Here is a 57,379-nt window from a genome sequence, read left to right as displayed (position 1 = left end):
GCTGGCGATCACCGCGGGGGTGATGTGGTGGTGAAGAACATCGTCGTGCTCGACTACGGGTCGGGCAACCTGCGTTCGGCCGAGCGGGCCCTGGCCCGGGTGGGCGCGAACGTGACCGTCACCTCCGACTTCGACGCCGCGCTCGAGTGCGACGGCCTGGTCGTGCCGGGCGTCGGGGCGTTCGAGGCGTGCATGGCGGGCCTCAAGAGTGTGTACGGCGAGCGGATCATCGGCCGGCGGCTGGCCGGTGGCCGCCCGGTGCTCGGCATCTGCGTCGGCATGCAGATCCTGTTCGCCAGGGGAGTGGAGCACGGGGTCGAGACCGAGGGCTGCGGCGAGTGGCCGGGCACGGTCGAGCGGCTCGACGCGCCCGTCCTGCCGCACATGGGCTGGAACACCGTCAAGGCGCCCGCGGGCAGCGCGCTGTTCGCCGGGATCGACGAGGCGACGCGCTTCTACTTCGTGCACTCCTACGGCGTGCGCGAGTGGGAGCTGCACCCGGGCGACGGCTTCGCCGAGCCGCTGGTCACCTGGGCCGAGCACGGCGTGCCGTTCGTGGCGGCCGTGGAGAACGGCCCGCTGATGGCCACCCAGTTCCATCCGGAGAAATCCGGCGACGCCGGCGCCGCGCTGCTGTCCAACTGGCTCGGCACCCTTGAGTAAGGAGCGGGCGCGCCGCCGGGCCGAGCGTGAGGCGGAGCGGGCGCGCGCGATCCGGCTCAACGAGGCACGGCAGGCGCGGGCCGCGCGCCGCCGCGCCTTACTCGGCCGGCTGGTCCCGCGCCCGGTCCGGATCGCCCGGCAGGGCGGTCTGCTCGCCCGCCGCCGCCGCGGCCAGAACGCCGTGGTGGGATTGCTCTTCGTGCTGGTCCAGGTGGTGGCGTGGCTCGTGTGGGGCGCGCCGCTCCTCAGCCTGGCCGTGTTCGTGTTTTCCCTGCTGCTGGCACCCGTTGTCATGACTCTCGCTTTCGACCGGAGGACCTGATGTCGCTCGTATTGCTCCCCGCCGTGGACGTCGCGGACGGCCAGGCCGTACGCCTCGTCCAGGGTGCGGCCGGGACCGAGACTGGCTACGGCGAGCCGCTCGCCGCGGCGCTGGCCTGGCAGGAGGCGGGCGCGGAGTGGATCCACCTGGTCGACCTCGACGCCGCCTTCGGCCGGGGCTCCAACCGGGAGCTGCTCACCGACCTGATCGGCCGGCTCGACGTGAACGTGGAGCTGTCGGGCGGCATCCGTGACGACGCCTCGCTGGCCGCGGCGCTGGCCACCGGCTGCCGCCGGGTCAACATCGGCACGGCCGCGCTGGAGAACCCCGAATGGTGCCGCCGGGTCATCGCCGAGCACGGCGACAAGATCGCCGTGGGGCTGGACGTCCGCGGCACGACTCTGGCCGCCCGCGGCTGGACCCAGGAGGCCGGGGACCTGTGGGAGGTGCTCGAACGCCTGGAGGCCGACGGCTGCCCCCGCTACGTGGTCACCGACGTCACCAAGGACGGCACCCTGCGCGGGCCCAACCTGGACCTGCTTCGCGAGGTCTGCAAGCGCACCGACAAGCCGGTGGTGGCCAGCGGCGGCGTCTCCTCTCTCGACGACCTGGTCGCGCTGGCCGCGCTGGTGCCCGACGGCGTGGAGGGTGCCATCGTGGGCAAGGCCCTTTACGCTCAAGCTTTCACGCTGGAGAGCGCGTTGATCGCGGTTCGCGCTTAGTTCCTCGGGAGGGGGCGTGATGGGCAGCAGCATGAGCATGGAGAGCACCGGACCAAGGGTGTTCTCCGGAGGCATCTGGGAAGAGAGATACGGCTACGCGAGGGCGGTGGTCGTCGGTGACCGGGTGATCGTGTCCGGATGCACCGCCACCGTCGACGGCGAGGTACGTCACCACGGTGACGCCTACCTGCAGAGCAGGACGGCCATGGACATCGCCCTCGAAGCGGTCGCGATGGGCGGCCTGAGCAGGGAGGACGTCGTCATGGTCCGCTACTACGTGGTCGAGCACGGCCACTTCGACCAGGTCGGGCGGGCGATCGGCGAGGTGTTCGGGCGGGTACGCCCCGCCTGCACCGGCGTCCGCGTCGCCGGGCTGGTGGATCCCAACATGCTGGTCGAGATCGAGATCGAGGCGCTTCGGGCATGACGGTAGCCGTACGGGTGATCCCGTGCCTGGACGTGGACGCCGGGCGCGTGGTCAAGGGTGTCAACTTCGCGAACCTGCGCGACGCGGGCGACCCGGTCGAGCTGGCCAGGCGCTACGACGCCGAGGGGGCCGACGAGCTGACCTTCCTCGACATCACCGCCTCGTCGGGCGAGCGCGAGACCATGCTCGACGTGGTGCGCAGGACCGCCGAGCAGGTGTTCATCCCGCTCACCGTGGGCGGCGGCATCCGCTCGGTCGACGACGTCAACCGGCTGCTGCGCGCGGGAGCCGACAAGGTGTCGCTCAACACCGCCGCCATCGCCCGGCCCGAGCTGCTCACCGAGGCGTCGCGGCGCTTCGGCGCGCAGTGCGTGGTGCTGTCGGTCGACGCGCGGCGGGCGCCGGGCACCGCGAGCGGCTTCGAGGTGACCACGCACGGCGGGCGCCGCGGCACCGGCATGGACGCGGTCGAGTGGGCCGCGCGCGGTGAGGAGCTCGGCGTCGGCGAGATCCTGCTCAACTCGATGGACGGCGACGGCACGCTCGACGGTTACGACCTCGAGCTGCTGCACGCGGTCAGGGCCGCGGTCCGGGTGCCGGTGATCGCCAGCGGTGGCGCCGGGCGGCTGGCGGACTTCCCTCCGGCGGTCGCGGCCGGCGCCGACGCGGTGCTGGCGGCCAGCGTGTTCCACTTCGGGACGCTGAAGATCTCCGAGGTCAAGGACACGCTGCGGATGGCCGGCCACCCGGTCCGCTAGAACCTGCGGACGGTCGGCTAGAACACCCGCATGTGGTGGAAGAGCTCATAGGAGGCGTCCTTGGCCGCGAACGCGGCGGCCTCGGACCGCTTCACGGCCAGGTACGCGCTACGCCGTAGCGGGCCGAGCGCTTCCATGAGCACCTCGTCCGCCTCCAGGGCGTCGAGCGCCTCCTCCAGTGAGGCGGGCAGGCGCGGGTAGCGGCCGGGCCGGGTGTCGGGGTCGACGTCGACCGCCTCGCCGGGGTCCAGCTTGCGCCGGATCCCGTCGAGGCCGGCGTGGATGACCGCGCCGAGCGACAGGTAGGGGTTGGCCGAGGAGTCGGACGGCTTCAGCTCCAGGTTCGGCTCGCCGCTCTCGCCGAGCGGTGAGCAGACCCGGATCGCCGCCTCCCGGTTGTCGGGGCCGTAGACGGCGTAGGCGCTGGCCCACGTACGCGGTGCCAGCCGCCGGAAGCCGTTGACGCTGCCGCAGGTCAGCGCGGTCAGGGCGGGCAGGTGGGCGATCAGGCCGCCGATGAAGCCCGCCCGCAGCTCGCCGTCGTCGGCGAAGACGTTCTGGGTGTCGTTCCACAGGGACAGGTGCAGGTGGGCGCCGTTGCCCGCCTGGTCGGCCAGCGGCTTGGGGGCCAGGGACGCCCACATCGACATGCGCATCGCGACCCCGCGCACGGTCTCGCGGTAGAGGACGTGGTTGTCGGCGGCCCGTAGCGCGGGCGCGTGGCGTACGGACAGCTCCTGCTGGCCCGGTCCGAGCTCGGGATGGTAGTGCTCGACGTGCAGGCCCTGCGTCTCCAGGGCGCGCATCAGCTTGATCGTGTAGTCGTGGGCGGTGTCGAAGCCGGTGGCGGCGTAGCACAGCGTGTCGTCGAGAGGCACCAGCCGGTCGAAGCCGCCCGCGGGGTCGGGCAGCCGCCGGCCGAGCGTGAACTCCGGCTCGAAGGCGGCCAGCAGCGTGTAGCCCTCGTCCGCCAGCGCGCCGACCGCGTCCTTGAGGAAGGTGCGTGCGCAGGCCGCCCAGGGTGAGCCGTCCGGCTCGCGGAGATCGGAGAGCATCGCCGCGGCGCCGGGAGCGTGGGGGAGCGGGACGAAGGTCGAGGGATCGGGGACGATGCGCACCTCGCCCACCGGACCCAGGTGCTCGACCTCCTGCAACTGGTCGAGCATGTTCATCGCCATCATCGCCACCGTGTGCCCTATCCCGGTGTTGAGTCGCTCGGCGAGTCGCGACCGGGATGCCGCCTTCCCACGGATGACGCCTCCGTGGTCGGCGTACAGGAACCGGATCAGCTCGATCCCCTCGATCTCGGCGCGTTCGAGAACGCGCCGGGCGTGGGGATCAGGCTGATTGAGTTTGGTGACGCTCGGACGATCTCTCATTCTGCCTGCGTAACACGATCTGGCATCGTGGGGAAGCGTCTAGCGCAGACAGAACCACACGTCAGGTCAGCACATTGGTAAAGAAGACAGCCAACTGGTTAGCGCCATGAACGATCCCGTCGAACACGCCGTTGACCGCGGATGCGGCCTGGGCCGGCCGGGTGAACAGGTAGAAGATCACGAACGCCACTAGCACGTACGTGACCACCTTCTTGACCTGCATGGGGGCCTCCTGCAGTCCATTCCCAGCCGTATATACCCGGATCTGGGCGATCCTTGGCATCTTCTGTGAAGACGTTCCTTGATCCTAACCGGGGGGCTTGTTTCTCACGCCATGGTAAGGCCAAGAGGTATCGGCGAGGCCCCTACGGAACCCCGGAAGTTGGCGTGCCATCACATGCCCAGTTTGGTGTTCTGGAGCCGGGCGACGGCGTCGGCATCGCCCGTCAGTTCGACCCTGGCGTGCTCCTGACGTCCGAAGCAGAACAGCACCAGCTCGCCCGCCCGGCCCGTCACCTCCACCTTCGGGCCCTGCTGCGCGCCGCCCAGCGTCACGCCGCCGCCCAGGCGGTGCAGCACCACGCCCACGGGTGATCGGCGCAGCATGAGCCGTCCGCCGCCGGCCACCCGCTTCCACAGGATCTGCTCCAGGTCGGCGGGCAGCTCGCGCGGCTCCCACTCCGGCTGCGCGCGGCGCACGTCCTCGTGGTGGACGAAGAACTCCAGGGTGTTGACGGCGTCGTCGAGGAAGGGGAGCACGCCGTACACGCCGCCCGGTTTGCGGACCAGGTCGACCAGCTCGGGGTAGGAGTGCTTGGCCTTCAGCCCCTCCTGCACCGAGGCCGTGTAGCCGGCCAGCGGCTTGAGGGCGATGCCGCCCATCGCGTCGGGCCGGCGCTCGCGCAGGACCAGATGGGCGGCCAGGTCAGAGGTGTTCCAGCCCGTGCAGAGCGTCGGCGCGTCCGGGCCGAGCCGGTCGAGCAGGTCGCACAGCGCGGCGCGTTCGCTACGAGCGTGAGTCACCCGGCCAACCCTACCCGCGGGAATAACGTGTTGATCGCCCGTGATACTGACATATGTAGAAATGGGCGGGGAAAGGAAAATTTGCGTGGCGACCAAGGTCACCTCGGCTGTCATGCGTCAAGGGCTTCGCGTCCTTGGGGTGGCCGTCCGTACGGAGAAGGCGGTGTTCGCCGCGGCCGTCCTGGCCAGCGCGCTCTACGGTGGCATGACCGTGGCCTCCGCCTGGGCTCTCGGCTGGGCCACCCAGAACGTCGTACTCCCCGCGTTCAACAAGGGCGACACCGCCGCGGGCGCGCTCTGGACCGGAGTGCTGCTCATCATGGGCGCGGCGCTGCTCAAATCCATCGGCGTGGCGGGCCGCCGGATCCTGGCCGGGCTGCTGCAGTACCGCATGCAGGCCCGCTCGCGGCGCGCGGTCACCAGGCAGTACCTGCGGCTGCCGTTGTCGTGGCACCACCAGCACCCGACCGGGCAGCTGCTGTCCAACGCCAGCGCCGACGCCGAGGCGGCCTGGGCGCCGCTCGCGCCGCTGCCCATGGCCGTCGGCGTGATCGTCATGCTGTTCACCGCGGCGATCGGCATGCTGCTCACCGATCCCATGCTCGCCCTGGTGGGCTTCCTGATCTTCCCGGCCATCGCCGTACTGAACCTGATCTACCAGCGCCGCCTCAGCCCGCTCGCCACCCGAGCGCAGCAACTGCGCGCGGAGGTCAGCGAGATCGCGCACGAGAGCTTCGACGGCGCGCTCGTCGTCAAGACGCTCGGCAGGGAGGCGATGGAGACCGAGCGCTTCCGGCGGCGCGCGCACGAGCTGCGTGACGCGAACATTGCCGTCGGGCGGGTGCGCGGGCTGTTCGACCCTCTGCTGGAGGCCCTGCCCACGCTCGGCGTGCTCGCGGTGCTCGGCGTCGGCGCGCTGCGGCTGTCCACCAGCTCGATCGACTCGGGCGAGCTGGTGCAGGTCGCCTACCTGTTCACGCTGCTGTCCTTCCCCATCAGGGCGCTCGGCTGGGTGCTGGCGGAGCTGCCGCGCAGCGTGGTCGGCTGGCAGCGGGTGCAGGCCGTACTGGACGCCGAGGGGTCCATGGAGTACGGCGAGGTCGCGCTCAGCGAGGCCCGGCCCGCCAAGCTGGAGGTCTCGGGCGTCTCCTACGCCTACGGCGCGGACGAGGTGCTGCACGACGTCACCTTCGACGTGCCGGCCGGCGGCACCGTCGCGCTGGTGGGGCCGACCGGGTCCGGCAAGTCGACGCTGGTGCAGCTGCTCGTGCGGCTGGTCGACCCGGCTTCCGGACAGGTGCTGCTGGACGGCGTCGACGTGCGCCGGCTCGCCTACGGCGGGCTGGCCGAGGCCGTCGCGCTCGTACCGCAGCAGACGTTCCTGTTCGACGACACCGTACGCGGCAACATCGCGCTCGGGCTGGACACCGACGACGAGGACGTGTGGGCGGCGCTGCGCGTGGCCCAGGCCGACGGGTTCGTCGCCAGGCTCGCCTCGGGGCTCGACACGCGCGTCGGCGAACGCGGCACGTCGCTGTCCGGCGGCCAGCGCCAGCGGCTCGCGCTGGCCCGCGCGGTCGTCCGCCGCCCGCGTCTGCTCATCCTCGACGACGCCACCTCCAGCGTCGATCCGCAGGTCGAGGCCAAGATCCTGTACGGCCTGCGCGACGCGGCGTCGAGCGTCGTGGTCGTCGCCTACCGGATGGCCACGATCGCGCTGGCCGACGAGATCGTCTACCTGGACCGGGGACGGGTCGTCGACCGGGGCAGCCACGATGAGCTGCTGGAGCGCTGCGAGGGCTACCGGAACCTGGTGACCGCCTACGAGCGGGAGGAGGCCGAACGGGCGGCCATCGAGATTGAGCCGATCGAGGAAGAAGAGGTCAGCGCATGAGCGTGGAGCAGGGGATCCGCGGCAACGCCGAGCGGTCGGCGCTGGCCACGATCCGCCAGGGGTTCTCGCTCACGCCGGAGTTCCGCAGGGGCCTGGCGGGGACGCTGGCGCTGGCCGTCGCCGCCACCGGCGGCAAGATCATCGTGCCGATCGCGGTGCAGCAGACCATCGACACCGGCCTCAAGGGTGGCACCCCCGACCTGCCGTACATCTGGCGGGCTGTCGCCCTGTGCGCCGCCGCCGTGATCCTGACCGCCCTCGCCGGATATGTCATGAACGTTCGCCTCTACAAGGCGACCGAGTCCTCACTGGCCACCCTGCGCGTCCGCGGCTTCCGCCACGTGCACGACCTGTCCGTGCTCACCCAGAACACCGAGCGCCGCGGCGCCCTCGTCTCCCGCGTCACCAACGACATCGACCAGATCAGCACGTTCATGCAATGGGGCGGGCTGATGATCATCGTGGCGTTCGGCCAGGTGCTCGTGGCCAGCGTGCTGATGTTCGTCTACTCCTGGCAGCTCACGCTGCTGGTCTGGGCCTGCTTCATCCCGCTGGTGATCGCGCTGCCGCGCTTCCAGCGCTGGCTGTCCGGCGCCTACACCACCGTCCGCGAGCGGACCGGCGACATGCTCGCCGCCGTCAGCGAGTCCGTCGTCGGCGCCGCCGTCATCAGGGCGTACGCCTCCGAGCGGCGCACCGCCGACCGCATCGACACCGCCGTCGACGCCAACAGGTCCGCGCAGATCAAGGCGCAGACGATCGTCGGGTTCGTCTTCCCGCTGACCGAGATCGTGGCCGCCGTGGCCATCTCCGGGATCGTCCTGCTCGGGGTCCGGCTCGGGCTGTCGGGCGAGATCACGGCCGGGCGGCTGGTGGCGTTCCTGTTCCTCGTCACGTTGTTCGTCTCGCCCCTGCAGACCGCCACCGAGGTGCTGAACGAGGCCCAGAACGCGGTCGCCGGCTGGCGGCGCATCCTCGGCGTCCTCGACACCCCGCCGGACGTGGCCGACCCGGGCGACGCCGGCGTGGACCTGCCGCGCGGCCCGATCTCCGTCGCCTTCGAGGACGTGCACTTCAACTACCCCGGCGGCGTCCCCGTACTGCGCGAGGTCACGCTGTCGATCCCGCCGCGCTCGCGCATCGCGATCGTGGGCGAGACCGGCTCCGGCAAGACGACGTTCGCCAAACTGCTCACCCGGCTCATGGACCCGGTCGCGGGCCGCGTCACCGTCGACGGCCACGACCTGCGCGACGTGCGCTTCTCCTCGCTGCGCGAGCGCATCGTGATGGTGCCGCAGGACGGCTTCCTGTTCGACGGCACCCTGGAGCAGAACGTCCGCTACGGCCGGCCCGCCGCCACGCGCGAGGAGATCCTGCTGGCCATGACCGAACTCGGCCTGGCCGACTGGCTGGAGGGCCTGCCCGCCGGCCTCGACACCCCCGTGGGCCAGCGCGGCGAGTCGCTCTCGGCGGGCGAACGCCAGCTCGTCGCGCTCGCCCGCGCCTACCTGGCCGACCCCGACCTGCTGCTGCTCGACGAGGCCACCTCGGCGGTCGACCCGGCGACGGAGGTACGGCTGGCGCGGGCGCTCGAAGGCGTCACCAGGGGGCGGACGGCCATCTCGATCGCCCACCGGCTGTCGACGGCCGAGAACGCGAACGAGGTGCTCGTCTTCGACGCGGGGCGGCTGGTACAGCGGGGGTCGCACGCCGAACTGGTGACGGAGCCGGGCGTGTACGCGGACCTGCACGCCTCCTGGGTGTCGGCGGCTCGCTCGTAGCGTCTTGGGGCTCATTCCTGGGCGGCGGCGAATCGTACGCTGGTGCCGCCTGGCCCGGAGGCGACCGTGACCTGGTCGCACAGCAGCCTGGTCAGCCACAACCCGCGCCCGCGCGGTTCGTACTCCGGCGGAGTGTGAGAGGCACCCGTCCAGCCGGGCGGCAGGCCCGGCCCTTCGTCGGTCACCTCGCACCAGAGCCGGTCCTCGTGCCACCACAGCCGTAGCCGCCCGCTGCCGCCACCGTGCAGCACGGCGTTCGTGGTGATCTCGTTGACCGCCAGCACGAAGTCCTCCAGCCGCTTGCCCGCCAGTCCCTCCCCGGCCGCGCGCTCGGAGACCAATCGGCGCAGGGCGGTGATCCGCCCCTGCGCGAACCCCGTACAGAGGACCTGTCTACCCATCGTCGGCCCGGCGGACGGCGATGACCTCGTCGGCCCTGATCAGCCGCAGCACGCGCGCCACCGTCCCGCGGCACACCACCACCGTGCGATGGTGATGGGCCGCGGCCCGTGCCAGCGCCGTCAGCGCGAGCAACTGGGCCGACCCGGCGTCGATGAAGTCGAGCCCCGTCGCGTCGATGACCACCTCGGCCGTCACCGCCTCCAGCTGGGTCAGCACCGAGGCGAACGCCGGCCTGTTGGTGATGTCGATGTCACCCGACAGCCGCAGCCCCGGCCGCGTGTTGGCGTACCGCAGCAGGGCCTGCCCCGGCGCGATCGGATGGATGGCCGCCGCCCGGTTGACGGCCGCGGCCGAGTAGAGCCCGCGATCGTACTGGCACACGGCCGCCAGCCACCGCTCACCGAACAGCGCGTTGACCGCCGCCTCGAACTCCTCCCGCCCCGCCGCGTCCCGCACTCCCCAGGCCGCGTCGACCAGCGCGTAGACACCGCGATGTCCCTGCTCCCTGGCCAGCTCGCCGGCCGCGACCAGCTCGCCCAGCAGCCACGCGGGCCCGTCCGCGCCCGCGTACGCCGTGATCTCGACCCGCCCCGCCGCCTCCGCGGCGGCCAGCCCCGGCACAAGCGGCGCCAGCCACTCCCGCGTCCGCTCCGGCGTGTCGGTGTGGGTGATGATCACCACTTTGGTCCGGCGGCGCAGCCCGTTCGCCGTGAACGCCCTGGTGGCGGCCATCCGCTCCCGATCTCCCTGGAACGGCAGGCAGACGTGATCGCCCAGGTCGGGATCGAGGACGGAACCCGCGACGTCCACCACGATCGTCCCTCCCTGCCGTGCGTCTGGGGTGCGTCTGCCGTATGTCTGCTGCGCGTCGCAGAGAAAATACTCCGCCGCTCATCATTACGTAATGCGTTCTTCGCAAAACCCTCGGTAACGTGGCGCGTTCCGGTGTACCTTTTCCGCGGGGGCCGCTAGTGGCGGAGTCATGAGGAGCATGGGCGTGGATGTGCTGGAGATGACGCGGCGCCGACATGGCGAGCTCGTGGTCGTCAGCCTCGCGGGCGAGGTCGACGCGGACAACGTGTCAAAGGTCCGCAAATGTTTCGACGAGGCGGTCGCGACACACGGGCCGCGCCTGGTCGTCGACCTGAGCAACTTGACCTTCATCGACACATCGGGCTTGGGGGTGCTGGTTCGCCAGCTGGCCGCCCTGCGGGACCGCGACGGCACCATGGCGCTGATCGCCACGGACGGCCAGGTCCTGAGGCGCCTGCGCCGGACCAACATCGCACCGCTGTTCCCGATCTACGAGACGCTGTCGCAGGCACTCGACTAGCTCTGGGCGGTCTCCTTGCACTTCCTCGGAGGGGGCGCGCCTCCCTTGGGGCCTCTGCCACGACAGGCGGCCTTCTTACGCTCCCCCGACGGGGGATCCCTCCCAAGAGACGCCCAGCCACGACGGACCGTCACAGGGATCGAGACGGTCGTGTGACCGCCTGGCCCCCGGCGATCTCAGGTCGGGGCTGCGGCTGTGCCACCGTCGATTCGGAGGGCGGTCGCCCCGGCTGGTTGAATGACGACATGTCCCTTGACCCCAAGATCGCCGCGCGGCTCAAGCGCAACGGCGACGGGCTGGTGCCCGCGATCGTCCAGCAGTACGACTCGGGCGAAGTGCTGATGCTCGCCTGGATGGACGACGAGGCGCTGCATCGCACCCTCACCACGGGACGGGCCACCTACTGGTCGCGCAGCCGGGGGGCCTACTGGGTGAAGGGGGATACGTCGGGGCACGTGCAGCACGTCAAGGCGGTGTCGCTCGACTGCGACGGTGACACGGTGCTGCTCAAGGTGGACCAGGTGGGGGCGGCCTGCCACACGGGCGACCACACCTGCTTCGACGCCGACTCGCTCGAGGTGACGATCACGCCATGACGGCCACCGGACCTGAGCCGGGCACCGGATCCGGGGCGGCCACCGGACCTGAACTGGGTGATGGATCCGAGTCGGACATCCGGCCCGAGCGGGACGTCGCGCCCCGATCTGGCGGTCCGGAGCCCGGACCACGGTCGGGCGCCATGTCCCGGTCGGATGGTCAGGAGTCCGCGCTGCGGGCGGAGGCCGTGTCCGAGACAAGTGGGGCGGCGGCGGAGGTGTCCCAGACGGGCGACGGGTCCGAAGCAGGGGAGCAGGGCGGTTCTCCGGCTGAGGTCGCGGCTCGGCGGGGGCGGCGGGAGTTGACCGCCTGGCTGGCGGTGACGGTGCTCGGCTGCGTGCTGGTGCTGGTCGCCGCGGGCCGGGCGTGGGTGACGAACGTGCGCGTCAGCGGCACAGGAGCGGTGGCCGTGCCGAGCGGCGCCGACCTCAGTCCGGTCCTGACACCCCTGGCGCTGGCCGGGCTGGCGGGGGTGGTGGCCGTGCTGGCCACCAAGGGTGCCGGTCGCCGGGTGATCGGAGTGCTGCTGGCCCTGTGCGGGGTGGGCGCCGGGCTCGGCGCGTGGCAGGCGGCCGGCGGGAGCGGGGTGCTGAGCTGGCTGCGCGAGCGGAACGTCATGCGTGCGACCGGCGCGATCCAGTGGGACGTGGTGGCGTTCTGGCCCGTGGTGTGCGGGCTCGGGGCGGTGCTGATGGTCGCGGGTGGCGTCGTGGCCGTCGTACGAGGCGGCGGATGGGCCGGCATGTCCGCCAAGTACACACGCGAGCGTCCTGAGACCACCGGCGACCGCTCCATGTGGGACGCCCTGGACCGCGGCGACGACCCGACCTAGCCGCGAGGCGACCCCTCTCCGTCGCGGGCTCATCACAAAAAGTCCACGGTCTGAACCGTTGCCGGACCGGCGCACGTTTCGTCAATAAGCTTCCTCTGCAACGGGCCAAGAGGGGATGAGGTGCCACTGGCATGAGTTACGGGGATCAGGGCAACAGCGGGGGTTACGGCGCCCAGCCGCCCGGCGGAGGCTACGGTCAGTCTCCGGGCCACGGCCAGCCTCCGAGCTACGGCCAATCTCCAGGTGGTCAGTCTCCGGGTTACGGTCAGCAGCCTCCGAGCGGCTATTACGGCCAGCAGCCGTCCGGCGGCTACGGCTATGGCCAGCAGCCGTCTGGCGGCTACGGCTATGGCCAGCAGCCGTCTGGCGGCTACGGCTATGGCCAGCAACCGTCCGGTGAGTACGGGTACGGCCAGCAACCGCCTGGCGCCTACGGGCAGCCCGGCTACGGCGCCTACGGGGCCCCGCCGAGGTCCACCAGCGGCCTGGCCGTCGCCTCGCTCGTCCTGGGCATCGTCGGGCTGCTGTTCTGCGGCCTGACCAGCATCCCCGGCGCCGTCGTGGGCCACATCGCCCTCAACCGCATCAAGCGCACCGGCGAGGAGGGTCAGGGCATGGCCATGGGCGGCCTGATCACCTCGTACATCACGATCGTGCTCTGGGCGATTCTCTGGCTCGTGTTCGGCGGTATCTGGCTGACCTTCGTGGGGCTCGCGACCACCACCACGACCGGAAACTACTGACCCGCAGGGCATCCAGTCGGTTACAAATTGTCCGCAACGTGGACGTTATTCCACGTCGATAGTGGTTTGTCGCTAGGCTGCCGCGCGCAACGCGCCACAGATTGAGGAGTCATCAGCATGAGCTACGGAAACCAGGGCGACGGCGGTTACGGCGCCCAGCCGCCCGGCGGCGGTTACGGTCAGCAGCCCCCGAGTGGTGGTGGCGGTTACGGTCAGCAGCCGCCCAGCGGGGGTGGCTATGGTCAGCAGCCGCCCAGCGGCGGTGGCTATGGCCAGCAGCCGCCCAGTGGCGGGGGTGGTTACGGTCAGCAGCCCCCGAGTGGTGGCGGTTACGGCCAGCAGCCGCCCAGCGGGGGTGGCTATGGTCAGCAGCCCCCGAGCGGTGGCGGCTACGGCGCCCAGCCTCCCGGTTACGGCCCGCCTCCCGGCGGCGGCTACGGTCAGCCCGGCGGCTACGGCGCGCCGCAGAGCCCGCCGGACAACCACCTGGTCGCGGCCATCCTCACGACACTGTTCTGCTGCCTTCCCTTCGGTATCGTGTCGATTGTCAAGTCGTCGCAGGTAAACTCGAAGTGGCAGGCCGGTGACTACCAGGGCGCCGTGCAGTCCTCGGAAGAGGCCAAGACGTGGTGGAAGCGCGCGCTGATCGTCGGTGCGATCATCAACATCCTCATCGTCATCGGCTACATCCTGCTCTTCGTGATCGTCGCCGCGAACGCCCCGTCGTCCGGATACTGATGGACATCGCGAACTTCGAGCGGCGCGGCACCGACCGGCTCCGGTCCGTGCTCGCGCCGCTCGGCGTCGCCGCCGCGGCGGGGGCGGTGTTCGCGGTCGTCGGCACGATCGACCCCAACCAGCCGGGCCACTACCCGACCTGCCCGTTCCTGTGGGCCACCGGCCTCTACTGTCCGGGCTGCGGCACGTTGCGCACCATCCACGCGCTGGCCCACCTCGACCCGGTGACCGCGCTCGGCCTCAACCCGCTCGCCATGGCGATGATCCCCTTTCTGCTGTTCTGGTGGGGGCGCTGGCTGGTCCGCGCCTGGCAGGGCAAGCCCCGGCGGACGACACTCGCGCATCCAGCCTGGCTTTGGGCGTTTCTCGGCATAGTGCTGGTGTACTGGGTGGTCCGAAACCTGCCATTCGGGGCGGTTCTCGCGCCGTAGCCGGGGGCCTGTGGTGAGCTGACCACGTCGGGGCCGATACCATCGCAAGACAGGCCGGGAGCGGACGCGATGCGAACTCTCTGCCGCCCCCAACTGCCGACCGGAGGGACCCCAAGCGCGTGAGTGAGCGGACCGAAGGGCCGAGCGTCCTCGACGACATCCTCGACGGGGTGCGCGCCGACCTCGCCACCCGTCAGCAGGCCGTGTCGCTTGACGAGCTCAAGCAGCGGGCCGAGCGGGCTTCGGGGCCCAAAGACGCGCTCGCCGCGCTCGGCGGCGACCGGATCTCGGTGATCGCCGAGGTCAAGCGCTCCAGCCCGTCCAAGGGCGCGCTGGCAGCCATCGCCGACCCGGCCGCGCTGGCCGCCGACTACGAGGCGGGCGGCGCCCACGTCATCAGTGTGCTGACCGAGCGGCGCAAGTTCGGCGGCAGCCTCGAGGACCTGGCCGCGGTCCGCGCCCGGGTCGACATCCCGATCCTGCGCAAGGACTTCATCCTCACCTCCTACCAGCTCTGGGAGGCCAGGGCCCACGGCGCCGACCTGGCGCTGCTGATGGTGGTCTGCCTGGAGCAGGAGGCCCTGGTGTCGCTGATCGAGCGGGCCGAGTCCATCGGGCTCACCCCGCTGGTCGAGGTGCACACCGAGGAGGAACTGGAGCGGGCGGTCGCGGCGGGCGCCCGGATCATCGGGATCAACGCCCGTAATCTGAAGACACTCGAGGTCGACCGCGACGTGTTCGCCAAGCTGGCGCCGAAGGTCCCCGATAATGTGATCAAGATCGCGGAGTCGGGCGTGCGGGGTCCGCATGACCTGCTCGCCTACGCACGGGTCGGCGCCGACGCCGTCCTGGTGGGCGAGAGCCTGGTCACCGGCAAGGATCCACGCAAGGCCGTGGAGGCGCTGGTGACCGCCGGCGCCCACCCCGCGACGCGCCCCGACCACGGAGCAGAGGGATAGCAGTGGCAAACGACGGCACCATTCTCACCGCCGCCGACCTGGCAGGTAACGGCGCCTACGGCAACGACCCCGACGTGCACGGCAAGTTCGGCATCTTCGGCGGGCGCTACGTTCCCGAGGCGCTCATCCCGGCCCTCGACGAGGTCGCCGCGGTCTACGAGAAGGCCAAGAACGACGCCGAGTTCCTGCGCGAGTTCGACCACCTGTTGCGTACGTACGCGGGCAGGCCGACCACGCTGACCGAGGTCCCGCGCTTCGCCGAGCACGCCGGCGGCGCGCGGATCATCCTCAAGCGCGAGGACCTCACGCACACCGGCGCTCACAAGATCAACAACGTGCTCGGCCAGGCGCTGCTGACCAAGCGGCTCGGCAAGAAGCGCGTGATCGCCGAGACCGGCGCGGGCCAGCACGGCGTGGCCACCGCCACCGCGGCGGCCCTGCTCGGCCTGGAGTGCGTCATCTACATGGGCCAGGTCGACTGCGAGCGCCAGGCGCTCAACGTGGCCAGGATGAAGCTGCTCGGCGCCACGGTGGTGCCGGTGACCAACGGCTCCCAGACGCTGAAGGACGCCATCAACGAGGCGTTCCGCGACTGGGTCACCAACGTCGACACGACCCACTACCTGTTCGGCACCATCGCCGGCCCGCACCCCTTCCCCGAGATCGTGCGCGACTTCGCGCGCATCATCGGCGTCGAGGCCCGCCGCCAGATGCTGGAGCTGACCGGCCGGCTGCCCGACGCGATCGCCGCCTGCGTCGGCGGCGGCAGCAACGCGATCGGCATCTTCCACGCCTTCATCGGCGACGAGAGTGTCCAGCTGCACGGCTACGAGGCCGCCGGCCACGGCCTGGAGAGCGGCGAGCACGCGCTCACGCTCACCGCCGGCTCGGTCGGGGTGCTGCACGGCTCGCGCACCTACGTCCTGCAGGACGAGGAGGGCCAGACGATCGAGTCGCACTCGATCTCGGCCGGTCTCGACTACCCGGGCGTCGGTCCCGAGCACGCCTGGCTCAAGGACAGCGGGCGGGCGGTCTACCACGGTGTGACCGACGACGCGGCGATGGCCGCGTTCTCGCTGCTGGCCAGGACCGAGGGCATCATCCCGGCCATCGAGTCGTCCCACGCCCTGGCGGGCGCGCTGGAGCTCGGCCGCGAGCTGGGTCCCGAGGCGACCATCCTGGTCAACCTCTCGGGGCGCGGCGACAAGGACATGGGCACGGCGATGAAGTACTTCAACCTCTGACGGCCCGGGGTTCGCGCCGCACTGGCTCTGGAAGATGCCCGAGCCCGGCGGCCGATGGCACCATGGCAAGGACGGCGGCGATGCGGCCCCTGACCACTGAGAACGGACGATCATGACTACTCTTCAGACGGTTTTCGCCACGGCGAAGGCGGAGAACCGGGCCGCGCTGGTCGGCTACCTGCCCGCGGGCTTCCCGTCCAAGGAAGGCGCCGTCACCGCGGCCGCCGCCCTGGTCGAGGCCGGCTGCGACGTGATCGAGATCGGGCTGCCCTACTCCGACCCGCTCATGGACGGGCCGACCATCCAGGACGCCGTGCACCGCTCGCTGGTCAACGGCACCCGGATCGCCGACGTCCTGCGTACGGTCGAGGGAGTCGCCGCCACCGGCGCGGCCACGCTGGTCATGACGTACTGGAACCCGATCGACCGCTACGGCGCCGAGCGGTTCGCCCGTGACCTGGCCGGCGCGGGCGGCGTCGGCACGATCACGCCCGACCTGACGCCGGAGGAGTCGGAGCCGTGGCGGGCGGCCTCGGCCGCGGCGGGCATCGACACCGTGTTCCTGGTGGCGCCCAGTTCCACCGAGGCGCGCATCAAGGCCGTCGTCGACTGCTGCACCGGGTTCGTCTACGCGGCCTCGCTGATGGGCGTAACGGGGGCCAGAGAGACCGTCAACGTGGCGGCCGAGGACCTGGTCAAGCGCACCCGCGCGCACACCGCGCTGCCCGTGTGCGTGGGGCTGGGCGTCGGCACCGGCAAGCAGGCGGCCGAGGTGGCCGGCTACGCCGACGGCGTCATCGTGGGCTCGGCGTTCATCCGTCGGATGCTCGACGCGCCCGACGAGGCGGCGGGCCGCGAGTCGATCGGCGTGCTGGCCCGGGAGATGGCGGCGGGCGTCCGCTCCCGCGCCTAACCGTTTCTGTCAAATCCCGCGACTCGCAACTGGACAAGTGTCAGTATTTCTGGCGTCGGTCCATAGCGCGTGTTGCGGTGGCGGGTTGGTGGTATCGGGGCCCCACGCAGTACGACGCATACCTGTGAAAGGACATATATGCGTCGGAGTCCCGGTACCTTCGTAGCCGCCGCCGTCCTCGCCTTATCGGCCGTCGCCCTGGCCACCCCCGCACAAGCCACGCGAGCGCCGGCGACGTCCGTGCGAGGCGCGGAGCCCACCCCGGAGCCGACGCCCACCTACGAGCTGTCCTCGCCCGACCAGCCGACCACCGGTCCCACGCCCCCGTCTCCCACGCAGCAGAACCTGGCCCCCGAGCCCACCGCCGTGGCCGAGCCCGTCAGGATCTCCTCCGGGCAACTGGCCGTCGACCTCGACCCTGCCTTCCCGAGGATCCTGCGCTACACCGACAAGGCGAGCGGGGCCGTCCTCGACGGCAGCACCGCCGTGCCCGGCGTGGTGCTGAACGGCACGCCGTACGAGGCCACGGTCGTGCTGCGCGGCACCGACGGCGCCTCCGCCCGCTACCGGCTGACCTTCGAGGCGGGCGTCACGCTGGACGCCAGCATCCGCGTCAAGGACCGGGTGACGACGTTCGCGATCGACGCGGTCACCGACACCGCGACGTTCCGGGTCAACACCATCGACCTGCCGGGCCACGACCTGGTGTCGGTGACCAGCGACCAGCCGGGCGCCGCGACCGCGTTCACCAGGCTCGACCCCAACTCCACCCGTACGGCCGACGTCTTCGCCGCCGTCACTCCGCGGACGGCCCCCGACACCGCCCCGGTCGGCGCCTCGTACGCCATCGTCAACACCGGCGCCCTGGCCGCCGCGGTCGAGTCGAACTCCACCTACGACCGCCCCTCAGGCGTCACCGACAAGGACGCGGCCCGCTTCTGGCACCAGGCCAGGCAGGAGGACGGCGGCCGGATCAGGGTCGGCGTGTGGAGCGGTCAGTGGACCTACCGGGGCAGCGGCGCGCCCTTCACCGAGGAGTTGCCGTGGGCCAAGGTCGTGGTCACCCCCGACGCCAACGGCGACGGCGGCCTCGACTGGCAGGACGGCGCCGTCGCGTTCAGGAGCATCGGCGTCAAGGCGCCCGGCGCGGACCGGACCAAGGACCGGGTGATCGCGCACATCCCGTTCAACTTCTCCAGCCAGGCCACCCACCCGTTCCTGCGCACCCTCGACGACGTCAAGCGGATCTCGCTGGGCACCGACGGCCTGGGCCAGCTGGCCCTGCTCAAGGGGTACCAGTCGGAGGGCCACGACTCGGCCCACCCCGACTACGGCGGCAACTACAACAAGCGCGCCGGCGGCCTGGCCGACCTCAACACCCTGCTCAAGACCGGCAAGGAGTGGAACGCGACGTTCGGCGTGCACGTCAACGCCACCGAGTCCTACCCCGAGGCGAAGAGCTTCAGCGAGCAGCTCGTCAACAAGGACACCAAGGGCTGGAACTGGCTCGACCAGTCGTACCTGATCGACCAGCGCGGCGACCTGACCAGGGGCACCCTCGCCAAGCGGCTCCATCGGCTGCGCGCCGAGACCGAGAGGAACCTGGCCCTCCTGTACGTGGACGTGTACCGCCCGCACGGCTGGGTGGCCGACCGCCTGCTCACCGAGCTGCGCGGGCAGGGCTGGCAGGTGGCCACCGAATGGGCCGACAAGCTGGAGCGCTCGTCCCTCTGGTCACACTGGGCGAATGACCTCAACTACGGCGGAGCCACCAACAAGGGACTGAACTCGCAGATCATCCGGTTCATCCGCAACGGCGAGAAGGACGTCTGGAACGCCCACCCCATCCTGGGCAACGCCCGCATCGTCGAGTTCGAGGGCTGGACCGCGCAGAACGACTTCACCGCCTTCTACCGCAACATCTGGGAGCACAACCTGCCGGCCAAGTTCCTGCAGCACTACCAGATCACCGACTGGAACCCCGACGAGATCGTCTTCACCGGAGGCGTGCGCGGCACGGTGGCGGACGGCAGGCGCCTGCTGTTCGCGGGCGGTCACAAGGTGCTCGACGGCACCACGTACCTGCTGCCGTGGGCGGGCAAGTACTACCACTACAACCCGGCCGGCGGCACCACCACCTGGGACGCCGCCCGGCCGCTGACCGTCTACAAGCTCACCGACCAGGGCCGGGTCCGCGTGGGCGTCGCCACCCCGGTCGACGGCAAGATCACCCTGCGGGCCGAGGCGGGCGTGCCGTACGTGCTCTACCCCGGCAGGGCGCCCGCCCAGGCCGAGCCCCGCTGGGGCGAGGGGAGCGGCGTGCGCGATCCCGGCTTCAACGGCGACGGGCTGCGCGACTGGCAGGTCACCGGCCCGGTGAGCGTCCAGAAGAACGAGCGCGGCCAGCGCATGGCCCTGCTCGGCGGCGGTCCGCGGGCCCGGCTGGAGCAGCGGCTGACCGGCCTCCAGCCCGGGCGCGCCTACACCGCCTCGGCGTTCGTCGAGGTCGAACCCGGGCAGTCCAGACAGACCACCCTGGAGGCCGGTGGCCGGAAGACGACGATCCAGCGCTCGACCGCGAAGAACTACATCGCCTCCGACGAGAAGCACGACACCTACTTCCAGCGCGTCAAGGTGGCCTTCACCGCGCCGCGCGGCTCCGTCACGCTGCGGATCACGGCCGCCGCCGGCGCGGCGAAGGTGCGGGTGGACGACGTGCGGCTCATCAGGAGCGACCCGCCGGGTGGGACCGAGACGTTCGAGTCCGCCGAGCCGGGATGGGGGCCGTTCGTCAAGGGCGACGCCGGGGGCGCCTTCGACGCGCGTACGCATCTGTCGGAGCGGCACGAGCCGTACACGCAGGCCGGCTGGAACGGCAAGGCCGTCGACGACGTGATCAACGGTGACTGGTCGCTGAAGGCGCACGAGGAGCGGCAGGGACTGGTCTACCGGACCGTGCCGCAGACCGTCCGGTTCGAGCCGGGACACGCCTACGAGGTGTCCTTCGGCTACCAGAGCGCCCTGGCCGACGCCTACGCCTGGGTGACCGGCTACGACAAGGGCACCTCCAGCGTGGAGACCCGGCGGACGCCGGTGCCGGAGCGGCGGACCACGGGCAGGTTCGCCGAGCGGGTGGTCGCGGGCTGCGGCGACGTCTGGGTCGGGCTCCGCTCGCTGCTGCCCGAGCAGGCCGGGGCCGACTTCGTCCTCGACGACCTCGCCGTCAAGGACCTGGGGGGGGACCCCGAGGCCCAGGCGTGCGCGTCGCTGGACGTGGTGCCCGCGACGCCGGCGTTCGAGCAGGGCGCGGCCTCCGAGGTCACCACCACGTTCGTCAACCTGGAGGACGTGGCGGCCCAGGACGTCAAGGTGACGCTGACCGTACCCGAGGGCTGGACCGTCGCCGGGGACGGGACCGGCACGGTGGAGCCCGGCGGCAAGCTGGTGACCACCTGGAAGGTGACGCCGCCCGCGGACGCGCCCTATGACACCTACGAGCTGAAGGCCGACGCCGCCTACACCGCGGCGGGTGCCGCCAAGACGATCGGCGCGGTGACGACGGTAAGGACGCTGCCGCCGCCACCCACCGCGGCGGCCTGGGCGAGCGACCTGGAGTGGGTCAGCGCGGCCAACGGCTGGGGGCCGGTCGAGCGCGACCGGTCCAACGGCGACCTCGGCGCGGCCGACGGCACGCCGATCGTGATCGGCGGCCAGACGTTCGCCAAGGGGCTGGGCACGCACGCGCCCGCCGACGTCCGTTTCTACCTCGGCGGCCGGTGTACGGCCTTCACAGCCTCCGTCGGCGTGGACGACGTCCAGGCCACCAGGGGGTCCGTGGAGTACAGCGTGGTCGCCGACGGGGTGGTCAAGGCACACAGCCCGGTGCTGCGGGCCGCCGATCCGGCCTACGAGTTGACCGCCGACCTCACCGGCGCCCGGTATGTGGACCTCGTGGCGGGCGACGGCGGCGACGGCAACGGCAACGACCACGCGGACTGGGGCGCCGCCAAGTTCGTCTGCGGCTAGGCCAAGTCATCCGCGATCGACGCTCGGCCGGGCGTGTCAGTGGGTAGGGCTCGGTGAGTCGGGGCCGTCCCGCCGCGACGCCGTGAGCAGCGCGTACGGCTCAGACGCGGGAAAACCCTCTTAACCGAGTCTTATCCCGGGCGTGGTCAGATGGGTTCCCGATACTGTGCGCTTTCCAGCGCAGAGAAAGAGGAGCCCTAGTGGTGGTCGCGTCGAAACAGTCACTTAACGCTCGGACGGCGGTACCCTGGGTGACGACCGTCGCCCGGCTGGTCCTGGGCGGGGTGCTGATCGCGGCCGGGTGGCTGAAGATCGGCAACCCGTCCGACTCCGTCGTGGCGGTCAAGGCTTACCAGCTGCTGCCCGACTCGCTCGCCACGACCGTGGGCTACGGCCTGCCGATCCTGGAGATCGTGGTCGGGGTGCTGCTGGTCGTCGGGCTGCTGACCAGGGTGGCCGGGGTGGTCGGCGGGCTGCTCATGTTCGCCTTCGTCTTCGGCATCGCCTGGGCGTGGGCGCACGGCCTGCGGATCGACTGCGGCTGCTTCGGGGGTGGTGGGCAGCTCGGGGCGGGGGTGCAGCCGAGCTACCTGCTCGACATCCTGCGCGACTTCGGTCTGGTGGTGCTCGGCGCCTGGATCGTGCGCTTCCCGCCGGGGCACTTCGCGCTCGACTCGGCGCTCGGGTTGGCGGGCGGCGAGCGCGTACATGACGAACAAGAGGGGATCGGCTGATGAGCAAGGGGGACCGTGCGAAGTCCGCGCGGGAGAAGATCAAGGCGCAGCAGGCCGCCGACCGCGTGCGGGAGCGGCGCAGAAAGGCCGTCACCTACGCGACCGTGAGCGTGGTCGCGGTGGCGGCGGTCGGCCTAGGCGCCTGGTACGCCGCCAGCACGTCACAGGCGGAGCAGGTCGGCGGCTCGCTTCCGCCGACCACGGTGAACCCCGACGGCTCGGTCACCATGGCCCAGAGCGGTGTCACCAAGCCCGTCATCGACATCTTCGAGGACTTCCAGTGCCCCGCCTGCAAGCAGATGGAGGAGGTGAGCGGCAGCACGTTCAGGAACCTCGCGGCCGAGGGCAAGGCCAAGGTCGTCTACCACCCCATCACGATCTTCAGCACCGATCCCACGAAGTCCAACTCCCTGCGCGCCGGTGCCGCCGCCCGCTGCCTGACCGACGGCAGGCAATGGGTCGGCTTCCACGACCTTCTCTACAAGAACCAGCCCAGTGAGACGGCCGAGGGCTTCACCACCGACCAGATGGTGGCCTGGGCCAAGCAGGCCGGGGCCACGGGGGCGGGCATCGACACCTGCATCACCGGCCAGAAGAACGTGCAGGCCCAGCTCGACTACAGCGCCAAGGTCATGAAGGAGCAGAAGCTGAGCGGCACGCCGACCGTCAAGCTCAACGGCACGGCCCTGGACAACAAGGTCGTCTTCGCGCCAAAGGATCTTCGCGATGCGGTCACGAAGGCGGCCAAGTAGTCCCGCTTCCGCTACCCTCACCTGACATGCCCCTTGCCTCGATTCCCAGCCCTTCCCAAGGGGTCTGGTATCTCGGATTCGTGCCGATCCGGGCCTATGCCCTGTGCATCGTGCTCGGCGTCATCTTCGCCGTCTGGCTGAGCGAGCGCCGCTGGCGCGCCCGTGGCGGCCAGGCGGGCACGATCATCGACATCTCCGTGCCCGCGGTGATCTTCGGCCTCATCGGCGGACGCCTCTACCACGTCATCACCGACTGGCAGACCTACTTCGGCGACCGCGCGATCAAGAAGCCCTACCAGGCCCTGTTCATCTGGGAAGGCGGGCTGGGCATCTGGGGCGCGGTCGCGCTCGGCGGCGTCGGCGTCTGGCTGGCCTGCCGCCGGCGCGGCCTGTCCCTCAGCGCGGTGGCCGACACGGTGGCGCCCGGGATCATCTTCGCGCAGGCGATCGGCCGCTGGGGCAACTGGTTCAACCAGGAGCTGTACGGCGGGCCGACCACGCTGCCGTGGGGCCTGGAGATCGACCAGTTGCACGGGGGCGAGCCGGGGGTGCTCTACCACCCGACGTTCCTGTACGAGTCGATCTGGGATGTCCTGCTGGGCTTCGTTCTGCTCTGGGCGGGTAAGCGGTTCGCGCTGCACCATGGGCGGCTGTTCGCCCTTTATGTCGCCGGTTACACGCTGGGGCGGTTCTGGATCGAGGGGCTGCGGATCGACCCCGTCGGCGGCGTGGATCACGCGGTGACGCTCCTGGGGCTTCGGCTCAACCAGTGGACGTCGATCGTGGTGTTCATCGGGGCGCTGGTCTACTTCTGGCTGACCCGCAACAAGGACAGCGAGGAGTTCATCCTCCCGGCCGACGTGCGGGAGGCCGCTGCGAGCGGCCCGGATCCGGCCCACGGGGTCGACCAGGCCGACCCGGCGGGCGACGCCGCCGCCGCTTCCGAAGCCGCTTCCGAGGCTGGGGAAGCGGACAAGGCGCCGGAGGACGCCCCGGATCCCGAGGCCGTCCGTGCGGATGCTCCGGACCCAGCGGTGGTGCGGGCGGACGCTGAGGACGGCGCGCCGGGCGAGGAGCCCGTACGTGAAGAGTCCGTACGTGAGGATTCCGCTCGCGAGGATGACGCCCGTGAGGGCGACGCGACCGCGAAGCAGGGGGAGACCCCCGAGGCCGTTCAGCAGGAGAAGAACTCGAGATGAGCGGGGGCGCGGAGCAGCACCACCGGCACCGTGACGTCACCGGCGGCTGGCTGCGGCCGTCGGTGTTCGGGGCGATGGACGGCCTGGTGTCCAACTTCGCGCTCATCGCCGGTGTCGCGGGCGGCACCAGTGACACCAAGGTGATCGCCCTGGCGGGCATCGCGGGCCTGGCGGCGGGCGCGTTCTCGATGGCCGGTGGCGAATACGTCTCGGTGGCCAGCCAGCGCGAGCTGGCCCTGGCCGAGATCGCCGTCGAGCGCCGCGAGCTCGAACGCCACCCCGAGGCCGAGCAGGAGGAGCTCGCCCAGGTCTTCGTCGCCAGGGGCGTGACGCCGGAGCTGGCCGCCGAGGTGGCCAGGCAGATCTCCCAGAACCCCGCCCAGGCCCTGGAGGTCCACGCCCAGAGCGAGCTCGGCGTCGACCCGCACGACCTGCCCTCGCCCAAGGTGGCCGCGGGCTCGTCGTTCCTGTCCTTCGGCGTGGGGGCGCTCCTGCCGCTCGCGCCGTACCTGATCGGCGTGACGAGCCTGTGGGTGTCGGCGGTCGTCTCGTGCCTGGCCCTGTTCGGGGCGGGGGCGCTGGTCTCCACGGTGACCGCGCGTTCCTGGCTGTACTCCGGGCTGCGGCAGCTGATCGTCGGCGTGGTGGCGGCCGGGCTCACGTTCGGGCTGGGCAACCTGATCGGGGCGGGTGGGCTATGACGTCCTCCAGAACGGCGACCCGCAAGCGCCGGCGCCCCGCGCGCTCCGACTGGCAGTTCCCCCTGCTCACCGACCTGGGGATGGACCCCAAGAAGCAGAAGCTCCTGGTGATCATCGTGTCGGCGATGGGCGTGCTGGCTGCGGCGTTCGCCCTGGTCGCCTTCGTGAACTCGCTGGGCCAGTACACCCCCGAACAGCGCACCGGCGCCGCCATCGTGCAGGCTGACGCGGCGCTGCCGGAGATCTACCACAGCTGGGCCTCGCCCAAGCTGTTCGACCCGATCGCCGAGCGGGCCAAGGACCGCACGCCGCTCACCGACAAGGAGGTGTTCGGGCAGAAGACGCTGACCGGTGAGAAGAAACTCACTCTCAAGCTGGCCGGCAGCAAGCTAGACACCGACTGCTCGGCCGCCGTCTGGGGCCAGGAGCTCCTCGACCTGGTGGCCGACGCGGAGTGCAGCCAGGCGGCCCGCGGTGTCTACACCACCCCGGACGGCCGCTACGTGGGCCAGTACACCCTGCTCAACCTGCGCGACGGCAAGGCCGCCAGTGAGCTGGTCGAGTCGCTCAAGACGCTCTACCGGGGCGGCTGGGCGCGCCCGGTCGGCTCCGGCAAGACCGCCTTCCCAGCGGGAGCTCACACCGAGGGAGGGGGCTACGCCTTGGGCCACTACGTCGGGCTGGTCTGGATCGGCCGGGCCGACGGCGCCGACCCGACGCCCAAGGACGACTTCGTCTCGCTCTCGCTGACGCTCCGTGGGGCCGAGAAGGCCGTCTACCGCCGGGTCGTCTCCGTCACCGGGCCGGCGTCCTGATGCGCGCCCGCGTCGTGATCCCGCTGGCCGCGGCCCTGGTGGCGGTGCTCGCCGTCGCGGGCTGGCTGCTGTTCCTGCGGCCCCAGGCCCGGCCGTCCACCTTCCATGGCGAGCCGACCTCGGCGCTCTACTCCCTCATCGACTCCCGGCAGCGCGACGCGGCTCCGCTGACCGTGGACGAGGTGTTCACCCCGGCCACGGAGACGCTCGGCGGGTTGCGCCGCGCCTCGGCCGAGCAGCTCACGGACTGCGACGACGCCCTCTGGGGCGCCTCGGCGGCGGGTTGCACGCAGGCGCTGCGGGCCACGTACACGGGCGACTCGGGGGCGGGGCAGTTCGTCATCTTCAACCTCACCGACGGGCGGGCCGCCGACGCGCTGGTGAAGGCGCTGGCCAAGGACGGGTTCGTCCGGCAGGCGGTCCCCTTCGACGCCGTACGCAGCCGCGCGCAGGCCAGGGCGCTCGGCCATTACGTCACCGTCGCCTGGGTGGGGCCGGTCCGGCCGGGGGAGACGGGGGACCCGGTGTCGCAGCTCGTGGCCCTCGACGGGCTCGGGCACATCATCCAGAAGCGCGTGGTCGCCGCGACCTGACACGTCCATGGGCCCGGCACCGACAGGTCTGACGTGTTCGCGGGCCCGACATCGGCGGGCCTGGCGTCCGCGGTCGCGGTCAGGTGGTCTTGGACAGGGCCGTGACCGTGGCGGAGACCATGGTGGGGAGGTCGGCGAGGCGGTGGAGAGGCGTCTCCAGCGGGGTGACGCCCTCGGCCCACGGCGCCGCCTGCCGGATGAGGGAGCGGGCGTCGTTCTTGGTCAGGGTGGTGCCCTGTGAGCGGGCCACCGCGATGAGCCCCTCGCGCCAGGTGTTGGCCAGTTTGCCGTGCCCGTTGTCGAGGATCCGCCGCAGCACCCCGGCCTCGTCGCCGATCGGCTGCGGGAGTCGTACGGCGTCCAGGACACCGTCGCCGGACGTCAGCTCGTAGACGGACCCCAGGACGTCCGGGAGAGGGGTCGGCGCGGAGAGCAGGACCCGCACCCGGGCGGCGCGCGTGGCCAGCAGGAGGCGCGGGAGCGCCGCCTCCAGACCGGCGGGCAGCGCGATCGCCACCCGCTCCACGGCGGCGGCGTAGGGCTTGGCCAGCCACGTGGACAGCTTCACCCGCGGCTGCGGCAGTTCCCTCGGCCAGTCGCCCACCAGCAGGTCGGCGTCGGCCGCCGAAGAACCGTCGGCCGCCGAGGAGCCGGTGGACTCGATCGACTGGGGGCCCTGGGTGTAGATGGCGGTGGTCAGGCGGTCGAGGCGGGCGGTGACGGCGGGACGGGTCTTGGTGGTGGGACGCAGGACGTAGAGGTCGGCGGCGGACCCGATGGCTTCCGCCCCGAAATATCTATTGAAATCTGGGTAAATAGCGTCATATGCGAGGTTGAGGGCGGAGAGGGAGTTCTGCACCTTCAGGGCGAGCATCGGCGTGCGCTCGCTCGCCCCGTACGCCAGCAGGACCCGCCCATCGTCCTTGAGCCCCTCGATCGCGCGCGCCACGAACAGCCCGACGCCCTCCGGTGTGTACGGCGGGTCGGTGACGGCCAGGTCGTGGTCGCGGGCCGACGGCGGCAGCGACAGCCGCAGATCGGCCCACCGGGTCCGCACGCCGAGGTCCTGCGCGTCCAGATAGGCCAGGATGCGCTCGTCCACGTCGACCACCGTGACCTCGGCCTCCGGGTGGACCAGCTTGACGGCCAGCGAGGTGAGGTCGTGGTCGCCCACGAACAGCAGCTTCGCGCCCCGCAGCCAGAAGCGGGCGCCGAGCAGCAGCGCCCTGCGCAGCACGGTGTCTGGGGTGGCGGCCACGTGATCCAGCGCGTGGCGGGAGCGTGGCGCCTCGTCGATGAGGCGGCGCAGCCGGTCGAGCACCTGCGTGTAGTGGGGGAGCAGATAGGCGACCGGGTCGGCCGGGGGCGGGGCCACGGCCAGCAGGTCCTGGAAGTCAGGAGAATGCGTGAGCGGCACCCGGAACCTGTCGCCAGAGCGCTCCAGCGGGACCTCGCGCAGCAGCGCCTCGATCGTCCGCCGGGCGGTGGCCGCCTCCCTGACCAGGTCGGACAGGGTCCACCACTGCCCGTCGCAGAGGAGCGTCAGGGCATGCCTGAGCCGTCTGCCGTCGACTCCGGCCTCGTCGAGCAGGCGTTCCACCCCGTCACGGTCCATGGTGCAACCCTATCGAGGGAATTCCGGGCCTCCAGTCCGGTGTTTGGGACATAGCAGCTCGTATGTCGGGATTGCCGCCAATGTTCGCGATGTGGACCAGGCGGGAACTATTCCGGCAGGGTGTTGTAACCTCTACGCACACGCAGCAGGGCCAACGTCGTCCCCGCCTGTAGAGCAGTTCTTGACAGACGATGACGACGGGAGGGATTCAATGCCTGCTGCCCACCTCGGGTTCCCCGAGCCCCAGGGCCTCTACCACCCCGCCAACGAGCATGATGCCTGCGGAGTCGCCATGGTGGCCGACGTCGCCGGGCGCCGCGGGCACGGGATCGTGGTGAAGGCGCTGACGGCGCTGTGCAATCTCGATCACCGGGGGGCCAAGGGTAGCGAGCCTGACACAGGCGACGGAGCCGGGATTCTCACCCAGATCCCGGACACTTTCTTCCGTACGAACGTGAGCTTCGCGCTGCCCGAGGCCGGCCACTACGCCGTCGGCATGGCCTTCCTGCCGTTCGACGGTGAGGCGCGCGACATCGCCTTCCGCATGATCGAGGAGATCGCCGCCGAGGAAGGCCTGACCGTCCTGGGCTGGCGCGAGGTGCCGGTCGACCGGGCGCTGCCCGGGCCGAGCGCCAGGGCCGTCATGCCGCACTTCACGCAGCTGTTCGTGGCGGGCCCCAACGGAGAATCGGGGCTGGAGCTGGACCGGCTGGCGTTCTGCCTGCGCAAGCGGGCCGAGCACGAGGTGGACGTCTACTTCCCCTCACTGAGCGCCCGTACGATCGTGTACAAGGGCATGCTCACCCCCGACCAGGTCGAGCCGTTCTTCCCCGACCTGTCGGACGAGCGCTACGAGAGCGCGATCGCGCTGGTGCACTCGCGCTTCTCCACCAACACCTTCCCGAGCTGGCCGCTGGCCCACCCCTACCGTTACATCGCCCACAACGGCGAGATCAACACGGTCAAGGGCAACCGCAACTGGATGCGGGCCCGCGAGGCGATGCTCGAATCCGCCCAGATCCCGGGCGACTTGTCGCGACTTTTCCCGATCTGCGATCCGGACGGCAGCGACACCGCATCCTTCGACGAGGCCCTGGAGCTGCTCCACATCGGCGGCCGGAGCCTGCCCCACGCCGTCCTGATGATGATCCCCGAGGCGTGGGAGAACCACACCGAGATGGACCCCGCGCGGCGGGCCTTCTACGAGTTCCACTCCTCGATGATGGAGGCGTGGGACGGCCCCGCCTCGATCACCTTCACCGACGGCACGCTGGCCGGCGCCGTGCTCGACCGCAACGGCCTGCGCCCGGGCCGCTTCTGGGTGACCGCCGACGGGCTGGTCGTGCTGGCCTCCGAGGCCGGCGTGCTCGACTTCAAGCCCGAGGACGTGGTGCGCAAGGGCCGCCTGCAGCCCGGCCGGATGTTCCTCATCGACACCGCCCGCGGCAAGATCATCGAGGACGACGAGATCAAGGCCGAGCTCGCGGCCGCCCTGCCGTACGAGGACTGGCTGCACGCCGGCCTGGTCCGCTTCGAGGAGCTGCCGGCCCGGCAGCGGGAGATCCCCACGCACGAGGCGCTCGTCAAGCGGCAGCAGACCTTCGGTTACACCGGGGAAGAGCTGCGGATCATCCTGTCGCCGATGGCCAGGAGCGGTGCCGAGCCGATCGGCTCCATGGGCACCGACACGCCTGTCGCGGTGCTCAGCGAGAAGCCCAGGCTGCTGTTCGACTACTTCACCCAGCTGTTCGCGCAGGTCACGAACCCGCCGCTGGACGCCATCCGCGAGGAGCTGGTGACCTCGCTGGCCAGCGTGCTCGGGCCGGAGGGCAACCTGCTCGACCCCGGGCCCGCGTCGTGCCGCCAGCTCGTCCTGCCGTACCCGGTGATCGACAACGACGAGATCGCCAAGATCATCCACATCAACGACGAGCACGACCTGCCCGGCTTCCACCCGCACGTGATCTCCGGCCTCTACGAGGTGTCGGGCGGTGGCGCGGCGCTGCTGCACCGCCTGGAGGAGATCCGCGCCGAGGCCTCGGAGGCGATCGCCAACGGCGCGCGCATCATCGTGCTGTCGGACCGCGGCTCGTCCGACACGCTGGCGCCGATCCCGGCGCTCCTGCTGACGGGGGCGGTCCACCACCACCTGATCCAGGAGAAGACCCGCACCAAGATCGGCCTCGTGGTCGAGACCGGTGAGGCGCGGGAGTGCCACCACATGGCGCTGCTCATCGGCTACGGCGCGGGCGCCGTCAACCCGTACCTGGCCATCGAGACCGTCGAGGACCTGGTCGACACCGGTGTGCTCCAGATCGACAAGCACAAGGCCGTACGGAACCTGATCAAGGCCTACGGCAAGGGTGTCATCAAGGTGATGTCGAAGATGGGCGTCTCCACCGTGGCCTCCTACACCGGCGCGCAGATCTTCGAGGCGCTCGGCCTGAGCCAGGAGGTCATCGACGCCTGCTTCACCGGCACCACCTCGCGGCTCGGCGGGGTCGGCTTCGACGTGCTGGCCGAAGAGGCCGCCCGCAGGCACGCGCACGCCTACCCGAGGGTGCCGAACGCGCACCGCGGGCTCCAGATCGGCGGCGAGTACCAGTGGCGGCGCGAGGGCGAGCCGCACCTGTTCAACCCCGAGACGGTCTTCAAGCTGCAGCATGCCACGCGCACACGCCGCTACGAGATCTTCAAGGAGTACACCGGCATGGTGGACTCCCAGGCCGAGCGGCTGATGACGCTGCGCGGGCTGTTCAAGCTGAAGGAGGGCCGGACCCCGATCCCGATCGACGAGGTCGAGCCGGTCTCCGAGATCGTCAAGCGGTTCTCCACCGGCGCGATGTCGTACGGCTCGATCTCGATGGAGGCGCACGAGACGCTCGCCATCGCGATGAACCAGCTGGGCGGCAAGTCCAACACCGGCGAGGGCGGCGAGGACCCGGAGCGCCTGTACGACCCGACCCGGCGCAGCGCCATCAAGCAGGTGGCGTCGGGCCGGTTCGGCGTGACCAGCGAATACCTGGTCAACGCGGCGGACCTGCAGATCAAGATGGCCCAGGGCGCCAAGCCCGGTGAGGGCGGCCAGTTGCCCGGCCACAAGGTCTACCCGTGGATCGCCAAGACCCGGCACTCCACGCCCGGCGTCGGCCTCATCTCGCCACCGCCGCACCACGACATCTACTCGATCGAGGACCTGGCCCAGCTCATCCACGACCTGAAGAACTCCAACCCCGAGTCGCGCGTGCACGTCAAGCTCGTGGCCGAGGTCGGGGTCGGCACGGTCGCGGCGGGCGTGTCCAAGGCGCACGCCGACGTGGTGCTCATCTCCGGGCACGACGGCGGCACCGGCGCCTCGCCGCTCACGTCGCTGAAGCACGCGGGCGCGCCGTGGGAGCTCGGCCTGGCTGAGACGCAGCAGACGCTGCTGCTCAACGGGCTGCGCGACCGCATCGTGGTGCAGGTGGACGGCCAGCTCAAGACGGGCCGCGACGTGGTCATCGCCGCGCTGCTCGGCGCGGAGGAGTACGGCTTCGCCACCGCTCCGCTGGTCGTGTCCGGCTGCGTGATGATGCGGGTCTGCCACCTCGACACCTGCCCGGTGGGCGTCGCCACGCAGAACCCCGAGCTGCGCAAGCGTTTCACCGGCAAGCCGGAGTTCGTGGTGAACTTCTTCGAGTTCATCGCCGAGGAGATCCGCGAATACCTCGCCGAGCTGGGCTTCCGCTCGCTCGAAGAGGCGATCGGGCACGTCGAGTTGCTCGACATGACGGCGGCCGAGAACCACTGGAAGGCCAGCGGCCTCGACCTGTCGCCGATCCTGCACCAGCCGGAGCTGCCCGCGGGGACCCCGCTGCGCCGCACGGTCGAGCAGGACCACGGGCTGCAGCACGCGCTCGACAACACGCTGATCCAGCTGGCCGAAGGCGCCCTGAACAACGGCACCCCGGTCACGCTGGAGCTGCCGATCCGCAACGTGAACAGGACCGTCGGCACCATGCTCGGCTACCAGGTCACCAAGCGTTACGGTGGCGCCGGCCTGCCGGAGAACACGATCGACATCGGCTTCACCGGCTCGGCGGGCAACTCGTTCGGAGCCTTCCTGCCGCGTGGCATCACGCTGCGGCTGACCGGTGACGCCAACGACTACCTGGGCAAGGGCCTGTCGGGCGGGCGCATCACGCTGCGGCCGCACGAGGAGGCCCCGCTCGACGGCCACATCATCTCCGGCAACGTCGCCTTCTACGGCGCCACGTCCGGGGAGGCGTTCATCCGCGGCGTCGTCGGCGAGCGCTTCTGCGTCCGCAACTCCGGCGCCACCGCGGTCGTCGAAGGCGTCGGCGACCACGGCTGCGAGTACATGACCGGCGGCAAGGCGATCGTCCTCGGCCCGACCGGGCGCAACTTCGCGGCGGGCATGTCCGGCGGCGTCGCCTACCTGCTCGACCTCAACCTCGGGCGGGTCAACCGCGAGATGGTCGCCATCGAGGAGCTCACCGAGGAGGACGGGGAGTTCCTGCGCGAGACGGTCGAGAAGCACTTCGCGGAGACCGGCTCCCCGGTCGCCAAGGAGCTGCTGGCCGACTGGCACGCGGCGCTCGCCCGGTTCGGCAAGGTCATGCCGACCGACTACAAGCGGGTGATGGAGGCGGCCGAGGCCGCCCGCATCGAAGGCAGGGACATCGACGAGGCGGTCATGGCCGCCGCGGTTCAGGGTTAAGGGAGGCGTAACCGATGGCTGACCCCAAGGGTTTTCTCACGCACGACCGGGAGCTGCCCGCGCGCCGCCCCATCGACGTCCGGATCGGCGACTGGCAGGAGGTCTACCAGGACTTCTCCCAGGAAAAGCTGACCAAGCAGGCGTCACGCTGCATGGACTGCGGCATCCCGTTCTGCCACAACGGCTGCCCGCTCGGGAACCTCATCCCCGAGTGGAACGACCTGGTCCACCGGGCCGACTGGCGGGAGGCGATCGAGCGGCTGCACGCCACGAACAACTTCCCGGAGTTCACCGGCAGGCTCTGCCCGGCTCCGTGCGAGGCGGCGTGCGTGCTCGGCATCAACTCCGACCCGGTGACGATCAAGCGGGTCGAGGTCGAGATCATCGACCGCGCGTTCGCCGAGGGCTGGGTGACCCCGCAGCCCCCGCTGGTGAAGACGGGCAAGAAGGTCGCGGTCGTCGGCTCGGGTCCCGCCGGGCTGGCCGCGGCCCAGCAGCTCACCCGGGCGGGCCACGACGTGGTGGTGTTCGAGCGCGCGGACCGCGCCGGCGGCCTGCTGCGTTACGGCATCCCCGAGTTCAAGATGGAGAAGCGCCACATCGAGCGGCGTCTGGACCAGATGCGGGCCGAGGGCACCGAGTTCCGCACCGGCGTGAACGTCGGCGTCGACGTCACGGCGGCCGAGCTGCGCTCGGAGTTCGACGCGGTGGTGCTGGCGGGCGGCGCCACCCTGTGGCGCGACCTGCCGGTGACCGGGCGCGAGCTCGGTGGCGTCCACCAGGCGATGGAATACCTGCCCCTGTCGAACAAGGTGCAGGAGGGCGACCTCAGCGATTCCCCCATCTCGGCCAAGGACAAGCACGTCGTGGTCATCGGCGGCGGCGACACCGGGGCCGACTGCATCGGCACGGCGATCAGGCAGGGGGCCAAGTCGGTCACCCAGCTGGAGATCATGCCGCAGCCGCCCGCCACCCGGCCCGGCAGCCAGCCGTGGCCGACGTTCCCCATTCTGTTCAAGATGGAGAGCGCGCACGAGGAGCTGGCGGAGGGCGGGGGCGCGCGGATGTACGCGGTCTCGACGACGGAGTTCGTCGGCGACGACTCCGGGAACATCCGCGCGTTGCGGCTGGTCGAGGTCGAGGGTCCGCAGAACGGCTTCAAGCCGATCCCCGGCACCGAGCGGGAGATCCCGGCCGAGCTGGTCACGCTCTCGATGGGCTTCCTCGGGCCGGAGAAGGGGGCCCTGCTCCAGGACCTGGCCGAGGTCGGTGGGGACGGGTTCTACGACGCGCGTGGGAACGTCTCCCGCGACAAGTCGTACATGTCCAAGGTCGACGGAGTCTTCGTGGCGGGCGACATGGGTCGCGGGCAGTCGCTCATCGTCTGGGCGATCGCCGAGGGCCGCGCGGCCGCCTCGGGGGTGGACCGGTTCCTGTCCGGCGAGACCTCCCTGCCGTACCCGATCCTGCCCACCGCGCGTCCGCTGGTGTGATGCGTGGGACGTGTCCGCTCGTCTGCCGTTTGCCGGTCTGACGTCCGCGACGTGTCCGCTGGTCTGATGCCCGCGACGAGTCTGCGCGTCTGACGCGCCGGCCGTCTGACGGTCTGCTGTTTCGAGGCGTCCGCCCGGTCTGTCCGGGCGGGCGCCTCGTTTTTCTTTACGGCTTTCTTTTATGGCCGGCAGTGGCCGGCCCCACCCTCCGCGCGGGGCTGGGCTCCATCCAGGGGAACGCTCCTCCGGTTCCCGGGCCGGCCGCCGTGACGTGCGTACTCTTGACCAGGGCTGCCGTTTTGCCTGACCAGGACTGGCAATCTGATCCCATTTTGCCCTCTAAAGTCCGAAATTTTGCGACAAAGTTGCATCGAGGGACTGGGGTCGGGAAGATGCAGTTTCTCGTGTGACGCCGTGGATGGGGGAAGAATGAGGCGATTCGCCGCCGGCCTGATGGCCTTGGCCTTGGCCGGTTCGCTGGCGGCCTGCGCGCCCCCCGCGGCGCCCAAGGCGGGGCCGGACAAGGAGTACCTCGTCTTCTACGCCGACGGCCGGATGGGGGCGGCGGTCTCCGCCGTCGAGCGCGCGGGCGGTCACCTCGTCACCACCGACACCAAGCTCGGCTACGTCGTGGCCAAGGGCGGGGGCGACGCGTTCGTCGACGCCCTCGGCGCGGACCAGGCCGTCGTCGGCGTCACGCCCGACCGCGAGATCGGCTTCGCTCCCGGCCTCACACCCCGCGCCCAAGGCGCGACGGCCGCGCTCGCGTCCGGTGCTCAGAGCCCGGCGACCGGGGGCGCGCTCGCATCCGGTGCTCAGGGCGCGCTGGAGCCGCGGGCGTTCCCCGACGCGTCGGCCCTCACGACCAAGGCGGGAGAGCCTCTTGCCCCCCGTCAGTGGGACATGAGGATGATCGGCGCCGACCGCGCCAACAAGAAGGTGCCCGGCAGCAAGAAGGTGTTCGTCGGCGTCATCGACACCGGCATCGACGGCAAGCACCCCGACATCGCCCCGAACTTCAACCGCGCCCTCAGCCGCAACTTCGTCACCGACAAGCCGAACGACGAGAACGGAGACACGCTCGACGGCCCCTGCGAGGTGCCGAGCTGCAAGGACCCGGCCGACCAGGACGACGAGGGCCACGGCACCCACGTGGCCAGCACGATCGGCTCGCCGCTGAACCACATCGGCATCGCGGGCGTGGCGCCGGGTGTGCAGCTCGTCAACATCAGGGCGGGGCAGGACTCCGGGTTCTTCTTCCTCAAGCCCAGCCTCGACGCGCTCACGTACGCCGCCGACATCGGCGTGGACGTGGTGAACATGAGCTACTACGTGGACCCGTGGCTGTTCAACTGCGCGCACAACAAGGCCGACAGCAAGAAGCAGCAGCTGCAGCAGCGCGCGATCATCACCGGCATGCAGCGGGCACTCGACTACGCGCGCAAGAAGGGCGTCACGCTCATCTCCGCGCTCGGCAACGGCTCCACCGACCTCGGCAAACCCAAGGTCGACACGTCCAGTCCCGGCTACCCGCGCGGCAGCGAGAAGACCCGCAAGGTCGACAACTCCTGCATCAACGTGCCCGCCGAGTCCAGGGGCGTCATCTCGATCGCCGCCGTGGGCCCGTCCGGCCGCAAAGCCGGCTACAGCGACTACGGGATCGAGCAGGCCGACCTGGCCGCGCCCGGCGGCGACGTGACGGAGGGCAAGGGTGCCTCGACCACCAGGTCGATCCTGGCGGCCGCCCCCGAGGCCGTGCTCCGTCGTACCGGCCTGCTGGACAAGTCGGGCAAGCCGAAGTCCTCCGCGGTCGTCCGTGACTGCAGCAGCAGTCCTTGCTCCTACTACCAGTATCTGGACGGCACCTCGATGGCGGCCCCGCACGCGACCGGCGTCGCCGCGATCCTGATCAGCCGCTTCGGCAAGCCCGGCAAGGGCGGAGCGGCGCTCTCTCCGGCCACGGTCGAGAAGCTCCTGTACAAGACCGCCGATCACAAGGGGTGCCCGTCGCCCCGCACGTACACCTACGAGAGCGACAAGCAGACCTGCGAGGGCGGCAGGTCCAAGAACGGTTTCTACGGCCACGGGATCGTCGACGCCTGGAAGGCCGCGACCGTCGCACGATGACGCCCTGGAAGGCGGCGACCGTCAGTCCATGATGTCCAGGAATGGCGCTACCGTCAGAGCATGATGTATCGCCTCATCGCGGACACCGCGATGGTGGTGCACTTCGCCTTCCTGGCTTACATGGCCGTGGGCGGGTATGTCGCATGGCGCTGGCGGCGCACGATCTGGGTCCATCTCGCGGTCACGACCTGGGGCCTGATCTCGCTGGCCACCGGTGTCGAATGCCCGCTCACGGTCGTGGAGGATTGGGGGCGCCGCAACGCCGGACTCCAGGGCCTCCCGCCCACCGGCTTCATCGACCACTACATCGAAGGCGTGATCTACCCCGAGGAATACGCGAACTTGGCCCGTCTGGGGGTCGCCATTCTCGTGTTGTTCTCCTACACCGGGTACGTTCTGCGTCGTCAATGACAGCCAAGTGGTCTGTACCAATTAAGGTAGGACTCGTGACTCGTCGCGCGAAAATAGTCTGCACTCTAGGTCCTGCCACGTCCTCTCCCGAACGCCTGCGCGAGCTGATCGCCGCCGGCATGGACGTGGCCCGGTTCAACCTCAGTCATGGCGACCATGACATGCACCGTGAGGTATACGACCGGGTCAGAGAGGTGGCGGCCGACCTCGGCCGCGGTGTAGGCGTGCTCGCCGACCTGCAGGGCCCCAAGATCCGCGTCGGCAGGTTCGAGGAAGGCCCGGTCCGGCTCGGCTTCGGCGACGTCTTCACGATCACCACCGAGGACGTGCCGGGAGACCGCGAGCAGGTCTCCACCACCTACAAGGGCCTGCCGGGCGACGTACGCCCCGGTGACACCATCCTGGTCGACGACGGCCGCCTCGTCCTGGAGGCGACCAGCGTCGAGGGCGACCGGGTCATCACGCGCGTCGTCATCGGCGGCATGATCTCCGACAACAAGGGCCTCAACCTGCCGGGCATCAACGTCAGCGCGCCCGCGCTCACCGACAAGGACGAGGCCGACCTGCGCTGGGCGCTGCGCACCGGCTTCGACATGATCGCCCTGTCCTTCGTCCGCCGCCCGTCCGACGCCGACGTGGTGCGCAACATCATGGAGCAGGAGGCCGTCCGGCTCCCGCTGCTCGCCAAGATCGAGAAGCCGCAGGCGGTCGACCGCCTGCCCGAGATCGTCGAGGCGTTCGACGGCATCATGGTCGCCCGCGGCGACCTCGGCGTGGAGCTGCCCCTGGAGCAGGTGCCGATCGTCCAGCGGCGCATCATCGAGCTCTGCCGCGAGAAGGCCCGCCCGGTCATCGTGGCCACCCAGATGCTCGACTCGATGATGAGCGCGCCCCGCCCCACCCGCGCCGAGGCGTCCGACGTCGCCTACGCGGTCATGGACGGCGCCGACGCGGTCATGCTCTCGGGCGAGACCTCGGTGGGCAACTATCCCATCGAGTCGGTCTCCACCATGGACCGCATCGCGCGCGCGGCGGAGGAGCACTCGCTGCACGCCACCCACTCCCTGGAGCGCCTGCCGGAGACGACGGGCGGCGCCATCGCCCGCGCCGCCGCCGAGGTCGGCGCGATCGTCGGCGCGAAGGCGCTCATCGCGTTCACGATGTCGGGCGAGACGGCCCGCCGCCTGGCCCGCTACCGCTCGCCGATCCCGCTGCTGGCCTTTACCTCGGCACCGCACGTGCGGGGGCAGCTGTCGCTGACGTGGGGGGTGGAGACGTTCCACGTGCCGTTCGTCCACCACACGGACGACATGGTGCGCCAGGTGGAGGCGTCGCTGCTGACGCTGGGCCGCCTGGAGAAGGGCGACAAGGTGGTCATCGTGGCCGGCTCCCCTCCCGGCACCCCGGGCTCCACCAACGCCCTCCGCGTCCACACCATCGGCTCGGCGGTCTCCCACAGCTGATTTATGGCAAGCCTTTTAGGGCTATTTTTTACGGCAAAGCACGGGAGGACCCACCCTGGACGGTCGGCTGACGGCCCTCCAGGGGAACGCTCCTCCGCTTCCCCGGCTTGCCGCCGTGACGTGGCGCATTCTTGGCCGTCTCCGTGGGCCGGGCGGTGCCGGTGGGGGTGGGGACTGCCCAACTGTTGGCGCGTAGCCGTACACCCGCGCTTGGTAGGTGTAGTAGAGCCGCAGGGGCTCTCGCGGAGGCCTCCGCGAGAGATTCGAAGGCCCCTGCGGGAACCTCTCGCGGAGGCCCCTCAGTGGAGTCACGAGGCCGGTCGCGGCCCCGGTGTGGCGGGCCCCATGTGGAGGGTCAGTTGGCGTGGAGCGAGGCGTTGAGCTCGACGGGACCGCCGGCACGAGGGGCGGCTTCCACGGCGCCGGTTTGGGAGTTGCGGCGGAACAGGAGGCCGTTCGTACCCGACAGTGACTTGGCCTTGACGACGCGGCCGTCCGGGAGGGCGACCTTGGTGCCGGCTGTGACGTAGAGGCCCGCCTCCACCACGCAGTCGTCGCCCAGCGAGATGCCGATGCCGGCGTTCGCGCCCAGCAGGCAGCGTTCGCCGATGGAGATGACCTCCTTGCCGCCGCCCGAGAGCGTACCCATGATCGAGGAGCCGCCGCCCACGTCGGAGCCGTCGCCGACGATCACGCCCGCCGAGATGCGGCCCTCGACCATCGAGGCGCCCAGCGTGCCCGCGTTGAAGTTCACGAAGCCCTCGTGCATCACCGTGGTGCCGGTGGCCAGGTGCGCGCCGAGGCGTACCCGGTCGGCGTCGGCGATCCGGACACCCGCCGGCAGCACGTAGTCGACCATCCGGGGGAACTTGTCCACCCCATACACCGACACCGCCCCCCGGGCCCGCAACCTCAGCCGGGTCTGTTCGAACCCCTCCACCGGACACGGCCCGAAGTTGGTCCACACGACGTTCGCCAGCAAGGAGAACAGGTTGTCGAGACTCAGCCCATGCGGCTGGACCAGGCGGCTGGAGAGCAGGTGCAGCCTGAGGTAGGCGTCGTGCGTGTCCGCCGGCGGCTCGGAGAGCTTGGCGATGCCGGTGCGTACGGCCACCACCTCGACCCCCCTGGCCGGGTCGGGACCCACCAGCGAGGCCAGCTCGCCGGCCTCCTCGGCGGAGAGCCGCTCGGTGCCCGTAACGGGCGGGTCGCCCAGCTGGGGAGCGGGGAACCAGGTGTCAAGTACGGTGCCGTCGGCGGCGATGGTCGCGAGCCCGATGGCGTGCGCGCCGGTCACGGTGGGATCGATAGCTGTCACTGGCACAAACTATCGTCATCCGCTCCGGTCCCTGAGCCCGGAGTCTCCCGTGTCATCACCTCGCCGACCCACCGGACGGCATTCCACGGGTCACGCGCGCCCATGGTCGATCACCTGGTCGTCCGGCCCGGTCATCCGACCACTCACCCGACCCGGTCATCCGACCCGGTCACCTGGCTCAACCGCGGGCCAGCGTGCCACGTCTCCGGCCGCGACGTCCGTACCCGCGAGACTGGCACCCGCGACAGCTGCACCCGCGCCCGCGACACCACCCGCGACGGCCGCACCCGCGACGGAGGCGGTCGCGACGGCCGTACCAGCGACACCCGCAGTCGCGACGTTCGCGGCGTTCGCGGCGTTCGCGGCGGTGCGGACGAAGGCGGCCAGGGCGGGGGAGCGGGTCTGCTCCGGCCAGGCCAGGACGACCGTGGTCGGGGCGGCGTCCACGACTGGGACGCAGACCAGATCGCGCCGTACCTGCTCCTTGGCCGATTCGGGGACGACGGCGATCAGTCTGCCGAGGGCGACCAACTGCATGATCTGAGCGGCATCCCCCGCCTGCAACCCCGCCGCGACATGCGGCTCGGACCCGCCCAACGGCTTGGACGAGACCTGCGGCCGGGAGACGTGCGGTGCGGAAGCGTGCGGCTCGGAGGCATGCCGTCCGGAGGCGCCAGGATGGGGAGGGCGGGGATCGGGCCAGCGCGGGGTCGGGTCGGCGTCCAGGTCGGCGAGGTGGACGAACGGCCGTCCGGCCAGCGGGTGCCGGGCAGGTACGACGGCCACACCGCCCTCCACCAGCAGCGGCTCCGTGTCGAACCCCGTCATGTCCTCCCAAGGGCGGTGCAGGAACGCCACGTCCGCCGTACCGTCACGCAACAGCCGGGCCCGCTCCGTCACCCCGCACAGCACCACCTCCACCGGCAGGGCCTCCGGGCATGACCGGTAGGCGGCCAGGATGTCAGGAAGCAGCGCGCCGTCGCCGCCCGGCTTCAGTGCCACCACGAGCCGCGGCTCGGTCCGCCCCGCCCTGCGGGTGCGGTGTTCGGCCGCCGCCACCGCGTCCAGGGCCTTGGCGGCCTCCCTGGCCAGTACCTCGCCCGCCGGGGTGAGTGTCACCCGGCGGCCCGAGCGGTCGAAGAGGGTCACCCCGAGCCGTCGTTCGAGCTTCTGGATCGCCCTCGACAGCGGCGGCTGCGCGATCCCCAACCGCTCGGCCGCCCGGCCGAAGTGCAGCTCCTCGGCGACGGCGGCGAAGTAGGCCAGCTCACGCGTCTCCATACCCGCAGGGTATCGACCCCGACCCAGTTGGTGTTGGTCCAGCCACGATCAACGGTGGTGTGCTCGGGGAATGACCGCATCGACGATCGCCTTGGTGACCGGGGCGAACAAGGGCATAGGTTTCGAGGTCGCCGCGCAGTTGGCCGCCAGGGGCATGACGGTGCTGCTCGCCGCCCGAGACGCACGCCGCGGTGAGGCGGCAGCCGCCAGGCTCCGCGCGACCGCCACAGGCGTGTCCACAGACATGACCGCGCCAGACGCCGCCACCATGGACCGACCGGGCTTCACCACCATGGACGGGCCAGGACCCGGGGAAGCGGACGGCCCTGGTTTCAGCGGTACGAACGGACCCGGTTTCAGCGGTACGGACAGGGCTGGTCCCATCGGAATGGACAGCGCAGGTTCCGGCGGAACGTACAAGCCTGCTGGCTTCGACATCCATCCGCTCGTTCTCGATGTCACCGACACCGCCACCATCCAGGCGGCCGCCGCCCACGTGGCCGACCGCTACGGCCGTCTGGACGTACTCGTGAACAACGCCGGCATCTCCGGCCACCACGCAGGTGAGGCGCCGAGCACCACCCGGCCCGAGCTGGTGCGCCAGGTGTTCGAGACGAACGTCGTCGGCGTGCTCATGGTGACGAACGCGTTCCTGCCCCTGCTCAGGCGCTCGCCCGCCGCCCGCATCGTGAACGTCTCCAGCGGCGTGGGCTCCCTGACCCATCACACGAATCCGGATCACTACATGTCGGGACTTCCGGCGTCGGCGGTGTATCCGCCGTCCAAGACGGCGCTCAACGCGCTGACGATCCAGTACGCCAAGGAACTCCGCAAGGACGGCATCCTGGTCAACGCCGCAGCGCCCGGAGCCTGTGCCACGGACTTCACCAAGGACCTCGGGTTGCCCATCACCCGCACAGCGGCCGACGGGGCGGCCATTATCGTCAGGTTGGCCACCCTCGGCCCCGACGGGCCGACGGGCGGATTCTTCGACGATGACGGGACAGTGCCTTGGTAGACATCATTGAGCTCAACCGCCGGTCCGTACAGGCGACCGTGGACCTGGTGGCGACCATCAAGCCGGGCGACCTGGACCGGCCGACCCCGTGTGCGGGGTGGGCGGTGCGCGACCTGCTCGCCCACCAGATCGTGCAGAACCACGGCTTCGCCTTCGCCGCCTCCGGTGCGCGGTCCGATCTGGAGATGTGGGAGCCGAGTCCGGTGGGCGATGACCCGGTGGAGGAGTACGCGGCGTCGGCGCGGGCGGTGCTGGACGCCTTCGCGGCGGACGGCGTACTTGATCGAGGGTTCCACCTGCCGGAGATCCGCGACGGGGGGCCGTTCCCCGCGAAGCTCGCGATCGGGTTCCACTTCATCGACTGCGTGGTCCACGACTGGGATTTCGCCAAGGCGCTGGGCGTCCCCGCGAACGTGGAGGAGGATCTGGCCGAGGCCGCGCTGCCGCTGGCCGCCCAGGTGCCCGACACACCGGAGACGCGCGGGGAAGGCCGGGCGTTCGTGGCCGGGGTGGCGGCTGCGGACGACGCCCCGGCTCTGGACCGGGTGGTGGCGCTACTCGGCCGCTCGCCGGGCTGGGCGGCGGGCTGAGGCGGCTTGCCAGGCTAATGGGCGGACTGAAGCGCCTCGCCGGGCTGGTGGGCAGACGAACGAGGCGAAGCGCAGCCCGGAGAAGTCGACCCTGTTGAACCGCGCCCCGTCGAGGGCCACCTCGGCGGAGGGCTCCGGCATGGGGAACGGCTCGTCGCTCAGCTCTCCCTGGCCGACCCAGCCCTGCCGGTAACGTCCTCGCGGTCCTGAGAGCTCGAACACGACGCCTCCACGGCCCGTCCCGGAAACCAAGCGCCCGCCCCGGAAACGGAGCCAGGGTAGGGAACAGCGCCCCCCGGAAGTAGCGCCCGGACAAGGAACAGCGCCCGGCCGAAGTGGCCGGGCGACTGATCTAGGTGCCCCGGGTGGGACTCGAACCCACACTGTGCGGGTTTTGAATCCGCTTCCTCTGCCAATTGGGATACCGAGGCGAGGGTCCGGAAATATCCGGATCCGTCCTTATCGCACGGCGAAAGGGTAGCCGAAATTCGCAGCCACCCACCACCGGCGTCGCTCTAATCTAGCGGACATCGGTACTCTCTTGCTCGTGAGTACGCAGCGGCGAGTGGTGATCGCGGAAGACGAGGCCCTGATCCGCCTCGATCTCAAGGAGATGCTCGAGGAAGACGGCTACATCGTCGCAGGCGAGGCCGGTGACGGCGAGCGAGCGATCCAGCTGGCCACCGAGCTGAGGCCGGACCTGGTGATTCTCGACGTCAAGATGCCCGTTCTCGACGGCATCTCGGCGGCCGAGCGGATCGTGGCGGAGCGGATCGCCCCGTGCCTCATCCTGACCGCCTTCTCCCAGCGCGACCTGGTCGAGCGGGCCAGGGACGCGGGGGCCATGGCCTATCTGGTCAAGCCGTTCACCAAGGCCGACCTGGTGCCCGCCATCGAGATGGCGGTCAGCCGGCACGAGGAGATGGTGGCGCTGGCCGCCGAGGTGTCGAGCCTGTCCGACAGGCTGGAGACCAGGAAACTGGTGGAGCGGGCGAAGGGGCAGCTGATGTCCGCGCATGGCTGGAGCGAGCCGCAGGCGTTCCGGTGGATCCAGAAGGCGTCGATGGACCGTCGGCTGAGCATGCGCGAGGTTGCCCAGATCGTTATAGACGACACGGCGGAGCGTGGCTGAGGGACGGCATATCACTGGATTTGTCCCCGTGGGTTGTGGCGCGATTACGAGTGGGCATCCAACCGGCCTCGGTCTCCTTCGCCTGAGGCGTCCCGGTCGCATGCTGATGGGCGGACAGAAGATCCGCTCACCTGGACGGAGACGCTTCGATGATCCGCATTTCCCGGGCCATGGCCGTCGCCACCGCGTCGGCCCTGGCACTGGCGGCCTGCTCCACCAGGGGCACCACCACCGCGCCGGGCTCCGCGAGTACGGCCACCGCTCAGGCGACGGCGACAGGGAGCGCGGCCAAGGGCGACGGCACCCTGACCATTGGCTCGGTGCTGCCGCAGACGGGTTCGCTGGCCTATCTCGGCCCGCCCGAATACGCCGGCATCGACCTGGCCGTCAAGGAGATCAACGACGCTGGCGGGGTGCTCGGCAAGCCGGTGAAGAAGATCCACACCGACTCGGGCGACACCGCCACGAACATCGCCTCGCAGTCGGTGGACAAGCTGCTCACGCAGAAGGCCGACGCCATCATCGGCGCCGCGTCGAGCTCGGTGTCGAAGTCGATCATCGACAAGATCACCCGGGCGGGCGTCGTGCAGTTCTCGCCGGCCAACACCGCCGACGAGTTCACCACGATCAAGGACGACGGACTCTACTTCCGTACGGCACCGCCGGACCGGCTTCAGGGGCGGGTCCTGGGTGACCTGGTGGTGTCCGACGGCAACGACACCGTCGGCATCCTGGCCATGCAGGACTCCTACGGCACCGGCCTGGCCGACCAGGTCACGCAGACCGCCGAGGCGGGGGGCGCCAAGGTGGTCGAGCGGGTGGACTACGACCCGAAGGCGGCCGAGTTCTCCGCCGACGTGGCGAAGATCAAGGCGGCGAACCCGAAGGGCATCGTGCTCATCGGCTTCGCGGAGACCGCCAAGGTGGTGGCGGAGCTCGTCAAACAGGGCCTTACGGCGGACAAGCACAAGTGGTACATGGTCGACGGCAACATGTCGAACACCAACTACGTCAAGATGCCCAAGGACACGCTGAAGGGCGTCAAGGGCACCATTCCCGGCGCGGCGGCGCCCGAGGCGTTCCAGAAGCGGCTCCTGACCACCGACCCGAAGCTCACCAACTACACCTACGCCGCGGAATCGTACGACGCGGCGATCCTCATCGCGCTGGCCGCCGAGGCGGCCAAGGACGACGCGGGCGCGGCGATCGCGGCCAAGCTCGTGGACGTCAGCAAGGGCGGCGAGAAGTGCAAGGACTTCAAGTCCTGCGACGAACTGCTCAAGGCGGGCAAGGACATCGACTACGACGGCGTGAGCGGTCCGGTCGACTTCAACGACGCGGGCGATCCGTCCGTCGCGACGATCGGCGTCTACCAGTACAGCACCGACAACAAGTACAACGCCGCCAAGGCGCTCGAATATCGCAAGGGCGACATCTCCGGCTGACGCCCCCACAACGACGCCCCCACAACGACGCCCCCACAACGACGGCCCCGATCCCAGGATCGGGGCCGTCCGTGACTGACAGGGACGTTACGAACGCCCTCCGCAGTGACGGCCCCCCAGCGACGCCTCGATCCGGAGGGCGGGGCCGTCAACCACTGACTGAGACATTACAAATGGGTATAAAAAGGTTGTAAGAACTCCACGCCCCCTCCCCAGACAGGCATGCTGAGCTTGGGAAACGCGGCGAGGTAGATCGTTCCCTTCGCTGACACAGAAGGGGGAGTCACATGATGCGCAAGCGCCTGCTGGCATCCGCAGTGGTCTCGAGCCTGGCGTTGACGGCCTGCGGTGGTGGCGGCGGTGACACAGGGGCCAAAGAAGCGTCGTCGGCCGCTCCGACCTCGGCCGCCGCCGAGGCCAAGGGCGACGGCACGTTGACGATCGGCACCCTGCTCCCGCAGACGGGTTCGCTGGCCTTCCTCGGGCCGCCCGAGTTCGCGGGGGTCGACGCGGCCGTGAAGGAGATCAACGACGCGGGCGGGGTCCTCGGCAAGCCGGTCACGAAGATCGATACGGACTCGGGCGACACGACGACGAACATCGCCTCGCAGTCGGTGGACAAGCTGCTCACGCAGAAGGCCGACGCCATCATCGGCGCCGCGTCGAGCTCGGTGTCGGAGTCGGTGATCGACAAGATCACGGGCGCCGGGGTCGTCCAGTTCTCGCCGGCCAACACCTCCGACAAGTTCACCACGATCAACGACAACGGCCTGTACTTCCGTACGGCTCCGCCGGACAAGCTGCAGGGGCGGGTGCTGGGCGACCTGATCGTGGCCGACGGCAACGACACGGTCGGCATCCTGGCCATGCAGGACTCCTACGGCTCGGGCCTGGCCGACCAGGTCACGAAGACCGCGGAGGAGGCCGGGGCCTCGGTGGTGGAGCGGGTGGACTACGACCCGAAGGCCGCCGACTTCTCCGCCGACGTGGCGAAGATCAAGGCGGCGAACCCGAAGGCGGTCGTGCTGATCGGCTTCGAGGAGAGCGCCAAGGTCGTCGCGGAGCTGGTCAAGCAGGGCCTCACGGCCGACAAGGTCAAGTGGTACATGGTCGACGGCAACATGTCCAACAGCAACTACCTGAAGATGCCCAAGGGCACGCTGGCGGGCGTCAAGGGCACCATCCCCGGTGCCGCGGCGCCCACCGACTTCCGGAAGAAGCTGCAGGCGATCAACCCCAAGCTGACCAGCTACACCTACGCCGCGGAGTCGTACGACGCCACGATCCTCATTGCGCTGGCCGCCGAGGCGGCCAAGGGCGACAGCGGCCGGTCGATCGCGGCCAAGCTGCCCGAGGTGAGCGAGGGCGGCGAGAAGTGCAAGACCTTCAAGTCGTGCGTCGACCTGCTGAAGACCGGCAAGGACATCGACTACGAGGGCGTGAGCGGCCCGGTCGAGTTCAACGCCGCCGGTGACCCGTCGGTCGCGACGATCGGCGTCTACCAGTACGGCGAGGACAACAAGTACGACGCCACCAAGGCGCTGGAATATCGCACCGGCAAGATCGAGGGCTGAGGCTCAGCCGCCCAGCCCGCACGTCTTGAGCGCATAAGCGGTCAGCCGCTCCTGGAGCGGTTTGGGCGGCACGACGATGACCACGCGTTCCTCGCCGCCGTCGATGGTGGCCCGTACGGGGAACAGGAACGCCTTCTTGCCCTCGGCGAACGCGTGCGGGTCGCAGCGGCCGGGGGTGAGCTCGAGGGCCACCCGCGCCTGCTGCGCCCCGGCGTCCAGGGTCGCCAGCGGCCTGCTCTTCTTGACGGGGGTGGCGATGTAGTGGGTGGTGCCGCCCACGTCCTGGACGGCCACCACACCCGTGCCGCTGCGGGTCAGGACGAGGCTGCCGCGCATCACCTTGCCGACCTGTGTCCAGTCGTCGCCGAACTCGATGTCGGCCGCCTCCTTGATCAGGAACGCGGAGCATTCGTCACGCAGCAGCCTGGTCAGCAGCGGGTCCGGGTGCGGCACCTTGAAGACCACCCTGCGCAGCGCCTCGGACCCGGAACGGAGGTGGGCCACGACCGTGGCCGGTTGCAGCGTGGGCAGGCCCTTGGGCGAGCAGTTGGCCGCGCCGTACGGGATGCGCAGGTCGGTGCGGGGCGTCCGCTTCAGGAGCGCGTCGGCCCGTTCGGGAGGCAGTGTCTTGAACGACGGTGTGACAAGCTGGACGTCGGAGAAATAGACCGGCGTGTCCGTTGTGTTGGTCACGGCCACCTCGATGGCGTGTACGGGCTCGTCAGAGCGCCACTGGGCCAGCGAGACCGACACCCCTTTGGGAGGGTCGGCAGGAGGCGCGGCGGGCGCCTCAGAGGCACCACAGCCCGTCAGAAGGCCAAGGGGCAGGATCGCCATGCCGAGGAAGGCCGCTGTGCGCTTCACCAGTCGAACATTAGGCGTGATCCTCAGGCTCCCGTAAGTTGAGGAGTGATTACGACTCCGCATCCAAGTACCGACAGTTCTCCCTTTCATCTGTTGAACTGGCCTTACGTTCTATAGCTTTCCGTCATTCGATTCGGGAACGTCGGCGGTGCTGACCTCACCCGGCCTGGAAATGAAGGAGACACTTCATGATCCGCATTGCTCCCGCGGGACGGGCGCTGGCTGTCGTGGCTGCCACGAGCCTGGCCCTGACAGCCTGCGGTGGTGGCGGTAACACCGCTGCGCCGGCCTCGTCTTCGGCCGCGCCATCCAGTGCGGCTGCCGCGGCCAAGGGCGACGGGACCTTGACTGTTGGCACTCTGCTGCCGCAGACCGGTTCGCTTGCCTTCCTCGGCCCGCCCGAGTTCGCCGGTGTGGACGCCGCGATCAAGGAAATCAACGAAGCCGGTGGCGTGCTTGGCAAGCCGGTGACCAAATATGACACCGACTCCGGTGACACCACCACGAACATCGCTTCGCAGTCGGTGGACAAGCTGCTCGCGCAGAAGGCCGACGCCATCATCGGCGCCGCGTCCTCCTCGGTGTCGGAGTCGGTGGTCGACAAGATCACGGGTGCCGGCGTGGTTCACTTCTCGCCGGCCAACACCTCTGACAAGTTCACCACGATCAAGGACAACGGCCTGTACTTCCGTACGGCTCCGCCGGACAAGCTGCAGGGCCGCGTGCTGGGTGACCTGATCATCGCCGACGGCAGCGACACGGTCGGCATCCTGGCCATGCAGGACTCCTACGGCACCGGCCTGGCCGACCAGGTGGCCAAGACCGTCGGCGACGGTGGCGCCGAGGTCGTCGAGCGCGTGGACTACGACCCGAAGGCCGCCGACTTCTCCGCCGACGTGGCGAAGATCAAGGCGAAGAACCCGAAGGCCATCGTGCTGATCGGCTTCGAGGAGACCGCCAAGGTCATCCAGGAGCTGGTCAAGCAGGGTATGCCGGCCAGCAAGCACAAGTGGTACATGGTGGACGGCAACACCTCCAACACCAACTACGTCAAGATGCCCAAGGGCACTCTGAAGGGCGTCAAGGGCACCATCCCCGGTGCGGCCGCTCCGGAGGACTTCAAGGGCAAGCTCATGGCGGTCAACCCCAAGCTCGAGGACTTCAGCTACGCGCCTGAGTCCTATGACGCCATGAACCTGATCGCGCTGGCCGCCGAGGCGGCCAAGAGCGACGCGGGTGTCGACATCGGCGCCAAGCTGGCCGAGGTCAGCAAGGGCGGCGAGAAGTGCAACAACTTCAAGTCGTGCGTCGACCTGCTCAAGGCCGGCAAGGACATCGACTACGACGGCGTGAGCGGTCCGGTCGAGTTCAACGAGGCCGGTGACCCGGCGGTCGCCACGATCGGCATCTACGAGTACGGCGCCGACAACAAGTACCCGACCAAGGCGCTCGAGTACCGCACCGGCAACATCGCCGGCTAGTCCGTACGCCGCACACCCTGAAAGGCCCGGTCCGGTTCCGCTGGATCGGGCCTTTCGGCTGTCTCCGGGCTATTCGCCGCGGGCTCTGTTCCCCGGCTATTGGCCGCAGCCCGCCACGATCTCGTCCGCGGCGATCCGGTACTGCGTGAGCAGCGCTACCTGCCGCTCACGCGGAACGTCGGCCCTGGACAGGCCCGCCGTCGTGGACTCGACCGTGCGCACGGCCGTACCCAGCGACTCGGGCAGGCGCGGGCCGAACTGCAGCGTGATGCCGCGCGCCTCCGCGAGGCGGCCGAGCAGCGCGTCCTCGAAGTTCTGGGTGTTCTCCTGGCCCTTCGGCTTCAGCATGAGGCCGACGTAGCCGATCGCGGAGACCACGCGCGCGCAGGGGTCGTCGGTGGGGTCGCCGCCGGTGCTGTACTTGCCGGCCGAGGCGGCGTTGTGCTGACAGGCGACGAGGATGGGCAGCAGGAGCGCGATTGTCGCAATTCGTCTCACAGCGCTCATTAAAGAACGGCGAAGGGGCTCATGGGGAGCCCCTTCGCCGTTCTGAGATCTTCTAGGCCTTGGCCAGGGTGCCGAGGTAGAGCTCGATCACCTTGGGGTCGTTGGCCAGCTGGCGGCCGGTGCCGGTGTAGGCGTTGCGGCCCTGGTCGAGCACGTAGCCGCGATGGCAGATCTGCAGGCAGCGCCGGGCGTTCTGCTCGACCATGATGACCGTCACGCCCGCCTTGTTGATCTGCTGAGCCTGGATGAACACCAGGTCCTGCAGCATCGGCGACAGGCCCGCCGACGGCTCGTCCAGCAGCAGCACCGACGGCTCGGTCATGAGCGCCCTGGCCATCGCCACCATCTGCCGCTCGCCGCCCGACAGCGAGCCGGCCCGCTGCTTGCGCCGCTCCTTGAGAGCCGGGAACAGCTCGGCGACGAACTCGAAGCGCTCCTTGAACTTGCCGGGCACCTGGAAGGCGCCCATCTCGAGGTTCTCCTCGATGGTGAGGCTCGGGAAGACGTTGTTGGTCTGCGGGACGTAACCGACCCCGCGGGCGACCAGCGAGTGCGCCTTCATGTTCGTGATGTCCTCACCCTTCAGCACCACCGTGCCGCTGCGGATGTTGACGAGCCCGAACATGGCCTTGAGCAGCGTCGACTTACCGGCGCCGTTGGGGCCGATGATGCCGATCAGCTCACCCTCGCCGACGTAGAGGTCGGAACCGTTGAGGATGTTGACGCCCGGCAGATAGCCGGCGATGAGCTCGTCGCACCGCAGCACGGCGTTCGCGGCGCCCGCCAGGTGGGCGCCCCGGTCGGTGATGGCCGCCTTCGACTCGGGCACGGAGCCGGGTGCGGACTCGGGGACGGCGTTCACTTCTGCGTCTCCTCTTCGATCTCGGCCTCCAGCGCCGCCTCCGCCTGGTGCAGCTGCTCTTGGAGCTCGCTGTCCGACAGCGGCGCGTCGTGGTGGGCGCCCAGGTAGGCGTCGATGACGCGGGAGTCGGACATGATCGTGTCCGGTGGCCCCTCGGCGATGATGGCGCCCTGGGCCATGACGATCACCCAGTCGCTGATGTCGCGGACCATGTCCATGTCGTGTTCGACGAACAGCACGGTCATGCCCTGATCGCGCAGGTCCTTGACGTGGCCCAGCAGCGACTGGGTCAGCGCCGGGTTGACGCCGGCCATCGGCTCGTCGAGCATGACCAGCTCGGGCTTGACCATGAGCGCGCGGGCCATCTCCAGCAGCTTGCGCTGGCCGCCGGACAGCGATCCGGCGAAGTCCTCGCGCTTGGCGTCGAGCTTGAACCTGGCCAGCAGATCCTCGGCCTGCTCGGTGATCGCGTCTTCCTGGGCGCGCCAGGAGCCGGGCACCAGCGCCCGCCAGAAGTTCTCGCCACGCTGGTGCTGGGCGCCGAGCCGCATGTTCTCCATCACGGTCAGCCTGGACAGGGCCTTGGTGAGCTGGAAGGTACGGACCATGCCGGCGCGGGCCACCCGGTGGGCGGGCACTCCGCTCATGTTGTTGCCGTTGAACGTCCACTTGCCGGCGTCAGCGGTGTCGAAGCCGGTGAGCTGGTTGAAGAACGTCGTCTTGCCGGCGCCGTTGGGGCCGATCAGGGCGGTGATGGAGCCGCGCTGGATCTCGACGTGGTCCACCTCGACGGCGGTCAGGCCGCCGAAGCGGCGCACGACGCCGTCGACCACGAGGATCGGGTCGGGCTTGGGCACGCCCGGGTCGCGAGCCAGGTCCTTGAAGGCTGCCAGAGCCGCGGCCTTGCGCTCGGAGACCGTGTTTGCGGCTGTTGTTTCAGCGGACATCGAAAGCTATCTCCCTCTTGTCACCGAAGATGCCCTGTGGCCGGAAGATGAGCAACAGGATCAACCCGAGACCAACCAGGATGTAGCGCACCGGGCCGACCTGGATCGAGGTCATGAAGGGGATGTACCCCGCCTGAACCGCTTCACTGAGCACGCCGTTGACCAGGACCAGCAGCACCCAGAAGATCATGGATCCGACGACGGGGCCGAGCACGCGGGCCGCGCCACCGAGAATCACGATCGTGTAGGCGAAGAAGGTGGTCTCGGTGCCGAAGACGTCCGGCTGTACCGAGGCGTAGGCCAGGCCGTACACGAAGCCGCCCAGGCTGCCGATGACGCCGCCGAGGATGAGCGATTGCATCTTGTACGAGAAGACGTTCTTGCCGAGGCTGCGTACGGCGTCCTCGTCCTCGCGGATGGCCTTGAGCACGCGGCCCCACGGGCTGCGCATGAGCAGGTAGACGATGCCGCAGGAGATGGCGACCAGCACCCAGCCGACGAGCATGATCCACAGCAGCCGGTGGCTGAAGGTGAACCAGCCGATGCCGTACTCGCCCTCCGGGAAGGGGTTGAGCGCGTAGAAGCCGTCGGAGAAGCCGCGCTGCCCGTCGGAGCCGCCGAAGACCTCCTTGAACTTCACCGAGCGGAAGACGAGCCTGACGATCTCGGCGGCCGCGATGGTGACGATGGCCAGGTAGTCGGCCCGCAGGCGCAGCGTCGGCGCGCCCAGGAGCAGGGCCAGGAGCACCGCGGCGATGAGACCGACCGCGATGCCGATCCAGAAGGGCAGGTTCAGGACGGTGACCGTGACGGCCAGGCCGTAGCCGGCGACGCCCATGAACGCCGCCTGCCCGAAGTTGAGCAGGCCCGTGTAGCCGAAGTGGATGTTGATGCCGATCGCGGCGAGCGCGTAGAGCACCGTCTCGACGCCGATGGCGGACTTGACGGTGGTGCTGATGATCGTGATCCAGTCCATGTGACTCCCCCCGTCAGCCGATCCGCTCTCGGCGGCCCAGGATGCCCTGTGGCCGGAAGAGGAGCACGATGATGAGTACGGCCAGCGCGCCGACGCTCTTGAGCTCCGGCGGCACCCACAGCGTGGAGACCTGGATGAACAGGCCGACCACGAGCGAGCCCACCAGGGCGCCGAACGCGGTGCCGAGCCCGCCGAGCGTCACGCCGGCGAAGATGAGCAGCAGGATGTCCTGGCCCATGGTGTATTTCAGGTTTTGCGACAGGCCGAGCATGATGCCGGCCAGCGCGGCGATGGCGCCGCCCGTGGTCCAGATGATGCGGATGACCCGGTCGACGTTGATGCCCGATGAGGCGGCCAGCGCCGGGTTGTCGGCGACCGCGCGGGCCGCCTTGCCGGTGCGGGTGCGCAGCAGCGCCACGCCGACGATGACGAGGACCGCCAGCTCGATGCCCATCGCGACGAAGTTCTTCGGAGCCGCGGAGATCGGGCCGATCTCGATGCCCGGCTGCGCGGTGTATTGGGCGAACGACTCGTTCTGCCCGCCGAACAGGATCAGGAAGACATAGCGCAGGAAGAGCGCCACGCCGATCGAGATGATCATCATGGCGATGGTGCCGGTGCCGCGCCTGCGCAACTGCCCCCAGAACAAGCGGTCCTGAAGGTAGCCGAGCGCGCCCCCGGCGATCACCGCGATCACGGCCGCGGGGATCAGATGCAGGCCGAAGCCCACGTTGAACATGTAGGCGAGCAGCGCGCCCATCGTGACGAGCTCACCGTGGGCGAAGTTGGTCAGGCCCGTGGTGCCGTAGATCAGCGAGAGGCCGAGCGCGGCCAGCGCGATGATCAGGCCGAGGTTCAGGCCCTCGAAGGTGAGCTGCGCGGCCTGGTCCAAGAAGGGACTGGTCTCGCCGCCCTCCTCCGCGGTCGGTTGGCCCGCGGCGCCCTTGGGCTGCAGGGCGAACAAGACGGTGGACACGTTGCCGGAAAAGACGGTCGGGGTGCGGACGGCGTTGCCGCCCCTGATCACCGCGTTGGGAGGGAGCGTCTTGACATCCAGCGTGACCTTGTACTTGCCCGGTTTGTCGACCGGGACTTCCCAAGCGCCCTGGGCGTTGCTTGTAACCTCCTTGACGGGTTGTCCGCCTTCGGTGGTCACGACGATTTTCACGCCGTTCACTGGTTGGCCTTGGAGTTTGAGTGTTCCCCTCAAACCCTGATCGGGGGCCGCCGCCTGGGCGGGGACCGCGAGCAGGAAGATGAGTCCACCCAGGAAGGCCGTGAACGCGATCACGGCTCTGCGCAATGGTGCTCCCTCAAATAGGTCAAGGCGGGGTTGTGCCCCTCCATCTCGACACGTGGGCATCGCAGGCACAACAAAACTGGATGCTGTGGCGGGAGCTTATTCTGGTCGCGCCCGGTTCAGTATCGTTCGTCACCAATTAGTGACACGTGCGTGTCGCTCATGTGAGGAACCAACGCGCCAGGTCAGGGGCTAAATCCCGCTAGACGCCTGGCGCTTCAGGGGCGCGAATGCATAACGATCGCTGCAGAACGTGAACGAGCCCGCGGAAGAGGACCTTTGGGACCATGTAGGGCTTCCCCGGCCTCACACGTTATCTACTCGGCCTCCCCGCGGGCTCCGCTCGGACAACCGTAGCGACCCACGGGGCTGGTGTGCAAAGAGAGCCGGAAAGTCGCGTGGCGTTCGGTGATCGCGCGGCGTGCGGGTCAGCGATCGCGCAGCATGCAGGTCAGCCGGGAGGTGCACACACGCCGCCCCTGCTCGTCGGTGATCTCGATCTCGTACGTGGCCAGCGAGCGGCCGCCGTGCAGCCGGGTCGCCACGCCGGTGACGAAGCCGGAGGTGGCCGAGCGGTGGTGGGTGGCGTTGATCTCGATGCCGACGGCGATGCGATCCGCGCCCGCGTGGATGGCCGCGCCGGTCGAGCCCAGCGTCTCGGCGAGCACGACGGACGCCCCGCCGTGCAGCAGGCCGTACGGCTGGGTGTTGCCCGCGACCGGCATCCGGCCCACGACCCGCTCCGCGCTGGCCTCGACGAACTCGATGCCCATCCGGTCGGGAAGCGTGCCTTCGTGGACGGCGTTCAACGTCTGGAAATCCACCGGGTCGATCCGCGTCAAGGGGAGTCCTCCAGTCTTCCGAGCTCAGGTTTTCTGTCGGAGATGGAGACTAGGCTGCTTGTGTGCCGAAGAGTGAAGTGACCCCCAGCCGCCCGTGCCTGTTGCTGCTCGACGGGCATTCCCTGGCCTATCGCGCGTTCTACGCGCTCAAGGACGCCAACCTCATGACCACCGACGGTCAGCACACCGAGGCGGTCTACGGGTTCACCTCGATGCTGACCAACATCCTGCGCGACGAGCAGCCGTCGCACGTGGCCGTCGCGTTCGACCGGTCGGAGCCGACGTTCCGGCACGAGGAGTACGCCGACTACAAGGCCAACAGGAGCGAGACCCCCGAAGACTTCCGGGGCCAGATGCAGCTCATCTACGAGCTCCTCGACACGCTGCGCGTCCCGCGCATGTCCAAGGCCGGGTTCGAGGCCGACGACCTCATCGCCACGCTCGCCACCCGGGCCAGCGCCGAGGGCATGAACGTGCTGATCGTCACCGGTGACCGCGACGCGCTCCAGCTGGTCGACGAGCAGGTCACGGTCCTGATGACGCGCCGCGGCATCAGCGACATGACCCGGTTCACCCCCGAGGCCGTCGAGGAGAAATACGGCCTGACCCCGGTCCAATACCCCGACTTCGCGGCGCTGCGCGGCGACCCCAGCGACAACCTGCTCAGCATCCCCAGCGTCGGCGAGAAGACCGCCGCCAAGTGGATTCGCGAGTTCGGCTCGCTGACCGCGCTGGTCGACCGGGTCGACGAGGTCAAGGGCAAGGTCGGCGACAAGCTTCGCGAGCACGTCGCCCAGGTGCTGATGAACCGCCGGCTCACCGAGTTGCTCCGCGACGTCCCGATGGAGGTCGACCTGGGCGAGCTCAAGCAGGGCGTCTGGGAGCGCGAAGAGGTCAACAAGCTCTTCGACACGCTGCAGATCCGCGGCGAGCTGCGCGAGCGCGTCTTCAAGGTGCTCGGCACCGGCGAGCAGGAGCCCGACCAGGGCTTCGAGGTGGAGACCATCATCCTCGGCCCCGACCGGGTCGCGGGCTGGCTGTCCGCGCTGCCCGCCGGCCGGGCCGGTCTGGCCTTCAAGGGCGCCTACGGCAGCGGCACCGGGCGCATCGACGCCCTCGCGATCGCCTCGCCCGACGGCACCGCCGCCTTCATCGACCCGGTCAAGCTCACCGAGTCCGACGAGGTCGCGCTGCGCGCCTGGCTGGCCGACACGGACCGGCCCAAGGCCGTCCACGACGCCAAGGGGCCGATCCTCGCGCTCTGGGCGCAGGGCATGAGCCTCAAGGGCCTGACCTGCGACACGGCGCTGGCGGCCTATCTGGCGATGCCCGGTCAGCGTACGTTCGCCCTCGAAGACCTGGCCCGGCGCTACCTCAACCGCGACCTGCGCGCCGAGGAGGAGTCCAGCGGGCAGGCGGCGCTGTTCGGCGACGACGAGGACGCCCCCGCCAAGGACCTGGCGCTGCGCGCCCATGCCGTGCGCGAGCTGGCCGAGGCGCTGGAGGCCTTCCTGACGGGCCGCGGCGGCACCCAGTTGCTGACCGACGTGGAGCTCCCGCTGCTGAGCGTGCTGGCGGAGATCGAGCGCGCGGGCATCGCCGTCGACAGCGAATACTTCGCCGGTCTGGAGGCCGAGTTCGGCGCCGCGGTCAAGCACGCGGTCGAGGAGGCGCACGCGGCCGTCGGCGAGCAGTTCAACCTGGGCTCGCCCAAGCAGCTGCAGGAGATCCTCTTCACCAAGCTCAACCTGCCCAAGACGAAGAAGATCAAGACCGGCTACAGCACCGACGCCGACCAGCTCGCCTGGCTCGCCACGCAGACCGAGCACGAGCTGCCGATCATCATGCTGCGCCACCGCGACCAGACCAAGCTGCGCACCACCGTCGAGGGCCTGATCAAGGAGGTCTCCGACGACGGGCGGATCCACACCACGTTCAACCAGATCATCGCGGCCACGGGCCGCCTGTCATCAGAAAAGCCCAACCTCCAGAACATCCCGATCCGCACCTCCGAGGGCCGCCGCATCCGGCAGGGCTTCGTGGTCGGCGAGGGCTACGAGACGCTGCTCACGGCCGACTACAGCCAGATCGAGCTGCGCATCATGGCCCACCTGTCGGGCGACGAGGCGCTGATCGCCTCCTTCGAGTCGGGTCACGACTTCCACCAGGCGACCGCGGCCCGGGTGTTCGACCTGCCGCCCGAGCAGATCGACGGCGAGCTGCGGGCGCGCATCAAGGCGATGAACTACGGTCTCGCCTACGGTCTGTCCGACTTCGGGCTGTCCGGGCAGCTCAACATCCCGGTGGCCGAGGCGCGGGCGCTCAAGGAGGAATACTTCCAGGAGTTCGGCGGCGTCCGCGACTTCCTGCACGCCATCGTCCAGCAGGCGCGCAGCGACGGCTACACCGAGACCATCATGGGCCGGCGCCGCTACCTGCCCGACCTGACCAGCGACAACCGGCAGCGCCGCGAGATGGCCGAGCGCATGGCGCTCAACGCGCCCATCCAGGGCTCGGCGGCCGACATCATCAAGGTGGCCATGCTCAACGTCTCCCAGGCGATGAGCGTGGAAGGACTGGGCTCCCGGATGCTGCTGCAGGTCCATGACGAGCTGGTGTTCGAGGTGGCCCCCGGCGAGCTCGACCGGCTCCGCACCCTCGTGTGCGACCAGATGAACGCGGCCTACCACCTGCGGGTCCCGCTGGAGGTCTCCGTGGGCGTCGGCCGCACCTGGGAGGACGCGGGCCACTAAGGACGCGGGCCACTGACGGCCGCCGACGCCCGTGAGGGCTCGCGCGGCCGATCTCACTGACGCTGAGCGTGAGGGGCCGTGCGGGCGATCCCGTCGTACGGGACGTTTATCCCCGTACGGTGGGGCAAGTCGATCTTTGTCCGGTGGGACCGCCTGGCGCTGAGCGGCGGCGGTCCCACACCGTGAAACAGGGTGGTCCGGCGGGTCGCGAAACAGCGGCCGATACGGGGTTCTGGACTACCCTGAGGGTAATTTCCCCCGAGCGGCACGGGAGCCTTGTGCGATCGTCAGTGTCCTTCCCCCGGTTAATCGCCCTCGCGAACGTCATGGTCGTGGCAGTGGCGGTCATCGGGCTGATGCTGCAGTCCTCCTCCGGCCACCCCGTGCCCGGGCCACCGGTGGCGGCCAGGATCGAGCTGTCCGCGCAGCCCACCCCCGCCGACCCGGTGCCGACGTTCGCCGAGCCGCCCGGGGTGGTCTCCACGCCGGAGTTCGCCAAGCAGGTCAAGGCCAACGAGCTCGGGCTGGTGCCGGTGCTGATGTACCACCGGATACTCAACAAGCGGATCGCCTCGATCGACCGCACGCCCGACCAGCTGCGCAGGGAGCTGGAGAAGCTGGCCAAGCAGGGCTATGCGCCGATCACCGCCAAGGAGTTCGCCACCGGCGACATCCGGGT

At 69.9% G+C, this 57,379-nt stretch carries 53 protein-coding genes and 1 tRNA gene (2 of these 54 only partly in view); 37 read left to right on the top strand and 17 right to left on the bottom strand.

The window, feature by feature from the left end:
• The 6 genes in view from LDL49_RS15625 to hisF are tightly spaced (at most 19 nt apart) and all read left to right on the top strand, a layout consistent with a single transcriptional unit that may run on beyond the window.
• Positions 1 to 34, top strand: partial view of a CG2302 family histidine operon protein gene (locus LDL49_RS15625; RefSeq protein ID WP_225291751.1) — the 3' end only. It extends 122 nt beyond the left edge of the window; the window shows 34 of its 156 coding nt (coding positions 123-156); the start codon falls outside the window, past its left edge; its stop codon occupies positions 32 to 34.
• Positions 28 to 663 (top strand): imidazole glycerol phosphate synthase subunit HisH, encoded by a 636-nt coding sequence (hisH, locus tag LDL49_RS15620; protein WP_225291750.1) that lies wholly within the window; start codon positions 28 to 30, stop codon positions 661 to 663. Before LDL49_RS15625 ends, hisH begins: the two co-directional genes overlap by 7 nt.
• The gene (locus tag LDL49_RS15615) at positions 656 to 985 is read left to right on the top strand and encodes a hypothetical protein (RefSeq protein WP_225291749.1); all 330 of its coding nucleotides are present in this window, start codon (positions 656 to 658) and stop codon (positions 983 to 985) included. The genes hisH and LDL49_RS15615 overlap by 8 nt, the downstream gene beginning before the upstream one ends.
• A complete protein-coding gene (gene priA / locus LDL49_RS15610; RefSeq protein WP_225291748.1) occupies positions 985 to 1,707 on the top strand; it encodes a bifunctional 1-(5-phosphoribosyl)-5-((5-phosphoribosylamino)methylideneamino)imidazole-4-carboxamide isomerase/phosphoribosylanthranilate isomerase PriA in 723 nt (240 codons plus the stop codon). The genes LDL49_RS15615 and priA overlap by 1 nt, the downstream gene beginning before the upstream one ends.
• A gap of 19 nt (positions 1,708 to 1,726) precedes the next feature.
• Complete coding sequence (locus tag LDL49_RS15605; protein WP_225291841.1) at positions 1,727 to 2,134, top strand: Rid family hydrolase; 408 nt, start codon at positions 1,727 to 1,729, stop codon at positions 2,132 to 2,134.
• Entirely contained in the window at positions 2,131 to 2,892 is a 762-nt protein-coding gene (gene hisF, locus LDL49_RS15600) for an imidazole glycerol phosphate synthase subunit HisF (protein WP_225291747.1), read from the top strand. The genes LDL49_RS15605 and hisF overlap by 4 nt, the downstream gene beginning before the upstream one ends.
• Before the next feature lie 17 nt (positions 2,893 to 2,909).
• Here hisF and LDL49_RS15595 read toward each other — a convergent pair whose 3' ends face one another.
• From LDL49_RS15595 to LDL49_RS15585, 3 genes are all read right to left on the bottom strand, one after another.
• A complete protein-coding gene (locus LDL49_RS15595; protein ID WP_225291746.1) occupies positions 2,910 to 4,271 on the bottom strand; it encodes a glutamine synthetase family protein in 1,362 nt (453 codons plus the stop codon).
• Between the two features lie 61 nt (positions 4,272 to 4,332).
• Positions 4,333 to 4,494, bottom strand: coding sequence for a cytochrome c family protein (locus tag LDL49_RS15590; RefSeq protein WP_214637633.1), 162 nt, complete (start codon positions 4,492 to 4,494; stop codon positions 4,333 to 4,335).
• A 170-nt stretch (positions 4,495 to 4,664) separates the two neighbouring features.
• The gene (locus tag LDL49_RS15585; protein WP_225291745.1) at positions 4,665 to 5,294 is read right to left on the bottom strand and encodes a TIGR03085 family metal-binding protein; all 630 of its coding nucleotides are present in this window, start codon (positions 5,292 to 5,294) and stop codon (positions 4,665 to 4,667) included.
• Positions 5,295 to 5,406: 112 nt separating this feature from the next.
• On the opposite strand from LDL49_RS15585, the gene LDL49_RS15580 reads away from it, so the two are divergent.
• Positions 5,407 to 7,188, top strand: coding sequence for an ABC transporter ATP-binding protein (locus LDL49_RS15580; RefSeq protein ID WP_225291840.1), 1,782 nt, complete (start codon positions 5,407 to 5,409; stop codon positions 7,186 to 7,188).
• On the top strand, positions 7,185 to 8,969 hold the full coding sequence (locus LDL49_RS15575; RefSeq protein ID WP_225291744.1) for an ABC transporter ATP-binding protein: 1,785 nt from the start codon (positions 7,185 to 7,187) through the stop codon (positions 8,967 to 8,969). The genes LDL49_RS15580 and LDL49_RS15575 overlap by 4 nt, the downstream gene beginning before the upstream one ends.
• 11 nt (positions 8,970 to 8,980) lie before the next feature.
• On the opposite strand, the gene LDL49_RS15570 is transcribed toward LDL49_RS15575, so the two are convergent.
• A complete protein-coding gene (locus tag LDL49_RS15570; protein ID WP_225291743.1) occupies positions 8,981 to 9,370 on the bottom strand; it encodes an ATP-binding protein in 390 nt (129 codons plus the stop codon).
• Positions 9,363 to 10,184 carry an MEDS and STAS domain-containing protein gene (locus LDL49_RS15565; protein WP_225291742.1) on the bottom strand — a complete coding sequence of 274 codons (822 nt, stop codon included), beginning with the start codon at positions 10,182 to 10,184 and terminating at the stop codon, positions 9,363 to 9,365. The genes LDL49_RS15570 and LDL49_RS15565 overlap by 8 nt, the downstream gene beginning before the upstream one ends.
• Before the next feature lie 184 nt (positions 10,185 to 10,368).
• On the opposite strand from LDL49_RS15565, the gene LDL49_RS15560 reads away from it, so the two are divergent.
• From LDL49_RS15560 to LDL49_RS15485, 16 genes are all read left to right on the top strand, one after another.
• Positions 10,369 to 10,704, top strand: a complete 336-nt coding sequence (locus LDL49_RS15560) for an STAS domain-containing protein (protein ID WP_225291741.1) — start codon at positions 10,369 to 10,371, stop codon at positions 10,702 to 10,704.
• A 245-nt stretch (positions 10,705 to 10,949) separates the two neighbouring features.
• Positions 10,950 to 11,300, top strand: a complete 351-nt coding sequence (hisI, locus tag LDL49_RS15555; protein WP_225291740.1) for a phosphoribosyl-AMP cyclohydrolase — start codon at positions 10,950 to 10,952, stop codon at positions 11,298 to 11,300.
• A gap of 143 nt (positions 11,301 to 11,443) precedes the next feature.
• Complete coding sequence (locus tag LDL49_RS15550; protein WP_225291739.1) at positions 11,444 to 12,133, top strand: Trp biosynthesis-associated membrane protein; 690 nt, start codon at positions 11,444 to 11,446, stop codon at positions 12,131 to 12,133.
• A gap of 131 nt (positions 12,134 to 12,264) precedes the next feature.
• Positions 12,265 to 12,876: a DUF4190 domain-containing protein gene (locus tag LDL49_RS15545; RefSeq protein ID WP_225291738.1), complete on the top strand. Its 612-nt coding sequence runs from the start codon at positions 12,265 to 12,267 to the stop codon at positions 12,874 to 12,876.
• A gap of 117 nt (positions 12,877 to 12,993) precedes the next feature.
• Positions 12,994 to 13,614, top strand: a complete 621-nt coding sequence (locus tag LDL49_RS15540) for a CD225/dispanin family protein (RefSeq protein ID WP_225291737.1) — start codon at positions 12,994 to 12,996, stop codon at positions 13,612 to 13,614.
• A complete protein-coding gene (locus tag LDL49_RS15535; RefSeq protein ID WP_225291736.1) occupies positions 13,614 to 14,045 on the top strand; it encodes a DUF2752 domain-containing protein in 432 nt (143 codons plus the stop codon). The genes LDL49_RS15540 and LDL49_RS15535 overlap by 1 nt, the downstream gene beginning before the upstream one ends.
• 119 nt (positions 14,046 to 14,164) lie before the next feature.
• Positions 14,165 to 15,004, top strand: a complete 840-nt coding sequence (gene trpC / locus LDL49_RS15530; RefSeq protein WP_225291735.1) for an indole-3-glycerol phosphate synthase TrpC — start codon at positions 14,165 to 14,167, stop codon at positions 15,002 to 15,004.
• Positions 15,005 to 15,042: 38 nt separating this feature from the next.
• The gene (trpB, locus tag LDL49_RS15525) at positions 15,043 to 16,248 is read left to right on the top strand and encodes a tryptophan synthase subunit beta (RefSeq protein ID WP_225291839.1); all 1,206 of its coding nucleotides are present in this window, start codon (positions 15,043 to 15,045) and stop codon (positions 16,246 to 16,248) included.
• A 112-nt stretch (positions 16,249 to 16,360) separates the two neighbouring features.
• Positions 16,361 to 17,161, top strand: coding sequence for a tryptophan synthase subunit alpha (gene trpA / locus LDL49_RS15520; RefSeq protein WP_225291734.1), 801 nt, complete (start codon positions 16,361 to 16,363; stop codon positions 17,159 to 17,161).
• Positions 17,162 to 17,299: 138 nt separating this feature from the next.
• The gene (locus LDL49_RS15515) at positions 17,300 to 21,187 is read left to right on the top strand and encodes an endo-alpha-N-acetylgalactosaminidase family protein (RefSeq protein ID WP_225291733.1); all 3,888 of its coding nucleotides are present in this window, start codon (positions 17,300 to 17,302) and stop codon (positions 21,185 to 21,187) included.
• Positions 21,188 to 21,438: 251 nt separating this feature from the next.
• Positions 21,439 to 21,921 (top strand): MauE/DoxX family redox-associated membrane protein, encoded by a 483-nt coding sequence (locus tag LDL49_RS15510; protein ID WP_308016124.1) that lies wholly within the window; start codon positions 21,439 to 21,441, stop codon positions 21,919 to 21,921.
• A complete protein-coding gene (locus LDL49_RS15505) occupies positions 21,921 to 22,673 on the top strand; it encodes a DsbA family protein (RefSeq protein WP_225291731.1) in 753 nt (250 codons plus the stop codon). The genes LDL49_RS15510 and LDL49_RS15505 overlap by 1 nt, the downstream gene beginning before the upstream one ends.
• Positions 22,674 to 22,699: 26 nt before the next feature.
• Positions 22,700 to 23,872: a prolipoprotein diacylglyceryl transferase gene (gene lgt / locus LDL49_RS15500; RefSeq protein WP_225291730.1), complete on the top strand. Its 1,173-nt coding sequence runs from the start codon at positions 22,700 to 22,702 to the stop codon at positions 23,870 to 23,872.
• Positions 23,869 to 24,573, top strand: a complete 705-nt coding sequence (locus LDL49_RS15495) for a VIT1/CCC1 transporter family protein (RefSeq protein ID WP_225291729.1) — start codon at positions 23,869 to 23,871, stop codon at positions 24,571 to 24,573. Before lgt ends, LDL49_RS15495 begins: the two co-directional genes overlap by 4 nt.
• Positions 24,570 to 25,388 (top strand): hypothetical protein, encoded by an 819-nt coding sequence (locus tag LDL49_RS15490; RefSeq protein ID WP_225291728.1) that lies wholly within the window; start codon positions 24,570 to 24,572, stop codon positions 25,386 to 25,388. The genes LDL49_RS15495 and LDL49_RS15490 overlap by 4 nt, the downstream gene beginning before the upstream one ends.
• Positions 25,388 to 25,981 (top strand): hypothetical protein, encoded by a 594-nt coding sequence (locus tag LDL49_RS15485; protein WP_225291727.1) that lies wholly within the window; start codon positions 25,388 to 25,390, stop codon positions 25,979 to 25,981. The genes LDL49_RS15490 and LDL49_RS15485 overlap by 1 nt, the downstream gene beginning before the upstream one ends.
• Positions 25,982 to 26,060: 79 nt before the next feature.
• Here the strand turns inward: LDL49_RS15485 and LDL49_RS15480 are convergent, their stop codons facing one another.
• Positions 26,061 to 27,596: a bis-aminopropyl spermidine synthase family protein gene (locus LDL49_RS15480; protein WP_225291726.1), complete on the bottom strand. Its 1,536-nt coding sequence runs from the start codon at positions 27,594 to 27,596 to the stop codon at positions 26,061 to 26,063.
• A gap of 211 nt (positions 27,597 to 27,807) precedes the next feature.
• Here LDL49_RS15480 and gltB point away from each other — a divergent pair, with 211 nt between their 5' ends.
• The 5 genes from gltB to pyk all read left to right on the top strand — a co-directional run bounded on the left by gltB (position 27,808) and on the right by pyk (position 37,810).
• Positions 27,808 to 32,316: a glutamate synthase large subunit gene (gene gltB / locus LDL49_RS15475; protein ID WP_225291725.1), complete on the top strand. Its 4,509-nt coding sequence runs from the start codon at positions 27,808 to 27,810 to the stop codon at positions 32,314 to 32,316.
• Positions 32,317 to 32,330: 14 nt separating this feature from the next.
• Positions 32,331 to 33,809 carry a glutamate synthase subunit beta gene (locus tag LDL49_RS15470; RefSeq protein WP_225291724.1) on the top strand — a complete coding sequence of 493 codons (1,479 nt, stop codon included), beginning with the start codon at positions 32,331 to 32,333 and terminating at the stop codon, positions 33,807 to 33,809.
• Positions 33,810 to 34,238: 429 nt separating this feature from the next.
• On the top strand, positions 34,239 to 35,936 hold the full coding sequence (locus LDL49_RS15465; protein WP_225291723.1) for a S8 family peptidase: 1,698 nt from the start codon (positions 34,239 to 34,241) through the stop codon (positions 35,934 to 35,936).
• A gap of 60 nt (positions 35,937 to 35,996) precedes the next feature.
• Positions 35,997 to 36,347 (top strand): DUF2784 domain-containing protein, encoded by a 351-nt coding sequence (locus LDL49_RS15460; RefSeq protein ID WP_225291722.1) that lies wholly within the window; start codon positions 35,997 to 35,999, stop codon positions 36,345 to 36,347.
• Positions 36,348 to 36,382: 35 nt separating this feature from the next.
• Positions 36,383 to 37,810, top strand: coding sequence for a pyruvate kinase (pyk, locus tag LDL49_RS15455; RefSeq protein ID WP_225291721.1), 1,428 nt, complete (start codon positions 36,383 to 36,385; stop codon positions 37,808 to 37,810).
• A gap of 355 nt (positions 37,811 to 38,165) precedes the next feature.
• Here pyk and dapD read toward each other — a convergent pair whose 3' ends face one another.
• A complete protein-coding gene (dapD, locus tag LDL49_RS15450) occupies positions 38,166 to 39,128 on the bottom strand; it encodes a 2,3,4,5-tetrahydropyridine-2,6-dicarboxylate N-succinyltransferase (protein ID WP_225291720.1) in 963 nt (320 codons plus the stop codon).
• 156 nt (positions 39,129 to 39,284) lie between these two features.
• On the bottom strand, positions 39,285 to 40,409 hold the full coding sequence (locus tag LDL49_RS15445; protein ID WP_308016123.1) for a LysR family transcriptional regulator: 1,125 nt from the start codon (positions 40,407 to 40,409) through the stop codon (positions 39,285 to 39,287).
• Positions 40,410 to 40,479: 70 nt separating this feature from the next.
• On the opposite strand from LDL49_RS15445, the gene LDL49_RS15435 reads away from it, so the two are divergent.
• Entirely contained in the window at positions 40,480 to 41,427 is a 948-nt protein-coding gene (locus LDL49_RS15435) for an SDR family NAD(P)-dependent oxidoreductase (RefSeq protein ID WP_225291719.1), read from the top strand.
• Positions 41,421 to 42,017 carry a TIGR03086 family metal-binding protein gene (locus tag LDL49_RS15430; RefSeq protein WP_225291718.1) on the top strand — a complete coding sequence of 199 codons (597 nt, stop codon included), beginning with the start codon at positions 41,421 to 41,423 and terminating at the stop codon, positions 42,015 to 42,017. The genes LDL49_RS15435 and LDL49_RS15430 overlap by 7 nt, the downstream gene beginning before the upstream one ends.
• On the opposite strand, the gene LDL49_RS15425 is transcribed toward LDL49_RS15430, so the two are convergent.
• A complete protein-coding gene (locus LDL49_RS15425; protein ID WP_225291717.1) occupies positions 41,982 to 42,239 on the bottom strand; it encodes a hypothetical protein in 258 nt (85 codons plus the stop codon). The genes LDL49_RS15430 and LDL49_RS15425 overlap by 36 nt on opposite strands.
• A gap of 135 nt (positions 42,240 to 42,374) precedes the next feature.
• Positions 42,375 to 42,448, bottom strand: a tRNA-Leu gene (locus tag LDL49_RS15420).
• A gap of 116 nt (positions 42,449 to 42,564) precedes the next feature.
• Between LDL49_RS15420 and LDL49_RS15415 the strand changes: the two genes are divergently transcribed.
• The 3 genes from LDL49_RS15415 (at position 42,565) to LDL49_RS15405 (ending at position 46,168) form a co-directional block, all read left to right on the top strand.
• Complete coding sequence (locus LDL49_RS15415; RefSeq protein WP_308016122.1) at positions 42,565 to 43,149, top strand: ANTAR domain-containing response regulator; 585 nt, start codon at positions 42,565 to 42,567, stop codon at positions 43,147 to 43,149.
• Positions 43,150 to 43,298: 149 nt separating this feature from the next.
• A complete protein-coding gene (locus LDL49_RS15410) occupies positions 43,299 to 44,594 on the top strand; it encodes an ABC transporter substrate-binding protein (protein ID WP_225291716.1) in 1,296 nt (431 codons plus the stop codon).
• Between the two features lie 287 nt (positions 44,595 to 44,881).
• Positions 44,882 to 46,168: an ABC transporter substrate-binding protein gene (locus LDL49_RS15405; RefSeq protein ID WP_225291715.1), complete on the top strand. Its 1,287-nt coding sequence runs from the start codon at positions 44,882 to 44,884 to the stop codon at positions 46,166 to 46,168.
• Between the two features lie 3 nt (positions 46,169 to 46,171).
• On the opposite strand, the gene LDL49_RS15400 is transcribed toward LDL49_RS15405, so the two are convergent.
• Positions 46,172 to 47,032 carry a hypothetical protein gene (locus LDL49_RS15400; protein ID WP_225291714.1) on the bottom strand — a complete coding sequence of 287 codons (861 nt, stop codon included), beginning with the start codon at positions 47,030 to 47,032 and terminating at the stop codon, positions 46,172 to 46,174.
• Positions 47,033 to 47,376: 344 nt separating this feature from the next.
• Here LDL49_RS15400 and LDL49_RS15395 point away from each other — a divergent pair, with 344 nt between their 5' ends.
• Complete coding sequence (locus LDL49_RS15395; RefSeq protein ID WP_263655048.1) at positions 47,377 to 48,513, top strand: ABC transporter substrate-binding protein; 1,137 nt, start codon at positions 47,377 to 47,379, stop codon at positions 48,511 to 48,513.
• A gap of 96 nt (positions 48,514 to 48,609) precedes the next feature.
• Here LDL49_RS15395 and LDL49_RS15390 read toward each other — a convergent pair whose 3' ends face one another.
• From LDL49_RS15390 to LDL49_RS15365, 6 genes are all read right to left on the bottom strand, one after another.
• Positions 48,610 to 49,011 carry a hypothetical protein gene (locus LDL49_RS15390; protein WP_225291712.1) on the bottom strand — a complete coding sequence of 134 codons (402 nt, stop codon included), beginning with the start codon at positions 49,009 to 49,011 and terminating at the stop codon, positions 48,610 to 48,612.
• 61 nt (positions 49,012 to 49,072) lie between these two features.
• A complete protein-coding gene (locus LDL49_RS15385; RefSeq protein ID WP_372470368.1) occupies positions 49,073 to 49,882 on the bottom strand; it encodes an ABC transporter ATP-binding protein in 810 nt (269 codons plus the stop codon).
• Entirely contained in the window at positions 49,879 to 50,829 is a 951-nt protein-coding gene (locus tag LDL49_RS15380) for an ABC transporter ATP-binding protein (protein WP_225291711.1), read from the bottom strand. The genes LDL49_RS15385 and LDL49_RS15380 overlap by 4 nt, the downstream gene beginning before the upstream one ends.
• The gene (locus LDL49_RS15375; protein WP_225291710.1) at positions 50,819 to 51,805 is read right to left on the bottom strand and encodes a branched-chain amino acid ABC transporter permease; all 987 of its coding nucleotides are present in this window, start codon (positions 51,803 to 51,805) and stop codon (positions 50,819 to 50,821) included. The genes LDL49_RS15380 and LDL49_RS15375 overlap by 11 nt, the downstream gene beginning before the upstream one ends.
• Positions 51,806 to 51,818: 13 nt before the next feature.
• Positions 51,819 to 53,108, bottom strand: a complete 1,290-nt coding sequence (locus LDL49_RS15370) for a branched-chain amino acid ABC transporter permease (protein ID WP_225291709.1) — start codon at positions 53,106 to 53,108, stop codon at positions 51,819 to 51,821.
• Positions 53,109 to 53,533: 425 nt separating this feature from the next.
• Positions 53,534 to 53,878, bottom strand: coding sequence for a PaaI family thioesterase (locus tag LDL49_RS15365; protein ID WP_225291836.1), 345 nt, complete (start codon positions 53,876 to 53,878; stop codon positions 53,534 to 53,536).
• 131 nt (positions 53,879 to 54,009) lie between these two features.
• Between LDL49_RS15365 and polA the strand changes: the two genes are divergently transcribed.
• Both polA and LDL49_RS15355 read left to right on the top strand, forming a co-directional pair.
• Positions 54,010 to 56,700 carry a DNA polymerase I gene (gene polA, locus LDL49_RS15360; protein WP_225291708.1) on the top strand — a complete coding sequence of 897 codons (2,691 nt, stop codon included), beginning with the start codon at positions 54,010 to 54,012 and terminating at the stop codon, positions 56,698 to 56,700.
• A gap of 326 nt (positions 56,701 to 57,026) precedes the next feature.
• Positions 57,027 to 57,379, top strand: partial view of a polysaccharide deacetylase family protein gene (locus tag LDL49_RS15355; RefSeq protein ID WP_225291835.1) — the 5' portion only. The gene runs 703 nt beyond the window's last position; the window shows 353 of its 1,056 coding nt (coding positions 1-353); the start codon lies at positions 57,027 to 57,029; its stop codon lies beyond the right edge, outside the window.

This window comes from Nonomuraea aurantiaca (assembly GCF_020215705.1).
GTDB classification, from domain to species: domain Bacteria; phylum Actinomycetota; class Actinomycetes; order Streptosporangiales; family Streptosporangiaceae; genus Nonomuraea; species Nonomuraea aurantiaca.
This window is presented reverse-complemented; position numbering and strand designations above follow the sequence as displayed.

Coding starts and splice junctions, on each gene's coding strand:
- LDL49_RS15580 (WP_225291840.1), top strand. CDS start 5,407: ATGCGTCAAGGGCTTCGCGTCCTTGGGGTGGCCGTCCGTACGGAGAAG.
- LDL49_RS15485 (WP_225291727.1), top strand. CDS start 25,388: ATGCGCGCCCGCGTCGTGATCCCGCTGGCCGCGGCCCTGGTGGCGGTG.
- LDL49_RS15480 (WP_225291726.1), bottom strand. CDS start 27,596: ATGGACCGTGACGGGGTGGAACGCCTGCTCGACGAGGCCGGAGTCGAC.
- LDL49_RS15550 (WP_225291739.1), top strand. CDS start 11,444: ATGTCCCGGTCGGATGGTCAGGAGTCCGCGCTGCGGGCGGAGGCCGTG.
- LDL49_RS15410 (WP_225291716.1), top strand. CDS start 43,299: ATGATCCGCATTTCCCGGGCCATGGCCGTCGCCACCGCGTCGGCCCTG.
- LDL49_RS15515 (WP_225291733.1), top strand. CDS start 17,300: ATGCGTCGGAGTCCCGGTACCTTCGTAGCCGCCGCCGTCCTCGCCTTA.
- LDL49_RS15465 (WP_225291723.1), top strand. CDS start 34,239: ATGAGGCGATTCGCCGCCGGCCTGATGGCCTTGGCCTTGGCCGGTTCG.
- LDL49_RS15405 (WP_225291715.1), top strand. CDS start 44,882: ATGATGCGCAAGCGCCTGCTGGCATCCGCAGTGGTCTCGAGCCTGGCG.
- LDL49_RS15470 (WP_225291724.1), top strand. CDS start 32,331: ATGGCTGACCCCAAGGGTTTTCTCACGCACGACCGGGAGCTGCCCGCG.
- LDL49_RS15605 (WP_225291841.1), top strand. CDS start 1,727: ATGGGCAGCAGCATGAGCATGGAGAGCACCGGACCAAGGGTGTTCTCC.
- LDL49_RS15535 (WP_225291736.1), top strand. CDS start 13,614: ATGGACATCGCGAACTTCGAGCGGCGCGGCACCGACCGGCTCCGGTCC.
- lgt (WP_225291730.1), top strand. CDS start 22,700: ATGCCCCTTGCCTCGATTCCCAGCCCTTCCCAAGGGGTCTGGTATCTC.
- LDL49_RS15540 (WP_225291737.1), top strand. CDS start 12,994: ATGAGCTACGGAAACCAGGGCGACGGCGGTTACGGCGCCCAGCCGCCC.
- LDL49_RS15590 (WP_214637633.1), bottom strand. CDS start 4,494: ATGCAGGTCAAGAAGGTGGTCACGTACGTGCTAGTGGCGTTCGTGATC.
- LDL49_RS15570 (WP_225291743.1), bottom strand. CDS start 9,370: ATGGGTAGACAGGTCCTCTGTACGGGGTTCGCGCAGGGGCGGATCACC.
- LDL49_RS15495 (WP_225291729.1), top strand. CDS start 23,869: ATGAGCGGGGGCGCGGAGCAGCACCACCGGCACCGTGACGTCACCGGC.
- LDL49_RS15460 (WP_225291722.1), top strand. CDS start 35,997: ATGATGTATCGCCTCATCGCGGACACCGCGATGGTGGTGCACTTCGCC.
- LDL49_RS15435 (WP_225291719.1), top strand. CDS start 40,480: ATGACCGCATCGACGATCGCCTTGGTGACCGGGGCGAACAAGGGCATA.
- LDL49_RS15595 (WP_225291746.1), bottom strand. CDS start 4,271: ATGAGAGATCGTCCGAGCGTCACCAAACTCAATCAGCCTGATCCCCAC.
- hisF (WP_225291747.1), top strand. CDS start 2,131: ATGACGGTAGCCGTACGGGTGATCCCGTGCCTGGACGTGGACGCCGGG.
- LDL49_RS15575 (WP_225291744.1), top strand. CDS start 7,185: ATGAGCGTGGAGCAGGGGATCCGCGGCAACGCCGAGCGGTCGGCGCTG.
- LDL49_RS15545 (WP_225291738.1), top strand. CDS start 12,265: ATGAGTTACGGGGATCAGGGCAACAGCGGGGGTTACGGCGCCCAGCCG.
- LDL49_RS15365 (WP_225291836.1), bottom strand. CDS start 53,878: ATGGGCATCGAGTTCGTCGAGGCCAGCGCGGAGCGGGTCGTGGGCCGG.
- gltB (WP_225291725.1), top strand. CDS start 27,808: ATGCCTGCTGCCCACCTCGGGTTCCCCGAGCCCCAGGGCCTCTACCAC.
- LDL49_RS15375 (WP_225291710.1), bottom strand. CDS start 51,805: ATGGACTGGATCACGATCATCAGCACCACCGTCAAGTCCGCCATCGGC.
- hisI (WP_225291740.1), top strand. CDS start 10,950: ATGTCCCTTGACCCCAAGATCGCCGCGCGGCTCAAGCGCAACGGCGAC.
- LDL49_RS15445 (WP_308016123.1), bottom strand. CDS start 40,409: ATGGAGACGCGTGAGCTGGCCTACTTCGCCGCCGTCGCCGAGGAGCTG.
- LDL49_RS15380 (WP_225291711.1), bottom strand. CDS start 50,829: ATGTCCGCTGAAACAACAGCCGCAAACACGGTCTCCGAGCGCAAGGCC.
- LDL49_RS15505 (WP_225291731.1), top strand. CDS start 21,921: ATGAGCAAGGGGGACCGTGCGAAGTCCGCGCGGGAGAAGATCAAGGCG.
- LDL49_RS15490 (WP_225291728.1), top strand. CDS start 24,570: ATGACGTCCTCCAGAACGGCGACCCGCAAGCGCCGGCGCCCCGCGCGC.
- priA (WP_225291748.1), top strand. CDS start 985: ATGTCGCTCGTATTGCTCCCCGCCGTGGACGTCGCGGACGGCCAGGCC.
- trpA (WP_225291734.1), top strand. CDS start 16,361: ATGACTACTCTTCAGACGGTTTTCGCCACGGCGAAGGCGGAGAACCGG.